This is a genomic window from Buttiauxella massiliensis (assembly GCF_902500225.1).
Lineage (GTDB): Bacteria > Pseudomonadota > Gammaproteobacteria > Enterobacterales > Enterobacteriaceae > Buttiauxella > Buttiauxella massiliensis.
Genome location: NZ_LR722652.1, coordinates 115344 through 173014 on the forward strand (window position 1 = coordinate 115344; position 57671 = coordinate 173014).

At 48.6% G+C, this 57671-nt stretch carries 51 protein-coding genes and 8 pseudogenes (2 of these 59 cut by a window edge); 34 read left to right on the plus strand and 25 right to left on the minus strand.

All coding sequences use genetic code 11. The annotated features are described in order from the left end of the window. The 3 genes from ytfT to ytfQ form a co-directional block, all read right to left on the minus strand. On the minus strand, positions 1 to 513 hold the beginning of the coding sequence (ytfT, locus tag GC128_RS09155; RefSeq protein ID WP_193216239.1) for a galactofuranose ABC transporter, ATP-binding protein YtfT. 519 nt of this gene lie to the left of the window's left edge; the window shows 513 of its 1032 coding nt (coding positions 1–513); the start codon lies at positions 511 to 513; its stop codon lies beyond the left edge, outside the window. Positions 514 to 523: 10 nt separating this feature from the next. After that, positions 524 to 2026: a galactofuranose ABC transporter, ATP-binding protein YtfR gene (gene ytfR, locus GC128_RS09160; protein ID WP_151994039.1), complete on the minus strand. Its 1503-nt coding sequence runs from the start codon at positions 2024 to 2026 to the stop codon at positions 524 to 526. A gap of 141 nt (positions 2027 to 2167) precedes the next feature. Next, positions 2168 to 3124 carry a galactofuranose ABC transporter, galactofuranose-binding protein YtfQ gene (ytfQ, locus tag GC128_RS09165; protein ID WP_064515782.1) on the minus strand — a complete coding sequence of 319 codons (957 nt, stop codon included), beginning with the start codon at positions 3122 to 3124 and terminating at the stop codon, positions 2168 to 2170. A gap of 293 nt (positions 3125 to 3417) precedes the next feature. On the opposite strand from ytfQ, the gene ppa reads away from it, so the two are divergent. Further along, positions 3418 to 3945: an inorganic diphosphatase gene (gene ppa / locus GC128_RS09170; protein ID WP_064515779.1), complete on the plus strand. Its 528-nt coding sequence runs from the start codon at positions 3418 to 3420 to the stop codon at positions 3943 to 3945. Between the two features lie 108 nt (positions 3946 to 4053). Here the strand turns inward: ppa and GC128_RS09175 are convergent, their stop codons facing one another. Genes GC128_RS09175 through tamA form a run of 3 tightly spaced genes read right to left on the minus strand, consistent with a single transcriptional unit; the run spans position 4054 to position 9907 of the window. After that, the gene (locus GC128_RS09175; protein WP_151994040.1) at positions 4054 to 4398 is read right to left on the minus strand and encodes a gamma-glutamylcyclotransferase family protein; all 345 of its coding nucleotides are present in this window, start codon (positions 4396 to 4398) and stop codon (positions 4054 to 4056) included. Between the two features lie 2 nt (positions 4399 to 4400). Next, positions 4401 to 8177: an autotransporter assembly complex protein TamB gene (gene tamB, locus GC128_RS09180; RefSeq protein WP_151994041.1), complete on the minus strand. Its 3777-nt coding sequence runs from the start codon at positions 8175 to 8177 to the stop codon at positions 4401 to 4403. Then, positions 8174 to 9907 (minus strand): autotransporter assembly complex protein TamA, encoded by a 1734-nt coding sequence (gene tamA / locus GC128_RS09185; RefSeq protein ID WP_064515769.1) that lies wholly within the window; start codon positions 9905 to 9907, stop codon positions 8174 to 8176. The genes tamB and tamA overlap by 4 nt, the downstream gene beginning before the upstream one ends. Before the next feature lie 213 nt (positions 9908 to 10120). Here tamA and msrA point away from each other — a divergent pair, with 213 nt between their 5' ends. Continuing rightward, positions 10121 to 10759 carry a peptide-methionine (S)-S-oxide reductase MsrA gene (gene msrA, locus GC128_RS09190; protein ID WP_151994042.1) on the plus strand — a complete coding sequence of 213 codons (639 nt, stop codon included), beginning with the start codon at positions 10121 to 10123 and terminating at the stop codon, positions 10757 to 10759. Here msrA and GC128_RS09195 read toward each other — a convergent pair. Next, positions 10756 to 11808 carry a LacI family DNA-binding transcriptional regulator gene (locus GC128_RS09195; RefSeq protein WP_151994043.1) on the minus strand — a complete coding sequence of 351 codons (1053 nt, stop codon included), beginning with the start codon at positions 11806 to 11808 and terminating at the stop codon, positions 10756 to 10758. The genes msrA and GC128_RS09195 overlap by 4 nt on opposite strands. 187 nt (positions 11809 to 11995) lie before the next feature. Between GC128_RS09195 and GC128_RS09200 the strand changes: the two genes are divergently transcribed. From GC128_RS09200 to GC128_RS09255, 12 genes are all read left to right on the plus strand, one after another. Further along, a complete protein-coding gene (locus GC128_RS09200; RefSeq protein WP_151994044.1) occupies positions 11996 to 12970 on the plus strand; it encodes a TRAP transporter substrate-binding protein in 975 nt (324 codons plus the stop codon). Between the two features lie 67 nt (positions 12971 to 13037). Further along, complete coding sequence (locus tag GC128_RS09205) at positions 13038 to 13523, plus strand: TRAP transporter small permease (protein WP_151994045.1); 486 nt, start codon at positions 13038 to 13040, stop codon at positions 13521 to 13523. Beyond that, positions 13519 to 14823 carry a TRAP transporter large permease gene (locus GC128_RS09210; RefSeq protein WP_407643476.1) on the plus strand — a complete coding sequence of 435 codons (1305 nt, stop codon included), beginning with the start codon at positions 13519 to 13521 and terminating at the stop codon, positions 14821 to 14823. Before GC128_RS09205 ends, GC128_RS09210 begins: the two co-directional genes overlap by 5 nt. Before the next feature lie 12 nt (positions 14824 to 14835). Then, complete coding sequence (locus tag GC128_RS09215; protein ID WP_151994047.1) at positions 14836 to 15693, plus strand: sugar phosphate isomerase/epimerase family protein; 858 nt, start codon at positions 14836 to 14838, stop codon at positions 15691 to 15693. A 1-nt stretch (position 15694) separates the two neighbouring features. After that, entirely contained in the window at positions 15695 to 16849 is a 1155-nt protein-coding gene (locus GC128_RS09220) for a Gfo/Idh/MocA family protein (protein ID WP_151994048.1), read from the plus strand. Between the two features lie 171 nt (positions 16850 to 17020). Next, positions 17021 to 18970 (plus strand): protease modulator HflK, encoded by a 1950-nt coding sequence (gene hflK, locus GC128_RS09225; protein ID WP_151994049.1) that lies wholly within the window; start codon positions 17021 to 17023, stop codon positions 18968 to 18970. Continuing rightward, positions 18967 to 19950 (plus strand): protease modulator HflC, encoded by a 984-nt coding sequence (gene hflC, locus GC128_RS09230; RefSeq protein WP_151994050.1) that lies wholly within the window; start codon positions 18967 to 18969, stop codon positions 19948 to 19950. Before hflK ends, hflC begins: the two co-directional genes overlap by 4 nt. Further along, positions 19943 to 20995, plus strand: a complete 1053-nt coding sequence (locus tag GC128_RS09235) for an SPFH domain-containing protein (RefSeq protein ID WP_151994051.1) — start codon at positions 19943 to 19945, stop codon at positions 20993 to 20995. The genes hflC and GC128_RS09235 overlap by 8 nt, the downstream gene beginning before the upstream one ends. Next, a complete protein-coding gene (locus GC128_RS09240) occupies positions 20992 to 22890 on the plus strand; it encodes a heavy metal translocating P-type ATPase (protein ID WP_151994052.1) in 1899 nt (632 codons plus the stop codon). Before GC128_RS09235 ends, GC128_RS09240 begins: the two co-directional genes overlap by 4 nt. A gap of 64 nt (positions 22891 to 22954) precedes the next feature. Further along, positions 22955 to 23221 (plus strand): type II toxin-antitoxin system ParD family antitoxin, encoded by a 267-nt coding sequence (locus tag GC128_RS09245; RefSeq protein ID WP_151994053.1) that lies wholly within the window; start codon positions 22955 to 22957, stop codon positions 23219 to 23221. Then, a complete protein-coding gene (locus GC128_RS09250) occupies positions 23208 to 23504 on the plus strand; it encodes a type II toxin-antitoxin system RelE/ParE family toxin (RefSeq protein WP_151994054.1) in 297 nt (98 codons plus the stop codon). The genes GC128_RS09245 and GC128_RS09250 overlap by 14 nt, the downstream gene beginning before the upstream one ends. 164 nt (positions 23505 to 23668) lie before the next feature. Further along, positions 23669 to 25006 carry a hemolysin family protein gene (locus GC128_RS09255; protein WP_151994055.1) on the plus strand — a complete coding sequence of 446 codons (1338 nt, stop codon included), beginning with the start codon at positions 23669 to 23671 and terminating at the stop codon, positions 25004 to 25006. 62 nt (positions 25007 to 25068) lie between these two features. On the opposite strand, the gene GC128_RS09260 is transcribed toward GC128_RS09255, so the two are convergent. Further along, positions 25069 to 25275, minus strand: coding sequence for a DUF1107 domain-containing protein (locus tag GC128_RS09260; RefSeq protein WP_151994056.1), 207 nt, complete (start codon positions 25273 to 25275; stop codon positions 25069 to 25071). Positions 25276 to 25615: 340 nt separating this feature from the next. Here GC128_RS09260 and GC128_RS09265 point away from each other — a divergent pair, with 340 nt between their 5' ends. Beyond that, entirely contained in the window at positions 25616 to 26173 is a 558-nt protein-coding gene (locus GC128_RS09265; protein WP_151994057.1) for a YtfJ family protein, read from the plus strand. Positions 26174 to 26177: 4 nt separating this feature from the next. Here the strand turns inward: GC128_RS09265 and cysQ are convergent, their stop codons facing one another. Then, the gene (gene cysQ, locus GC128_RS09270; protein WP_151994058.1) at positions 26178 to 26918 is read right to left on the minus strand and encodes a 3'(2'),5'-bisphosphate nucleotidase CysQ; all 741 of its coding nucleotides are present in this window, start codon (positions 26916 to 26918) and stop codon (positions 26178 to 26180) included. A 188-nt stretch (positions 26919 to 27106) separates the two neighbouring features. On the opposite strand from cysQ, the gene GC128_RS09275 reads away from it, so the two are divergent. Further along, positions 27107 to 29038, plus strand: coding sequence for a bifunctional 2',3'-cyclic-nucleotide 2'-phosphodiesterase/3'-nucleotidase (locus tag GC128_RS09275; protein ID WP_151994059.1), 1932 nt, complete (start codon positions 27107 to 27109; stop codon positions 29036 to 29038). A gap of 53 nt (positions 29039 to 29091) precedes the next feature. Here GC128_RS09275 and GC128_RS09280 read toward each other — a convergent pair whose 3' ends face one another. Beyond that, the gene (locus GC128_RS09280) at positions 29092 to 29481 is read right to left on the minus strand and encodes a winged helix-turn-helix transcriptional regulator (RefSeq protein WP_151994060.1); all 390 of its coding nucleotides are present in this window, start codon (positions 29479 to 29481) and stop codon (positions 29092 to 29094) included. Between the two features lie 223 nt (positions 29482 to 29704). On the opposite strand from GC128_RS09280, the gene GC128_RS09285 reads away from it, so the two are divergent. The 6 genes and pseudogenes from GC128_RS09285 to GC128_RS09310 all read left to right on the plus strand — a co-directional run. Continuing rightward, positions 29705 to 30535, plus strand: a complete 831-nt coding sequence (locus tag GC128_RS09285; protein WP_151994061.1) for a TnsA endonuclease N-terminal domain-containing protein — start codon at positions 29705 to 29707, stop codon at positions 30533 to 30535. Then, complete coding sequence (locus GC128_RS09290) at positions 30529 to 32661, plus strand: transposase (RefSeq protein ID WP_151994062.1); 2133 nt, start codon at positions 30529 to 30531, stop codon at positions 32659 to 32661. The genes GC128_RS09285 and GC128_RS09290 overlap by 7 nt, the downstream gene beginning before the upstream one ends. After that, positions 32658 to 34097: an ATP-binding protein gene (locus GC128_RS09295; protein ID WP_151994063.1), complete on the plus strand. Its 1440-nt coding sequence runs from the start codon at positions 32658 to 32660 to the stop codon at positions 34095 to 34097. The genes GC128_RS09290 and GC128_RS09295 overlap by 4 nt, the downstream gene beginning before the upstream one ends. A 43-nt stretch (positions 34098 to 34140) precedes the next feature. Continuing rightward, positions 34141 to 34989, plus strand: a complete 849-nt coding sequence (locus tag GC128_RS09300) for a TniQ family protein (RefSeq protein WP_151994064.1) — start codon at positions 34141 to 34143, stop codon at positions 34987 to 34989. A gap of 215 nt (positions 34990 to 35204) precedes the next feature. Then, positions 35205 to 36200, plus strand: a complete 996-nt coding sequence (locus tag GC128_RS09305) for a TniQ family protein (RefSeq protein ID WP_151994065.1) — start codon at positions 35205 to 35207, stop codon at positions 36198 to 36200. Positions 36201 to 36349: 149 nt separating this feature from the next. Beyond that, a pseudogene (locus GC128_RS09310) lies at positions 36350 to 36715 on the plus strand (IS21 family transposase); the annotation flags it as partial. Here the strand turns inward: GC128_RS09310 and tnpA are convergent. The 9 genes and pseudogenes from tnpA to GC128_RS09360 all read right to left on the minus strand — a co-directional run bounded on the left by tnpA (position 36715) and on the right by GC128_RS09360 (position 45536). Then, positions 36715 to 37107: an IS66-like element accessory protein TnpA gene (gene tnpA / locus GC128_RS23285; RefSeq protein ID WP_151994066.1), complete on the minus strand. Its 393-nt coding sequence runs from the start codon at positions 37105 to 37107 to the stop codon at positions 36715 to 36717. The pseudogene GC128_RS09310 and the gene tnpA sit on opposite strands and share 1 nt — an antisense overlap. Before the next feature lie 34 nt (positions 37108 to 37141). Continuing rightward, positions 37142 to 37681, minus strand: a pseudogene (locus GC128_RS09320) (transposase); the annotation flags it as partial. 566 nt (positions 37682 to 38247) lie between these two features. Continuing rightward, positions 38248 to 38472, minus strand: a pseudogene (locus tag GC128_RS09330) (IS3 family transposase); the annotation flags it as partial. 62 nt (positions 38473 to 38534) lie between these two features. Then, entirely contained in the window at positions 38535 to 40037 is a 1503-nt protein-coding gene (locus tag GC128_RS09335; RefSeq protein ID WP_193216240.1) for a sensor domain-containing diguanylate cyclase, read from the minus strand. Positions 40038 to 40464: 427 nt separating this feature from the next. After that, positions 40465 to 40668 (minus strand): hemolysin expression modulator Hha, encoded by a 204-nt coding sequence (gene hha, locus GC128_RS09340; RefSeq protein WP_151994069.1) that lies wholly within the window; start codon positions 40666 to 40668, stop codon positions 40465 to 40467. Positions 40669 to 40764: 96 nt separating this feature from the next. Beyond that, positions 40765 to 40927: pseudogene (locus tag GC128_RS09345) on the minus strand (phage integrase family protein); the annotation flags it as partial. A 255-nt stretch (positions 40928 to 41182) separates the two neighbouring features. Further along, positions 41183 to 42328 carry a methionine adenosyltransferase gene (gene metK, locus GC128_RS09350; RefSeq protein ID WP_151994070.1) on the minus strand — a complete coding sequence of 382 codons (1146 nt, stop codon included), beginning with the start codon at positions 42326 to 42328 and terminating at the stop codon, positions 41183 to 41185. A gap of 52 nt (positions 42329 to 42380) precedes the next feature. Continuing rightward, on the minus strand, positions 42381 to 43529 hold the full coding sequence (gene cfa / locus GC128_RS09355; protein WP_151994071.1) for a cyclopropane fatty acyl phospholipid synthase: 1149 nt from the start codon (positions 43527 to 43529) through the stop codon (positions 42381 to 42383). Between the two features lie 33 nt (positions 43530 to 43562). Further along, a complete protein-coding gene (locus GC128_RS09360; RefSeq protein ID WP_151994072.1) occupies positions 43563 to 45536 on the minus strand; it encodes an FUSC family protein in 1974 nt (657 codons plus the stop codon). 309 nt (positions 45537 to 45845) lie between these two features. Between GC128_RS09360 and GC128_RS09365 the strand changes: the two genes are divergently transcribed. The 6 genes and pseudogenes from GC128_RS09365 to GC128_RS23095 all read left to right on the plus strand — a co-directional run. Beyond that, entirely contained in the window at positions 45846 to 46682 is an 837-nt protein-coding gene (locus GC128_RS09365; RefSeq protein WP_151994073.1) for an AraC family transcriptional regulator, read from the plus strand. A 271-nt stretch (positions 46683 to 46953) separates the two neighbouring features. Continuing rightward, positions 46954 to 47100, plus strand: a complete 147-nt coding sequence (locus GC128_RS23090; protein WP_226812043.1) for a transposase — start codon at positions 46954 to 46956, stop codon at positions 47098 to 47100. A 47-nt stretch (positions 47101 to 47147) separates the two neighbouring features. Beyond that, positions 47148 to 47459 carry a helix-turn-helix domain-containing protein gene (locus GC128_RS09370; RefSeq protein ID WP_233782215.1) on the plus strand — a complete coding sequence of 104 codons (312 nt, stop codon included), beginning with the start codon at positions 47148 to 47150 and terminating at the stop codon, positions 47457 to 47459. 254 nt (positions 47460 to 47713) lie between these two features. Then, positions 47714 to 48020: pseudogene (locus GC128_RS23290) on the plus strand (DDE-type integrase/transposase/recombinase); the annotation flags it as partial. A gap of 280 nt (positions 48021 to 48300) precedes the next feature. After that, positions 48301 to 48447: pseudogene (locus tag GC128_RS09380) on the plus strand (IS110 family transposase); the annotation flags it as partial. 229 nt (positions 48448 to 48676) lie between these two features. Beyond that, a pseudogene (locus GC128_RS23095) lies at positions 48677 to 48846 on the plus strand (IS5/IS1182 family transposase); the annotation flags it as partial. A 101-nt stretch (positions 48847 to 48947) separates the two neighbouring features. Here the strand turns inward: GC128_RS23095 and GC128_RS09390 are convergent. The 3 genes and pseudogenes from GC128_RS09390 to GC128_RS09400 form a co-directional block, all read right to left on the minus strand. Continuing rightward, on the minus strand, positions 48948 to 49358 hold the full coding sequence (locus GC128_RS09390) for a type II toxin-antitoxin system HicB family antitoxin (RefSeq protein ID WP_151994074.1): 411 nt from the start codon (positions 49356 to 49358) through the stop codon (positions 48948 to 48950). Then, entirely contained in the window at positions 49336 to 49566 is a 231-nt protein-coding gene (locus GC128_RS09395) for a type II toxin-antitoxin system HicA family toxin (protein WP_151994254.1), read from the minus strand. Before GC128_RS09395 ends, GC128_RS09390 begins: the two co-directional genes overlap by 23 nt. Positions 49567 to 49688: 122 nt before the next feature. After that, positions 49689 to 50115, minus strand: a pseudogene (locus GC128_RS09400) (transposase); the annotation flags it as partial. A gap of 226 nt (positions 50116 to 50341) precedes the next feature. Here GC128_RS09400 and kdgT point away from each other — a divergent pair. Further along, on the plus strand, positions 50342 to 51292 hold the full coding sequence (gene kdgT, locus GC128_RS09405; RefSeq protein ID WP_151994075.1) for a 2-keto-3-deoxygluconate transporter: 951 nt from the start codon (positions 50342 to 50344) through the stop codon (positions 51290 to 51292). 484 nt (positions 51293 to 51776) lie between these two features. Here kdgT and GC128_RS09410 read toward each other — a convergent pair whose 3' ends face one another. Then, the gene (locus GC128_RS09410; RefSeq protein ID WP_151994076.1) at positions 51777 to 52514 is read right to left on the minus strand and encodes a hypothetical protein; all 738 of its coding nucleotides are present in this window, start codon (positions 52512 to 52514) and stop codon (positions 51777 to 51779) included. Beyond that, positions 52511 to 53050, minus strand: coding sequence for a cysteine hydrolase family protein (locus GC128_RS09415; RefSeq protein ID WP_226812046.1), 540 nt, complete (start codon positions 53048 to 53050; stop codon positions 52511 to 52513). The genes GC128_RS09410 and GC128_RS09415 overlap by 4 nt, the downstream gene beginning before the upstream one ends. A gap of 467 nt (positions 53051 to 53517) precedes the next feature. On the opposite strand from GC128_RS09415, the gene GC128_RS09420 reads away from it, so the two are divergent. The 5 genes from GC128_RS09420 (at position 53518) to ytfE (ending at position 57473) form a co-directional block, all read left to right on the plus strand. Beyond that, complete coding sequence (locus tag GC128_RS09420) at positions 53518 to 53748, plus strand: type II toxin-antitoxin system Phd/YefM family antitoxin (protein WP_151994078.1); 231 nt, start codon at positions 53518 to 53520, stop codon at positions 53746 to 53748. 189 nt (positions 53749 to 53937) lie between these two features. Next, on the plus strand, positions 53938 to 54786 hold the full coding sequence (locus tag GC128_RS09425; RefSeq protein WP_151994079.1) for an SDR family oxidoreductase: 849 nt from the start codon (positions 53938 to 53940) through the stop codon (positions 54784 to 54786). 63 nt (positions 54787 to 54849) lie between these two features. Then, on the plus strand, positions 54850 to 55674 hold the full coding sequence (locus GC128_RS09430) for an AraC family transcriptional regulator (protein ID WP_151994080.1): 825 nt from the start codon (positions 54850 to 54852) through the stop codon (positions 55672 to 55674). A gap of 77 nt (positions 55675 to 55751) precedes the next feature. Then, positions 55752 to 56726, plus strand: coding sequence for a DMT family transporter (locus GC128_RS09435; RefSeq protein WP_151994081.1), 975 nt, complete (start codon positions 55752 to 55754; stop codon positions 56724 to 56726). A gap of 84 nt (positions 56727 to 56810) precedes the next feature. Beyond that, positions 56811 to 57473, plus strand: a complete 663-nt coding sequence (gene ytfE / locus GC128_RS09440) for an iron-sulfur cluster repair protein YtfE (protein ID WP_151994082.1) — start codon at positions 56811 to 56813, stop codon at positions 57471 to 57473. A 38-nt stretch (positions 57474 to 57511) separates the two neighbouring features. Here the strand turns inward: ytfE and cycA are convergent, their stop codons facing one another. After that, positions 57512 to 57671 carry the end of a D-serine/D-alanine/glycine transporter gene (gene cycA, locus GC128_RS09445; RefSeq protein WP_151994083.1) on the minus strand. Its footprint extends 1253 nt past the window's final position, so 160 of the gene's 1413 nt are visible here — the last part of the coding sequence; the start codon falls outside the window, past its right edge — the gene reads right to left on this strand; it ends in the stop codon at positions 57512 to 57514.

A 57671-nucleotide genomic window follows, 5' to 3' on the forward strand; every position in this document is an offset into this window, starting at 1 on the left:
AAACGAGAGGTTTGGTGAATCAAAAGTAACGATTTGTCCGGCGGTGATAAGTTGAGCCACACCGCGCCCGGCCACCATTAAAATCAGCGTGGCAACAAACGGTTGGATTTTCAGGATGGCCACCAGAATGCCGTTCCACAACCCCGCCAGAACACCGACGCCGAGGGATGCCAGAATAACCACCGTCAGGCTGTGCCCGTCGACAGTTAACGTCGCAGCCGTCGCACCAGCAATCGCCATCACCGCCCCGACGGAAAGATCGATACCGCCGGTGGCGATCACCAGCGTCATACCAATGGCAAGTAATGCGACCGGTGCCGCACGGTTAAGAATGTCTATCGGGCTGCCGAACAGCCGCCCGTTTTGCACCACGATATCAAAGAAATGGTTAGCGACCAGGCTATCAACCAGTAGCACCAGCACCAGAGCAACTAACTGCGGAATACCCGGCGGCCAGCGAAAACTTCGCTTTGGCTTTTCGGCATCCGTTTGCGGCAATGAACGAGACATCACGTTTTACTCCTTATGCCGCAATGGCATTCATAATTGCCGATACGGAAAGTTCGTCGAGCGGGATCTGGGCCACTTGCTGCCTGTCACGCATGATGATCACGCGATCCGCATAGCCCACCAGTTCTTCGAGTTCAGAGGAGATAACCAATAGCGCCAGGCCATCGGCACACAGAGTTTCGATCAAACGGATAATTTCGGCGTGTGCGCCAACGTCGATCCCGCGCGTCGGTTCGTCAAGGATCAGGAACTGCGGTTTGGTCAACAGCCAGCGCGAGAGCAACACTTTTTGCTGGTTACCACCGGAGAGAAATTCGATCGGTTGATCCGGGCCAGGCGTACGAATGCCCAACTGGCGAATAAACCGTTCAGCTATTTGATACTGTTCACGCTTAGGGATGGGGCGCAACCAGCCGCGTTGGGCCTGTAACGCCAGAATGATATTTTCACGCACCGAAGCGGCGGCAATAATGCCGTCAGTTTTGCGATCTTCCGGGCAAAAACCAATCCCGAGAGACGAAGCTTTATGCGGCGATCGCAGCGATTGCGGCTTACCTTTGATCCACGCGTTGCCCTGGTCTGCGGGTTTGATCCCAAAAATGACTTCGGCGGTTTCGGTGCGCCCGGATCCTAATAAACCCGCCAGACCGACGATCTCACCCGGACGGACCTCCAGATTGAACGGGTTGATCACCCCTTTCTTGCCGAAATCTTTAAATGCGGCGATCGGTTTGTCGCTCAGTAACGTGCGACCTGCGCGGTTCAGGGCATTGGTTTCCAGCTCGCGCCCCAGCATCATTTTCACCAGATCTATCTGCGGCAGATCTTTTGTATTTCGCGTACCCACAAACGATCCATTGCGCAGAACGGTAATACGATCGGTGACTTCGTAAACCTGATCGAGGAAGTGAGTGACGAAGATCAAGCTGACGCCCTGGTCACGCAGCTGGCGCATCAGGGTGAACAGCATTTCAACTTCTTTGGTGTCGAGGCTGGCGGTCGGTTCATCGAGGATCAGCACTTTGGCCGACAGATCGATGGCCCGGCAAATGGCAACGATTTGCTGCATCGCGACGGAGTAGCGGTTAAGCGGCTCGGCGACATCCAGCGAGAATCCATAGGACTCCATCAGGAGGGTGGCGCGTTTTTCCATCTCTTTGCGTTGTATAAACCCAAAGCGACGCGGCTCGCGGCCGATAAACAAGTTATCCGCCACCGACATATTGGGCAGCAGATTGACTTCCTGATACACCGTACCGATGCCGAGCTGTTGGGCATGGGCGGTATTCTTCGGGGAAATCTGCTCCCCTTCGAGATAAATATTGCCGCTATCGCGCTGATAAACACCGGTTAAGGCTTTAATTAGCGTTGATTTTCCTGCTCCGTTTTCACCCAGTAACGCCATGATTTCGCCGCGATTGAGGCTGAAATCCACTTTGTCGAGCGCCTTAACCCCTGGGAAATGTTTCGATAAGCCTTCCGTGCGCAGAATTTCCTGATTGTTGTTTGTGTTCATGAACGCACTCCTGCCAACGCACAACTGTAGGGTGAGATAAGCGCAGCGCCCTCGATCTGGCCCGTGCCTTAATGGCGGATGACGCTACGCTTATCCGCCCTACATAAAACAGCCCCTCCGTTTCAGGAGGGGCATAACTCATCAGTAGCCCATCGATTTCTTCTTCTCAAGCTCTTCTTTCGCGGTATCCGGGAGGTACAGCGTTGATTTGGTGATGGTCACTTTTTCTGGCATGGTGCCATCTTTCTTGAACTTCTCGAGTGCATCGAACGCCGGGCCTGCCATGTTTGGCGTCAGCTCAACGCTTGCATTCGCTTCGCCGTCGATCATCGCTTTGTAGATATCCGGCACGCCATCAATTGAACCGGTCAGAATGTCTTTGCCCGGTTTCAGACCCGCTTCTTTGATTGCCTGAATCGCACCGATCACCATGTCATCGTTATGCGCGTAAACCATGCAGATATTTTTGCCGTTGTTCTCGGCTTTGATGAAGCTCTCCATAACCTCTTTACCTTTACTGCGGGTAAAGTCGCCAGATTGAGAACGAATGATTTTCACGTTAGACGCTTTAGAAATGGCGTCCGCAAAACCTTTCTTACGATCGATTGCCACACTCGCGCCTACGGTGCCTTGTAGCTCAACCACGTTACATTGCTTACCATTCAACTCTTTAAGCAGCCATTCACCAATCAACTGGCCTTCCAGCACGTTGTTGGCGGTGACAACGGTCATATACAGCGATTTATCTTTCACATCGATATTACGGTCGAGCAGGAATACTGGGATTTTGGCCTCTTTTGCTTCTTGTAATACTGGCTCCCAACCCGTGGCGACGATTGGCGCAATGAAGATTGCGTCAACGCCCTGGGCGATGAATGAACGTACGGCTTTAATCTGGTTTTCTTGTTTTTGTTGGCCGTCTGCGATTTTCAGCGTGATGCCGCGTTTCTCAGCTTCACTCTTCGCAACCGATGTTTCTGCTGCTCGCCAGCCGGATTCAGAACCTACCTGCGAAAATCCGACCGTTAACGGAGCAGCTATTGCCATAGACGACATGGCTGCGGAGACTGCAGAGACCAAAAGTAAGCGCTTCCACATAGGGACATCCTCGTAGGGTTATTGTTGGTTAAAATCTGGGCGTCGAAAAAACTATAGACGACGTGTGGTGTAACAGAATGAGTTACATCACAATTCCAACAAGTCGCGCATATCCTTGTAACCGCTTACAAAAATTTATAAAGAATACGGCTATGTTTATGGATTTTCCCGTTGTCGGAAGGTTCTGGAAACGGCAGCAGGTGAGAAATGAAGGCAAAAAGAGGCGAAGACATTTAAATCGAGTTAGCTATAATACGCGGCACTTGAATGACACCAGTTTAAAGGAAAAAGACATGAGCTTACTCAACGTCCCTGCGGGTATTGATCTGCCAGAAGACATCTACGTTGTTATCGAAATCCCAGCAAACGCTGATCCTATCAAATATGAAGTTGATAAAGACACCGGCGCGCTGTTCGTTGACCGTTTCATGTCTACCGCAATGTTCTACCCGTGCAACTACGGTTACATCAACCACACCCTGTCTTTAGACGGTGACCCGGTTGACGTTCTGGTCCCAACTCCATACCCACTGCAACCAGGTTCTGTTATTCGTTGCCGTCCAGTTGGCGTGTTGAAAATGACTGACGAAGCTGGCGAAGATGCCAAGCTGGTTGCGGTTCCGCACACCAAACTGAGCAAAGAATACGATCACATTAAAGATGTGAACGACCTGCCAGAACTGCTGAAAGCGCAGATCTCCCACTTCTTCGAGCAGTACAAAGCTCTCGAGAAAGGCAAATGGGTTAAAGTTGAAGGCTGGGACAATGCAGCAGCAGCTAAAGCTGAAATCGTTGCTTCCTTCGAGCGCGCTAAGAAGTAATTCTTACCCTCGCTTAATGCTTGTGAAAACACCGCCAGATGGCGGTGTTTTTTTATGCGTCTGCAAAAGTGAAACGGCCACTCAGATGAGTGGCCGTTTGGGAATGAACTACTCGCTATCTTTATCCAGCCAATCTCCGCTTTCGATGCGGGTTAACCCCTCCACCGAACGCTGGTACACATACATCCATGCGCTGCCGTAAGGAGTCTGAATTAGCTGACGTTTATACTCGCCACCTTTAGTGCGCAAAGCGTCAAGCTCAGAGAGTGTAGAAGCATCAATGCGATACACTTCACCCACCACAGACCCCTCACCCGGCACTACCCCCGGATAATGGCCAAGGCTGTATAAAGCGTAATTTTCAACATGATGATCCCCAAGCCACTGGGCGTTGGTCATCCAGTGGCTGTTACCTTGCTTGCGTCGTAAACTGCCGTAAACAAAAATTCGCATAGCTAAAACTCAAACTGATAAAGCAGATCAAGTGCCTGATCGATACCAGACACCGCTTCCAGATACAGCTTAGGCATCAGGCGATAACGCAGTGTTAGTGTCGCCAATGAGTCAAAAATACCCACTCCATATTTTACCTGGAGACCTGGCAGTACATAGCCACTGACCACCACTTGTGAGGAATCCCCCACCCCTGCGGTATCAAGCGCCAGATTGCTTACGCCAAACGTCTCGCCGATTTTACCCACAACCTGACCACTTTGTGCAACCCCCAAGCCAACAAGCATTGACGTCATGGCGTTACCATCGTCGCCAGAATTGTCTAAACCCTGCCCGCGAAGCAGGTAGGACAAGGCTTCTTGCTGTGACATGGCCGGATCAGAAAATATCTCAGCTTTCGGCTCATCTGCTGTTCCCGTGACACGAACACCGGCTATTACGTCGTTTTCCGTCGCTTCTGGGTTACGAATCGCTTCGATATTTAATAATGGCTGGTCTGGCGGGCCTGAGAATAACAGCTCGCCTTTACGCACGATCAAATCCTGTCCGTACGCATGGAAACGCCCTTCAGGAATATTGATCTGCCCGTTCAGGCCGAGACCCTGACGGTCTTGCACCATTTTTAAATCGCCATTCAGACGCGCTTTCAAACCAAACGCATCCAGGCGCACATTGTTACCAACATGAATCACCAGATTACTGTTGATAGGAATGCTTGCCGTTTGCGGTTTAATCGGCTTCAGGTCTTTATCGAGCATCACTTCATCACTGGACACACCCACTGAGCTTTCCGGGACTTCATGCACCACAATTCGTGCCCACGGGATGTCTACACTCCCATCAAGCGTGAACAAGCTAGGAGTCGCGACAAACTCAACATCCGGTGAAACGTCAAGGCGCACCATCGGCGGCACCGTAATACGCACCTTGTTGCCTTTCGCTGCCACCCGCGCGCGCCAGTTGTCTATTTGCGTCCAGTCCGCATCGCCACTCAGAGCAATATCACCCTGCTTCGTACGCACCGTTCCGGCAAGTGTCGAGTTCATGCCGTTAAAGTTCATCGCCAACTGACTTGGCTGCATATCAAACGGCATAAAGTTGCCGTCGATATCCACGCCGTTAACTTGCAACTGGCCGAAAACTTGCGGGCGCTCTAAATTCCCCGCCAGACGTAAGTTAGCGTTAATCTTTCCGGCGGCTTTTTCTCCACGTGAGAATATGGAGTTAGCGATCGCCAAATCAAAGTTGCGCATATTCACATTCCCCGCCAGGTTGCGGCGGTTTTGTGGATCGCTAATTCGAACCTGGCCATCGAACTGGCCGTTTTGAGCAACGCGAATCAACCAGCCTAGTTTGGCCTGGTTGTTTTTAAGCTCGGCATTGAGATTAAGCGTGTCGAACGCCACCAGCAACGGGCTGTCGTTCACCATTTGCGTGACTTTCACGCCGTTACCCGTGAGCGTAACTGAACCTTGTGGCAAGCCTTCAGATTCCGCATCCCAGCTAACATCCGCACGGCCACTAAATGCTCCCACCGCTTGTGTATCAGCCGGCATAAACGGTTTGAGCATCGCTAAATCAAAGCGGTTCAGATTGACCAACGCACGGCCTTTTGCACCGGCATCAATCGGCTGCGGCACGCAAAGTTCAGCATTCGGGTTCGTCCAGCAATGCGCGCCAATATTAATTTTCTGCTCTTTGTTGCGGTAATCGAGTGCCAGAGCGCGGTTCAGCGACCAAGGACCAACCGGCGTTTCAAAGCGCGTATTGCTGAGATTGCCACGCCAGCGTTCTTCCGCACGGTCAAAGCTGCCGCTTAAATCAAGCTGCCCGGAAACCGGCTCGCCCTGAATGCGCAGTTTTAACTGGTGCTGTTTTTCGGAGCCTTTTGCGTCAAGTGTTACCAGGCTGAGATCGACCCCTGGCTGGGAAATACGCTCAACGCGCAGATCCAGATTCCCGGCGATTTGATCGGTGGATTTCACATCCCCTTTCAGCAAGACTCTTGCAATCGACAGCTCCTGCCAGCGGAGGTTATTCGCGGTAAGGTCTGCCAGCAGCTGCGGTGCTTTCACATCGCCACGCACTTTAATTGTGCCTTTCGCTGTGCCGCCAAGTCCCGGTAAAGCATTGTCGAGATTCGGTGCATCGATGGTGGCATCAAGCTCCAGATCTTTCGGCCCTAACTCCCCTTTAACATCAGCACTGTTGCGCCCCAGCTCGATATGCAGCCCAGGAGTTTTCCACTGCATGTAACTGTTGCCGTTGAGCTTTCCGGTAACGTTTAGTTTGTTATTTTTGACATTCCCGGCAAGTTTTAGCTCGGAGACATCCACCTGCCAACTGCCGCCATACAAACTGCCGCTGGTTTTCACCAGGCCGTCGAGTTTCGCAGGCCAGTCCGGGAATTGCTTCGCCGTATTGATATCGTCGAGTTTCAGCTCGCCGCGCCAGCTAATGGCTTTGCTCCAGTCGAGCACCGCTTTCAAGTCAGTGTTGCCCTGCAACGCAGCAACTCGCAGCTTGTCGAGATTAAGCTGTTGCTCGTTGCCTGCCGCATCCAGAGTGATGGTGGCTGGCGGAATTTGCTCGCCTTTCACATCGCTACGGAACGACAACTTATAGTCGGTCATTTTGCCGCTGAATTTCAGTTTCAGGTTGTCGGCCTGGTACTCTTTCTTCCCGGTAAATGGCCAGTAAAGTTGCTTACTGACCACTTCAAGGTTGAGCGGCAAGCCTGCTTCAGCAAGCTGAGTTTGCGCAGTGAGTTCAAGATCAACCGGGCCTGAGAGATTCATGCCCACTTTCAGCACATCCCGCAGCTCCCCGCCAATCTTCATCTTCACCTTTTCGCCTTTGATTGGGTCGATATTCAGCGTGGTGTTTAAGGTTAAGTCGACCGGCCATTTATCGCGTAATTCCGCGCTACCAGTGGCGTTGACAAGCCCTTGCGAGGAATCAACATCCAGCGCATCAAGCTTAAGAGAGCCGTCGATGCTGCTGACTTTTAGCAACAGGCTGCTGACCAGTAAATCGGTGTCGCCAGTCAGGCGTAAGTTCGCCCCACGGAACTCCTGAATATTCAGGTTCAGCGGCAAATGCACATCGGTCATTTCTGGCAAAACTGGCTTTTCAAACAACTGTTTGAGCGTTTCGCCCAGCGGCAACTCTTCTGGCTGCGGGTTCTGGATCTTCGGCTCAACCACCTGTTCCTGAGCGACTTTGGCAACCTTCGGCAACGCAATCAGCAAGCCTTCGAGGTTTGTGGGCGTGACGGTCACGTTACGTTCTTGCCAGTTAAGACCAGAGGTAAACTCCATCACCGAAACCGTGGTGTTATCAATCTTGATATTGATGTTATTAAGCGCCACGCGACTTAGGGTAATCGGATACGGCGTGGTGAGATTAAGCGGGCCGGTGTCCTCTTCCTGAACCGGTGCTGCCGGCGGCATTTTTTTGCTGTCAATAACGACATCAATGTCTTTAAGCGAGAGATTATTCACGCACAGGCTGCTATCACGCAGGCAACCCAGTTTCACCGCGAGATTAATTTCACCAGCATTCACATCAACGCCAGGTTGTTGGTAGCGCAAACCTTTGATGGTCAGATTGCGCCAGCCGCCCGTGACGCTTGCGATATCCAGCCCCGGCACCCAGCGGTTAGCGGCGTTAAATAAGACGTGCAAACCGGTAGTGGTTCCCACCAGGAAACCCACCGCGCCAATCAGCAGCGCTACAAAAACCAACACCGCGAGGCTTATTTTCTTCCAACGACTCATAGTTCAGGCCCCAAACCGATGTAAAACTGTAAACCATGCTCATCTTTATCAGCCACCGGGACCGCTAAATCGAGTTTGATTGGCCCAACCGGCGACTGCCAGCGCACGCCAAAGCCTGCACCCGTTTTATAGTTACTCTGTTTGATATCGTTGACCGCTTCGCCAGAATCGACGAACACCGCCCCCCACCATTTCCCGGTAACGTTGTATTGATACTCAAGCGATCCGGTAATCATTTTTGACGCACCGGTCAGTTCACCTTTGTCGTTTTCAGGCGAGATGGATTTGTAGGAATAGCCGCGAATACTGCGGTCACCACCGGCAAAGAAGCGCAAGTCTGGCGGCACTTTGTCGAAGTTATTGGTTTCAATCCAACCCACATTGCCGCGCACCACAAAACGGTGCTTTTCCTGCAACGTTCGAATCCAGACTTGCTGCGCCTGGAATACCCCGAAATCGACGTCCGAGCCCCATGAGGTATCGGAAATATCAATCGAATAGCGTTGGGAATCGCCCCAGGTTGGCATCAAACCGCCACGCGAACGGGTACGGTTAAGGCTCAAACCAGGATAAAGCAGCATCGTGGTGTTGGTGACGTCTGCCTGGGTAAAGTGATCGAGGCTCCAGCGCAGGTTAATGGCGTGCTGCCAACCGCTGGATAAATCCCAGTATCGTGAGACCGCGAGGGTGCTGGAGTCGGACTTAGTATCGTTCAAGTCGGTCGCTTTAAAGCCGCCCTGCACCAGATAATATTGTTCCAGCGGGTTTTTAAGCAGCGGCATTTTGTAGCTGAAATCAACGATCTGTTCTGGAGCGGAAAGGCTGATGCTGCTGGTCAGGCTGTGGCCGTAAGAGTTCATCCACGGTTTTTTCCACGTCGCTTTTACGCGCGGCCCAACATCGGTGGAATAACCCACACCGGTTTCGATGGTGTTCTCAGTACGTGGTGAAACAACACCATGCAACGGTAATACTTTGGTTTCGCGAGACTTGTCGAATTCCGGCGCAACCACAACCGAATTAAACCAACCTGTCGCGGATAAACGGCGGTTTAGCTCCGCCAGGTCTTTCGATTGGTAGTAATCGCCCTGTTTAAAAGGCACAAGGTTTTGCAGGTACTCTTCGCGTATTTGTGAGCCTTCAAAAGTCACGGCACCAAAACGATAACGCTCGCCGCTGTTGTAATCGATGTCCCAGAACGCCTGGCGGCGCTCAAGCGAAACACCTAGCTGGCTTTTAAGGAATTCACTGTCGAAATAACCCTTTCGCACCGCAATGTTGGAAAGATCTTTTTTGAAGCTGTCGTAATCGTGATGATTGAGGATAGTGCCAATCTTTGGGCGCTCACCGAGCAGCGCGATGTAGTCTTTATCGTCACGCGCTCCGCCGCGCAGAATCACATCGGTGCCGCCAATCAGCACTGGCGGGCCGGGATCAACTTTGGCAATCAAAACCTGGCGTCCTTTGGCTGGTGGTGGCCGCAGGTCGAAATCAATGGTTGGCTCATAATAGCCGAGCGCTTTCAATCCATTACGGATAGCGTCATCCACACGCGCACGGAAACGCCTGTCTGGCGTAACTTCATCACTCTGGATAGTTGAAAGCTGAGCGCGAACGTTTTTTTGCAGTTCACCGCTTAGCCCTTCTACCTGTAAACGCACGTTGGCAGCGCTGGCCCACGTGCTTACCAGGCATAGGCAAGCCGAGCAAATAGTACGGAATCGTGGCACGTTTTCTCCTGAATATCCTTGTTCCCACCCCTGGAAGGAAACGTCTTCGTTACAAAACCCCAACAATCGGGGTTGAAAACTGCACAATAACCCAAATAATTCTTATATGTACTGTAGTCTCATACAGAGGAGTTATTGTCTGCAATAACACGCCTCGTTACAACCGCATGGCGGTTGTTGTTAAATTTAGCCAACATCGGGAGAGCATGACTGATGAAATTATTTGAGAAAACCCATCCTGTGACACAGTCAGAAGCGTTGCCTGGTCGCAATACCCCGATGCCAATCGCCACTTTACATGCGGTAAACGAGCATTCCATGACAAATGTACCAGATGGGATGGAGATCGCTTATTTCGCAATGGGTTGTTTCTGGGGTGTTGAGAGAATGTTCTGGAGAATTCCAGGGGTTTACAGCACCGCCGCAGGTTATGCTGGGGGCTTTACGCCTAACCCAACCTATCGCGAAGTGTGTAGCGGAATGACCGGACACACAGAAGCGGTGCGCGTGGTTTACGACCCGCAAGAGGTAAGTTACGAACAATTATTGCAAGTGTTCTGGGAAAACCACGATCCAGCCCAGGGAATGCGCCAGGGTGGTGACGTTGGCACACAATATCGCTCCGCAATTTACCCATTAACGCCAGAACAGGATGCCGCCGCCCGCGCAAGTTTTGCACGCTTCCAGCAAGCGATGAATCTTTCCGGCGACGATCGCAAAATCACCACCGAAATTGCCAACGCCGGGCCGTTCTATTACGCCGAAGACGACCACCAACAATACCTGCATAAAAACCCGTATGGCTATTGCGGCATCGGCGGCATTGGTGTGTGTTTGCCGCCAGAGAGTTAATCGTAATCCTGCCGCATGGTGCGGGTTGTACGAACCACCGAATCACGAACCAGTAAACGCCCCTGCAGCATCAGGTTGAACACCGGTGCATGGGGGCGAGTGATGCGGCTTTGCAATAAATGTACGGCTTCGATGCCCAGTTCGCGGCAAGGCACCTGAATAGCCGATAACGCCGGGCTAAATGGCCCGGAGAGTGTCCAGCTAAAATCAGTGACCATCAGCGAGACATCTTGCGCAACGCTAAGGTTCCGCCGCTTAAGGACCTGCTGCGCCCCTTTTGCCATAAACACGCCAGCGCATAGAATCGCACTCGGCCACTGTTCCTGCGGATGTTGTAAAAACCAGCTTTCAACCGCCGCTTCTGACTCCACCGCGCCAAACCCCTCCGTCACCACCAGATTGAGCGACTCATCAAACGGAGCATGGAAATAACGTGCCGCTTCTTTGATCCCTTCCAGCCGACTTACCATCGTATCCCGCCGCAGGCTAGTCAGGCACAACAGCCGCCGATGCCCTTGTTGATAAAGATGGCGAGCCGCACTAAAACCAATGGCCCGATGGTCTGGCGAGACGTTATCCAGCATCATTTCCCGGTCAGAGGTGTTGATAAGAATGCAGGGTTTGTTTAGCGTGGCGGCGAGTTTATGAATGGTTGGGTCATCAACACCGATAATAATAATGGCGTTAATATTGCTGTCGCTGGTTTTTTTAAGAAACAACTCCAAATCTGCCTGCTGCTCCTCAAGCCCACAATAACGGATATAAATATCATGAGGAGAAATGGCTTCGACGATGCCTTTTATCACCTCATTATAAAAAATATCATCGCGACTATTAAAAGCACGCTCAGGCGCAAATACAATCACGCCGTTAATTAATAAGCGTCCAGTTATTAGCTCACCCAATACCCCAAAGTCCTGAGCGCTACGAAGTATTTTTTGCCGCGCCAGCGGACTGGTATTCAATTTCCCGGCTAAAACTCTTGAAACCGTACTGACGGAATAGCCTGTCATTACGGATATTTGCTGCATTTTTAATTTCCCTGCCATTTTGTGACCCCTGACACAATGCATCCGTGCAAATATTATCACGCATATTTCATTGTTTTTAAAACATTAAAAACAGAAAGCCGACGGACAATTACTTATGTTGCAACTATTATCACAAAATCAGTTTGCCGAGATTAAAGCAGTTTTTTAAGGTGGCAGAGATTATCCTCCAGGTGAGAAATACATAATGAAAAAAAATCTCTTTAAAGGTTCCGTTATTAGCTGTGCTCTCGCGCTTATTACCAGTTATTCTGCCCAGGCGATTACTCTAAAAGTTGCCGACAACCATTTAGCGATTGATTCCACGGTTCTTGCGTTAAAAGCGATGAATGAGGAATTAAAAAAGACCACGAATGGTGAAGTGAAATTACGTATTTTTGCCAACGGGGCGCTGGGAGATGAAACCCAGGTCTTACAAGATGTGCAAAAAGGCACCGTCGATATGGCGCGTGTATCTTCTTCTAATCTGCAATCTTTTAACGATAAGTTTTCTGTTCTCTCCATGCCTTATCTTTTCGCCAGCAACGATGCGTATCTGAAATTTAGCCTTAGCCCGTTGGCTGAGACTTACTACAGCTACCCGGAAACCAGCGGAATTAAAGGTCTGACTTTCTACACCAGTCCATTCCGTTCGTTCTATACCCGCGATAAAGGCATTGAAAAACCCGCTGACTTAAAAGGCGTCAAAATCCGCGTCATGGCCGACCCTACGGTGCTCAATATGATGAAACGTTTAGGTGCCACCGCCACACCACTTCCGTACAGCGAAGTGTTCGGAGCGATGCAACAAGGCGTGGTAGATGGCGCGGAGAATGCGGTATCTACGCTGACTGACGCCCGCCACGGCGAAATGATGAAAGCCTATTCGTTTGATGAACATACGCTGGTGCCGGATATCGTGGTTATCAGCATGAAAACCTGGGCAAAACTGACACCTGATCAGCAAGCAAAAGTGAAACAAGCGGCGCTCAATTCCGCCGTTTTCCAGACTCAGGAGCAGGCACGTTTGCAGGCGAAAGCCAAGACCGATGCCGAAACGATGGGGGTGAAGTTCTACTACCCGGAGAAAAAGGCTTTCCAGGATTTAGTTGAACCGATGTACGCCGAGCTTCCCGCCGAAAAAATGCAGCAAGTGACTGAAATCCGTAATTCTATGCAATAACAGCCACGCTATTGGGTTGCCCACAGTAGCGACCCAATAGGTCTGTGCTGCTTTCCCGGAGTACTTCATGAAACTGATTACCTTTAAGTCATACCTTGATAAAGGTATTGGGCTACTGGTGGCGTGCCTGCTCACCGCACTTTGCCTGATTGCGATGTGGCAGGTTTTTAGCCGCTACATCCTGAACGACCCCAGCACTTACACCGAAGAATTACTGCGTTACATTATGATTTGGATGGGCTTTTTAGGTGCGGTTTGCTGCTTTTCTTCCCAGCGCCATTTAGCCCTGACCTTGCTGGAAAGCAAACTGAATATTCGCCTGCGCGTGCGGCTGAACACCGTGCATCACGTCATCATTATGGTTTCCATTTTCTTCGTCATGATCCTTGGCGGCTGGCAATTCATGCTTGAAGGAATGGGTCAGCGTTCCAGTACTTTGGGGATCCCAATGGGCTGGGTTCACGCCATTATTCCCCTGAGCGGCGTGCTGATTATCCTGCTGGAAGTCATCAATATTCTTAGCAATTTCCAGGGAGGGAAATCTCATGATTGATTCCGAAATTCTCGTCGCCTGTAGCATGTTGCTCGGCACCTTTATCTTCTTTTTAGTGCTGGGTTTACCGGTGGCGATTGCCATTATGCTGTCTTCTATTTTCACGCTGGTTTTCAGCATGTCGGTAGGCGATATTCTCTATTCCGGTAGCCAGAAAATGTTTACCGGCATCAACAACTTTGGCCTGCTGGCGGCCCCGTTCTTTATTCTTTCAGGTAACTTAATGAATAAAGGCGGAATCGCCCGGCGGCTGGTGAATCTCGCCATGTTGCTGGGCGGACGTATTCCGGGTTCACTGGCTCATGCCAACGTAATCAGTAATATGCTGTTCGGCAGTGTCTGCGGTTCATCCGTGGCTGCGGCTTCTGCGGTGGGCGGCTTTATGGGGCCGCTGCAAAAAGAGAAAAACTACGATCCTTATTTCTCCGCCGCCGTGAATATCGCTTCTGCCCCAACAGGTTTGCTGATCCCACCTACTGGGTTGTTTATTGTTTTCTCATTAATGACCGGAACTTCAGTTGCCACCCTGTTTGTTGCTGGTTACGTACCCGGTATTTTAATGGGCCTCGGCGTTATGTTTTATGCCTGGGTTTATGCAAAAAAACATAACTACCCGGTAGAAGATAAAGTGCCAATGAAGCAGGCACTGCGCATTGTTTTTGATGCTATCCCCAGCTTATTAATGATTGTCGTGGTGATTGGCGGGATTATTGTTGGCATATTCACCGCCACCGAAGGTGGCGTAATATCGGTGTTTTACGGGTTAATTCTTTCACTGTGTTATGGAACGATTAAGCCGAAAGATTTACCGGGAATTATGATCGAATCGGCGATTATTTCCGGCATGATCTTATTCTTAATTGCCGCATCGTCATTTATGTCGTGGGCAATGACCTGGCTTTCTATTCCAGATACCGTTAGCGAACTCCTGCTGTCTGTTTCTGAAAACCCTATCGTTATTTTGCTGATCATGAACTTGCTGTTAGTGATTGTCGGCACCTTTATGGATATCAGCCCGGCATTGCTGATCTTTACGCCGATCTTTTTCCCGATTACGCAAAGCATCGGCATGGATCCGATTCACTTCGGCATTATGCTGGTCTTTAACCTGTGCATCGGGAACATCACTCCACCGGTAGGCAGCGCCCTGTTTGTCGGTTGCAGTATCGCCAATGTACCGATGGAAAAGGTGATTAAACCGTTATTACCTATTTTCGCCATTGAATTCGCTTTATTGCTGGTAGTGACGTATATCCCTGAAATTTCATTATTCCTTCCCCATTTATTTGGTATGAGCTAAGAGGTTTATCAGATGCACAAATTTACTTTATCTGCCTTTGCAGATGAAATTTCGCCGTGGCTGGAAACGCAAATGGATGTTCTGGATAAATTCAATATCCGCTATATCGAAATGCGCGGTGTGAACGATCGTCCGCTGGTGGAACATTCACTGGACGAAGTGCGTTTAATTAAACAACGCTTAGATGAACGCGGCTTTGCTATTTCCTCGGTGGGCTCACCGATTGGGAAAATTGGCATGGATGAGGATTTTGATACCCATCTTGCATTGTTCCGCCACACGTTAGAAATTGCGCAAATATTAGAAGTGCCGTACATCCGCATGTTTAGTTTCTGGATGCCAAAAGATGCAGACCCGCAACACCACTGGCCGGAAGTGCTTCGCCGCTGGCAACAGTTGGTTGCTGCGGCTGATGGCTATCACGTCACGCTGCTGCATGAAAACGAAAAGGACATTTTCGGTGACACCGCCGGACGCTGCCTGCAACTGCTTGAAGCGCTCGATACGCCAAAAGTCAAAGCGGTATTCGACCCGGCAAACTTTGTGCAATGCGGCGTGACTCCCTTCCCAAATGCCTTTGAGGCGCTGCAAAAACACATCGCCTACATCCACATTAAAGACGCTCTTTTCACCACGGGCGACGTGATGCCAGCGGGCCAGGGCGACGGGCGAATCGGCGACATGCTGGAAGAACTGGCCGCCAGTGGCTATCACGGATTCTTGTCCCTTGAGCCGCATCTGGCCGATTTCAGCGGCTTCAAGGCGCTGGAAAATGCACAAATAACCAGTGGCAAAATGGACCACGGCGAAGCGGCATTTACCTGCGCGGTGAATGCTCTGGATAACCTGATTCAGGCGCGAGGGCTATAACATGGAAAAAGTACGCTTTGGTATTATTGGTGTCGGCAATATGGGCACCGTTCACGCTCGCTATTTACTGGCGGGTACCGTGAAAGAAGCGGTGCTGGCTGCCGTGTGCGACAACAATCCCCAAAAACATGACGCGATTCGCCAGGTGATTGGCGAAAATATCCCGCTATTTAGCGACGCTCAAGAGATGCTGCAAAGCGGCCTGATTGACGCGGTGCTTATCGTCACGCCTCATTACGATCACCCTGCGCTTGCCATGCTGGCGATGCGCAACGGCATTCATACTTTGTGCGAGAAGCCCGCCGGAGTGTATACCGCGCAAGTGCGGGAAATGAACGAGTGCGCGCAGCAGTGTGATGTGGTTTTTGGCCTGATGTATAACCAGCGCCCTAACCCGCTGTATCTGAAAGTGAAAGATTTGATAGACAGTGGCGAGCTGGGTGAAATTCGCCGCTCAAACTGGATCATTACTAACTGGTACCGTTCGCAAAGCTATTACGATTCCGGAAGCTGGCGTGCCACCTGGAAAGGCGAAGGCGGCGGCGTGTTACTCAACCAGGATCCGCATCAACTGGATTTGTGGCAGTGGCTGGTAGGAATGCCGGTGCGCCTGCGGGCGTTTTGCCAGTTTGGTAAACATCGCCAGATTGAAGTGGAAGACGAAGTCACCGCTTATGCCGAATATGCCAACGGCGCAACCGGTGTGTTTATCACCACCGTGGCGGAAACGCCGGGTACCAACCGCCTGGAAATCATCGGCGACAAAGGCAAAGTGGTGGTTGAAGAAGGCAAGCTACGTTACTGGCGTTTGCGGGAATCTGAAACCGAATTTAATGCCCGCTGGAAAGGGGGTTTTGGCGAACCAGAATGCTGGGAAGTGTTGATATCCACGGCATCGGAATGTAGCGAGCATCATGTTATCACCCGCAATTTCTGCGCCGCAGTTCTGCGCGGCGAACCGTTAATTGCTCCAGGGGAAGAAGGCATCCGTGGCCTGACTATTTCTAACGCCATGCATCTTTCGAGCTGGACGGATAACTGGGTTACGTTGCCGCTCGACGAAAAACTGTTCAAGAAATTGCTTGATGAACGGATTACGCAGTCCATTGAAAAGCAAACCGAAAGTAAAACCCTCGACGCCAGCGGAACCTGGTAACCGCCCCAAAAAGCGGATGGCCGTGCTGGCTGTCCGCTCTCAAACACTCTCAAATCGCCTCACCGTAAACGCAAAACTGTACAAACGGTTACCCGCGCTGCGTTTACGGATTATTCACCTCCGTGATATGTTATATGATAACAATTCAACCTCAGCGACACCGCCTTTCAAATGACTGAACCCACGCAATGTTCGCCGTTTAGCTCTCAGGCTCGATATTCTTTAGCGTCCTCGCAGGCCATGCTCGCCGCAAGAGTGGTTTTCGGGTTAGGTACAGCGATTTTTTTGATGCTGGTTATGGCGCTGCTCGCGCATATTTTCGAGTCATCTTCCCGCTGGCCTGCGCTATTAAGTAACAACGCCGCCGTGCTGATTTTATTGGCTGTCGCGTGGTATAACGCCCAGCGAATTTGCCAGTGGCGTGCGATTATCTTCGCGCCAACGCTCAAACCTGAAGACGCCGCAGAAACCGAACCTTTGCCGATGATTTATCAGCGGCTTGGCGCACTTATTCCCATAAGCTTCAAACGTTTTGGAGCGTTGCTCACAAGCGATGGAATTGGGCTGGCGGCGATGGCCGCCTTCGTATTGTTTGTCGCGCTTTCGGGCTGGAATACCCATTACGTCGCCCTTGATGAAGGCACTGTGCGTTGGGTGGCGGTCGGGATTATTGCGACGGCGATGTTTGCCACTCTGGTTGCTGAACGTCATTTGGCTGCAACGGCGAGCGAAGCCTGGCCGGAAGCCAAATTCATTGCGCCGATATTACGTGTAACTCTCGCGGTGCAATTGCTCTCTTTGCCCGCACTGATATTCCCGACAACAAACCTCTCATTGTTGGTCAATCTGCCTGCGATCCTTGTGGTGTTGGTAGCAATTGAGTTTCTGCTGCGCGGCCTGTTCTCACTATTCACACCACCGGGTGAAGAAGGCTGCGAACCCAAGTTCCTTGCTCAAAGCCAACTGGCAGCACAACTCGTCTGGCCGCCACGCCCACTACTTTTTTTACAACGCGAGCTGCACCACCACTTTGGCATCGATTTACGCCAGCTTTGGGCATTCACGGTATTGCGTCGGGCATTTTTACCTGTGCTGGCAGTCATGCTGTTTTGTGGCTGGCTGTTGACCGGGATGCAGCAAGTTTCCCCAACCCAACGCGGTATTTATGAACGCTTTGGCAAACCGGTTGCCGTGTTGCCATCGGGCCTGCATTACGGGCTGCCCTGGCCTTTTGGCCAGGTGATACTGGCGGAAAATGGCCAGGTGCATGAGTTAGCGGCCGGAGAAGAAGCCGATACACCTGCGGAGCCGCTGGCGAATGCCGAAGGGAATGCACCGCAAAGCGCCGATCGCCTGTGGGATGCGATTCATAGCTTTGATAAAGCGCAGATTATTGCCAGCCAAAGCGGTAACCAGCAAGGTCTGCAAATCATTAATAGCGATGTCCGTTTTATGTGGCGCGTTGGCTTAACCGATAACGCAGCACTGGCGGCAACCTATAACAGCGTGAATTTGCCAGAGTTGATTCGCAGCGCCGCAAACCAGGTTCTGGTGCATCAGTTTTCCTCGCTGACTCTTGAGCAGGTTTTAGGGGAACAGCGCATCGAATTAGCAAGCCAGATTAATCAGGCAGTGCAGCAAAAACTCGATGGCCTGCATAGTGGTGTGGAACTGCTCTCGACCGTCGTCGAAGCTATCCACCCTCCAGCAGGGGCTGCTGATGCCTTCCATGGTGTACAGGCCGCGCAAATTGCAGCTCAAGCGCTCGTGTCCCGGGAGCGTGGGCATGCAGCAGAGCTGGCCGCCAGCGCACAAACTACAGCTACCACGCGCCAGAACCAGGCACAGATGAACGCCACCGATGTGACCAGTAAAGCGCAGTCAACGGCTGTGCGTTTTGCCGCACAGAAACAAGCAGTGGCGAAATCCGGCCAGGTGTTTGTCGATGAATTATGGTTTAGCCAGTTGCACCAGACTTTAGGCAAAAGCCCGTTGTTAATTATCGATCACCGTATTGGCGCGACCTCACAGCCCACTATCGACCTGCGCGAGTTTCCCTCGTTAAGCCAGGCAGCACGCAAAGATGCACCTTCCAAACCGACACAGGAGTCTTCCCGTTGAGCCATTCACATCATCACGGTTGCAGTAGCGGTTGCCACCACAGCCACCATTCTGACGCTCCTGTAACAAAAGCCTGGAAGCGCATTGCTGGCGCAAGTGCGCTGGTGCTCATTCTTGCCGCCGCCGCAAGCCTTGTGCAGGTTCGCTCTGGCGAATCGCTGATTATTACTCGGTTCGGTAATCCGGTACGCGTACTGCTCAAGCCAGGTCTTGCGTGGCGCCTGCCCGCACCTTTTGAAATGTCCACCGCCGTCGATCTGCGTCTGCGAACGACTTCGAGCGGCTTGCAGGATGTGGGCACGCGGGACGGGCTGCGCATCATTGTGCAGTCATATGCGGTCTGGCAGGTTGATAATACCCCTGAGCATGTGCAGCGCTTTATGCGCGCGGTACAAAATCAGCCCGATGAAGCGGCACGGCAAATTCGTGCTTATCTCGGCTCGGCACTCGAAACCACCGCGAGTGGCTTTACGCTCTCTCAACTGGTCAATACGGACAGCAAACAAGTGCAGTTAAACCAGTTTGAATCGCATCTGCAGGCGCAAATCAGCCAGCCATTATTGGAAAGCTATGGTATTCGGTTGGTGCAGGTTGGAACCGAACGCCTGACCCTGCCCGCGGTGACGCTTAGCGCCACAGTCGATAGGATGCGCGCCGAGCGCGAAACCATTGCGACTGAACGCACCGCTGAAGGCAAACGCGCCGCGGCTGAAATTCGCTCGGCGGCAGAGCGTGATGCTCGCATTGTGGAGGCGACAGCACAGGTTCAGGCAGCAGATATCGAAGCACAGTCTCAGGCGCAAGCCGCCGAAATTTATGGCAAAGCTTATGCCAGTTCACCTCAGCTATACAGCCTGTTACGCCAGCTTGATGCGCTCAGCGGCGTGGTTAATTCCAGCACCCGTCTGGTGTTACGCACTGATGCCGCACCGTTCCGTCTGCTGGTAGAAGGGCCAAAGCTGGATACAACTCATGAGTGAGCATCACAAAAATAAACCTGCGGGCCCGTGGACACAGTCAATACGCCTCGCCTTTTACGCACTGTATGCACTGACACTGCTGGCAGCAGCGTCGTGGTTGTTTTCGAATATTCGCCAGATACCCGCAGACAGCCGCGCCGTGGTACTGCACTTCGGTGCACAGCAGCGAATTGCCGAATCGGGTTTATTGCTCACCTGGCCGAAGCCGATTAACGATGTGGTGATGGTTCCGGCACCTGACCGCGTGATTGAACACCACGTTACGGCGCTATTACGCTCGAATGATGCGCTGCATGCAGATGCTCGTGGCGATAACAGCAGCGATGCACTGGCGGGTTCCGGCTATCTGCTTACTGGTGACTCAGGCGTGGTGCAGTTAGATATCAGCGTGTTTTACCGTGTCGTCACGCCAATGGCGTATGTATTGCAGGGCGAACATGTGATTCCGGCTCTCGATCGACTGGTTGAGCGTGCTGCCGTTGCGGTATGTGCCTCGCGCGATCTGGATACTATTCTTGTCGCCCGCCCGGAAATGGTCAGCGGCGATTTAAATGTTGCCCAGCAACGCGAACGCCTGCGGGCTGATGTTCAGCACAACGTCGAGCAAAATTTGCAGCGCCTGGCACAATCAGGCAGTGACCTGGGGATTACTCTTAAGCGGGTTACTGTGCAATCCACTTTGCCGGAAACCACAGTCACCGCATTCAATGCGGTATTAACTGCCAGTCAGCAAGCGTCACAGGCAATAGCCACGGCCAATACCGACGCCTCTTTAATTCGCCAGAAATCCACCCAGCTTGCCGACCAGACACGCCAGACGGCTCAGGCACAGGCCCGCGAACGAGTGGCGAAAGCTCAGTCCGACACGGCAATGGTGAATCGTCTGGCCAAAAGCCCGCACGACCCCGACTTGTTAGCGCGAGTTTACCGCGAACGCATTGCGGCGATTCTGGCGCAAGCTGAATCCGTCATTACCGTCTCTCCAAAAGATGATGCGAATTTGATTCTGCAAGCTGCTGGGCAAAAGGAACCTTCGAAACCATGAGTACCCACACTGTTAACCCCGGTGGCGCACTGAGCCATCAGGAACAACGGCAGATTACCCGCCAGTTGATACTGGCATTGATCGCCAGCGGCACATTAATTCTTGGTTTGCTATGGCGTGGTCTGGCACCCGATCAAGTTGCGGTAGCCGATATCTTACTGGGTGCTGCATCGCTGATGGTCGGCATTCCGGTATTGCGCCACGCCTTTTACAGCCTGCGTTACCCGAGCTTGCATGGCATTACCGATCAACTGGTTGCGCTAGCGCTAATTGGCTCGTGGGCGACCGGGGATTTGCTTACTGCCGCATTGCTACCGCTGATTATGATCGTCGGCCATATCCTCGAAGAGCGCAGTATGATTGGTTCGCAAGAAGCGATTGAAGCTCTCAGCAAATTGACCCACAGCCGGGCGCGACGCTTTGATGCAGACGGCAATCTGCATGAAATTGACAACCATGAACTGGTGGCTGGTGACATCGTCGAAGTGCGAGCTGGCGACCGGTTACCTGCTGACGGGCGCGTGCTGGAAGGAACGGCAAGCCTGGATACCGCACCGATCACGGGTGAATCCGTACCACTGGAAGTAAAACCGGGCATGAACGTTTACGGTGGTGCAATCAATCTTGATGGGCGGTTGCGAATTGAAGTGACGCACATTGGCGAAACCTCAACACTCGGGCGCGTGGTGGCATTGATGCAAAGTGCCGAGCAAGCCAGCCCGCCGATTACCCGCCTGCTTGAACGTCATGCGGCGCGTTATCTGCTGCTGGTTTTATTGATTGCCGCCAGCACATGGTTTTTGACGCAAAACGACCAGGCCATGTTGGCGGTACTGGTCGCCGCCTGTCCTTGTGCGCTGGTGCTTTCCGCGCCTGCAACGTCTATTGCCGGGCTGACCGTTGCCGCACGTCACGGTATTTTGATTCGCGGCGCGGCCTTCCTCGAAGAGTTAGCCGAACTGAATGCGGTGATTATCGATAAAACCGGCACGCTCACACACGGCAAGCTGCAACTTCATGAACTGATTCCTGAAGCGGGAGAATCGCCGGAAGTTCTGTCTGCACTGGCGGCGAGCCTTGGTGCCACCAGTAACCACCCGGTCAGCCGTGCGCTGGTCAATATTGCCCCGCAAAACACATGGCCGCAGCTTGAAAATGTGCATGAACACCAGGGTTTGGGTATTTCTGCCACTACAGCAGCGGGCGAGGCTTATCTCGGCCGACATGAGCTGTTAAAAACTCAGGTCGCTGATTTACCGGAAGAACCACCACATGACGGGCCGATAGTTGGGCTGGTACTAGGGGGGCGTTTCCGTGGCTGGATTTTACTGGCCGATAGCCTACGCGACGAAGCGGCCAGTGCAATGGCGGAGCTGCGTGATCTTGGGCTTAACCATCAACTATTACTGACCGGCGACCGCGAAGCCGTGGCACAACGCATCGCAAAGAACGTAGGGATTAACGACGTTATAGCCGGGGCATTACCTGCAGACAAACTCCACCAGGTCAGTGCGCAAATCGACAATGGCTTCAGGCCAATGGTAGTCGGCGATGGCATCAACGATTCCCTGGCAATTAAAGCGGGTGTGGTTGGCGTTGCGATGGGTGCAGGTGGCTCGGATATCGCCATGGCATCAGCGGATATTGTATTAATTGGTGGCGACTTACGCCGTCTTGGAACCTGCGTGCGCTTAAGCCGCCTGTGCCGTCGCACCTTACAGATGAACGTGCTGATTGGGCTGGGTTGGACGCTGGTGATTGTCGTCGCCGCCGCATTTGGCTGGCTGGGAGCCTCGGGGGCCGTAATTGCCGCCCTATTGCACAATCTGAGCACACTGCTGGTGCTGGGCAACGCCGGGCGATTGTTAAGGTTTGAAGAAAAACTGGGTGGGTGATGGAAATCTACTCAGTCAAAACCTATACTCAATGTAAGATTATGTCTTACATTGAGGGGCTATGATGGCACGAACAGTTACAGTCGATCTCGGCGATGAACTACGCGAATTTATTGATTCACTAGTAGAATCAGGTGATTACAGAACGCAAAGTGAAGTCTTACGTGATGCTTTACGCCTCTTGCGTGAGAAACAAGCAGCATCCAGATTACAGCAGTTACGCGACTTACTTGCTGAAGGCATCAGCAGCGGAGCTCCGCAAATCTGGGAACAGGATACTTTTCTACAAAGGATGAAAGAAAAGGTGAAATCAAGGGATGAGAACAATTGAACTAACACCGAAGGCGTCTGAGGATCTTGAATCTATCTGGTTGTATAGCTTTGAGCGCTACGGAGAGGCAAAAGCGGATAGTTACATCACGCGCTTTTCAGATATTTTCAATGCTCTTGCGTTACATGATATCGGCACGCCAAGACCTGAATTAGGTGACGGTATTTGTTCGCTGCCGATAGAGCAACATGTCATTTTCTTTCTCTCTGCTCAGACGAGTATTACGGTAATTCGTGTACTCAGCCATGCGCAGGATGCGACCCGGCATCTTTCCTGGTATTAGCGATTAGCAGCCCAAATTTTGCCCTCTGGCAGCCCCATGCACCCTTACGCTATACTACCCGTTGAAATTGCTGGCCCAACCTCCACGGACTGGCAGTCAAAATGTACTAACCCTTAGATTTTCAACTTTCCTTCCGAGGCTCTGGCTCTAAAGCCGGATAAACTATGTTAAACAGTATTTTATTAATACTTCTTCTTATTTCCGTCAGTGCATTCTTCTCAATTTCGGAGATCTCACTGGCTGCTTCCCGCAAGATAAAACTCAAGCTGCTGGCTGATGATGGCAACCTTAACGCGCAACGCGTACTGAAAATGCAGGAAAGTCCTGGCATGTTCTTTACCGTAGTGCAGATTGGCCTGAACGCAGTGGCGATTCTCGGCGGTATCGTCGGCGATGCGGCATTTTCCCCGGCCTTTAAAGTGCTTCTGGAGCGCTTCTTCTCGCCAGAAATGGCTGACCAACTGAGCTTTATCATCTCCTTTACCCTGGTCACCAGTTTGTTCATTCTGTTTGCAGACCTCACCCCGAAACGCATCGGTATGATTTCGCCTGAATCTGTTGCTTTGCGAATCATCAACCCGATGCGCTTCTGTCTGTTTATCTTCCGCCCGCTGGTATGGTTCTTTAACGGCCTGGCAAACGTTATTTTCCGCATTTTCAAATTGCCGATGGTGCGTAATGACGATATCACCTCTGACGATGTTTACGCCGTGTTTGAAGCCGGTGCGCTGGCTGGCGTGTTGCGTAAGCAAGAACATGAGCTGATTGAAAACGTGTTTGAGCTCGAATCACGTACTGTGCCCTCGTCAATGACCTCACGTGAAAACGTCATCTGGTTTGATTTGCATGAAGATGAGCAAAGCCTGAAGAATAAAATTGCCGAGCACCCGCACTCCAAGTTCCTGGTGTGTAATGGTGATATCGACCATATCGTGGGTTATGTGGATTCAAAAGAGCTGCTGAACCGCGTACTGGGCAACCAGAGCATGGCGCTTAACAGCGGCGTACATCTGCGTAATACGTTGATTGTGCCGGATACGTTAACGCTCTCAGAAGCACTGGAAAGCTTTAAAACCGCCGGTGAAGATTTCGCGGTTATCATGAACGAATATGCGTTGGTGGTAGGCATCATCACGCTGAACGACGTCATGACCACGCTGATGGGTGACCTGGTCGGCCAGGGTATGGAAGAGCAAATCGTAGCGCGTGACGAGAACTCATGGCTGGTTGAAGGCGGTACGCCAATTGACGACGTAATGCGTGTGCTGGATATCGACGAGTTCCCGCAGAATGGAAATTACGAAACCATCGGCGGCTTTATGATGTTTATGCTGCGAAAAATCCCGAAACGCACCGATTCGGTGAAGTTCTCAGGGTATAAGTTCGAAGTAGTAGATATCGATAACTACCGCATCGACCAGTTGCTGGTGACGCGTATCGACAATAAACCGACACCGTTGACGCCAAAACTGCCTGATGCTGAAGATCAGAACGCAGCGTAATTTCCAAAACTCAGAAACACTAACGGCACCCTCGGGTGCCGTTTTTGGTACTTCTTTTGGCCTTACGCCAATTCCGCCTGCATATGTTTTACCTGGCGGTTTACTTCGGACATAACAGATAGATGCTGCTTATCTTTCACTTTTGGGATAAGAATCTTGCCCTTATCAAATTCAAAAGCGCCAACGTCCTTGATGTACAACCGTCCACGGAACAGGATTTTCACGTACTTCGCCACCTGAAGCGGGTTGTACCGTTGGAAAATTTTCATTCTTTTTCTCTCCTGCAGTGTTAACACCCCTGCGGTTCCACATTTGGTCCGACAAAACGAGGCGAAAAATTTGGTGCCTGGAAACTATAGTCCATATACAAACCGACACCTAGTTTGCACAATCTTATTTACCGTATGATTACAATTTCTCAGAATATTCTTTGTAATTGTAAACAAAACTCAGTCTAAGCCTTCAAAAAATAGGGATATGTGCGGTCACCCGCAAACTGGCATTGTTGTTGCGGGACAGATGGCTATTCAGCACATATGCTTAAAACGTCACGACGAAGTGGTCGGATCACCTGCAAACTTTTCACAAATAATAAGATTAGGAGTTCTCATGTCCCTACGTAAAACCCTTGCGCTTGCCCTGCTGCTACTGCCACTTGCGGCATCGGCACATAACTTTGAGAAAAATCAGCGAGTCTCGCCTATTGGTATTACGGATAAAGGCGAGTTGATGCTCGACAATGATAAGTTTAGCTATAAAAACTGGAATAGCGCGCAGCTAGTGGGAAAAGTGCGAGTGCTGCAGCATATTGCTGGCCGCACGAGCGCAAAAGAGAAGAACGCCGGGCTGATTGAAGCGATTAAGGCAGCCAAACTCCCGCATGACCGCTACCAGACAACGACTATCGTGAACACGGATGACGCGATTATGGGTACCGGAATGTTTGTGCGCAGCAGCCTTGAGAGCAATAAAAAGCAGTATCCGTGGTCGCAATTTATTGTCGATAGCAACGGCGTGGCGAAGAGTGCCTGGCAGTTGGAAGAAGCCAGTTCAGCGATTGTGGTGCTGGATAAACAAGGCCGCGTGCAGTTTGCTAAAGATGGCCCACTGACACAGGAAGAAGTGCAGCAGGTCATGAGCCTGCTGCGCGAACTGTTGAGTAAATAGTTGTTTAGTAAATAGAAACGCGGAAACCTGGGTTTAAGAATGACTCGCGTGGGGTATAGTCGAGAGACTTGCCCTGCCAGTCATGAACGTGAGCACCTGCCGCGGCCGCCACAGCATGACCTGCTGCCGTGTCCCAAATGTTAGTTGGCCCGAAGCGTGGATAGAGCTGTGCCTGCCCCTCAGCCACCAGGCAAAACTTCAGCGATGAGCCGATAGACGTGGTCTGGTGTTCACCCAACTGGTGAAGATACTCTTTGAGTTCATCATCGCCATGTGAACGGCTTATCACCACCAGAGGTGGGCGAGCATCACGCACGTGGATTTGGTTACGCACACCGTTTTCTTCTTTCCAGGCTTTGCCTTCTGCCGCGCTGTACATCACGTTCAGCACTGGCGCATACACTACCCCCAGCACCGCTTTGCCTTTTTCGATAAGCGCGATGTTGACCGTGAATTCCCCGTTACGCTTCAGAAACTCTTTGGTGCCGTCCAGCGGGTCCACAAGCCAGTAACGCCCCCAATTCTGACGGTTTTCCCAACTCTGCGGATCTTCTTCTGAAAGCACCGGAATGTCCGGCGTCAGTGTTTGCAGCCCTTGCAGGATAATGGTGTGAGCTGCGATATCCGCCGCAGTTACGGGTGAATCATCGGATTTTTGGGTCGCCTCTAGCGGCTTTTGCCCGTCATACACCTGCATGATGGCAGCTCCAGCCTCCCGAGCCAGTTGGCAAATTTTATCTAGCATTCTCCACCTCATGTTGTGTCGTGCGATTAACCTGTTGTTTTACTTATATCTCATCACGCCTGGTTGCGCTATCTGTGAACCCATTCCGGTTTACTTCGCCCTTTTTCTGGCACACTTCACAAATCTGTAAGCAACAACGTTTATATACATAGCCTTTTGCGGCCTATCTCTAAAAAGGACCTTTTATCATGATCAAGTTTAGCGCAACGATGCTGGCCATGCTGGTTGCTACCGGCGCTCATGCGGCAACCGTTGACCTCCGTATCCTGGAAACCAGCGATCTCCATAGCAATATGATGGACTTCGATTACTACAAAGATACCTCCACGGAAAAATTTGGACTGGTGCGTACGGCAAGTTTAATCAACGCCGCGCGCGGTGAAACGGTAAACAGCGTACTGGTCGATAACGGAGACCTGATTCAGGGCAGCCCGCTGGGCGATTACATGGCGGCAAAAGGCCTCAAAAAAGGCGATATCCACCCGGTTTATAAGGCGCTCAATACGTTGGATTACGCCGTGGGCAACCTGGGCAACCACGAATTTAACTACGGCCTCGATTACCTGCATATGGCTCTATCGGGGGCCAAATTCCCGTATGTGAATGCCAACATTATTGATGCCAAAACCAATAAGCCACTGTTCACACCTTACGTGATTAAAGAAACCGTGGTGAAAGACAAAGACGGCAAAGAGCAGACGCTGCGCATCGGTTATATCGGTTTTGTACCACCACAAATCATGACGTGGGATAAAACTAATCTGGAAGGCAAAGTGACGGTGCAGGATATTACCGAAACGGCCCGCCATTATGTGCCTGAAATGCGCAAACAAGGGGCGGATTTAGTGGTGGTTATCGCCCACTCCGGCCTGTCGAGCGACCCATATCATGCGATGGCTGAGAACTCGGTTTATTACCTCAGCGAAGTGCCAGGCGTGGATGCCATTCTGTTTGGCCACGCGCACGCCGTATTCCCAGGCAAAGACTTTGCCAATATCAAAGGTGTTGACCTCGAAAAAGGGACGCTTAACGGTATTCCGGCGGTGATGCCTGGCATGTGGGGCGACCATCTTGGCGTGGTTGATTTAGTGCTGAACAACGATAGCGGCGCATGGAAAGTTACCAGCAGCAAAGCGCAAGCGCGCCCAATTTATGACAGCGTGGCGAAGAAAGCCCTGGTGCCGGAAGATGCCAAACTGGTGGAAGTGATGAAGCACGATCACGATGCCACTCGCGAGTTCGTCAGCAAGCCAATCGGTAAATCTTCCGACAATATGTATAGCTACCTGGCGCTGGTGCAGGACGACCCGACAGTGCAGGTGGTGAATAACGCCCAACTGGCCTACGTTGAAAAATACATTCAGGGCGACCCGGACCTCGCGAACCTGCCGGTACTTTCCGCTGCCGCACCGTTTAAAGTTGGCGGGCGTAAGAATGACCCGGCCAGTTTTGTCGAAGTGGAAAAAGGCCAGCTTACCTTCCGTAACGCCGCAGATTTGTATCTCTACCCGAACACACTGGTGGTGGTGAAAGCTAGCGGGAAAGAGGTCAAAGAGTGGCTGGAATGTTCTGCCGGGCAGTTTAACCAGATTGATGTAAACAGCACGAAACCCCAGTCGCTGATCAACTGGGACGGTTTCCGCACCTATAACTTTGATGTTATCGACGGCGTGGATTACCAGATTGATGTGTCACAACCGGCACGTTATGACGGCGAATGCCAGATGGTGAACCCGAAAGCCGAGCGTATCAAAGGGCTGACGTTCAAGGGCAAGCCAATCGACCCGAACGCGACGTTCCTGGTCGCAACCAATAACTACCGCGCCTACGGCGGTAAGTTTGCCGGAACTGGCGACAGCCATATTGCGTTTGCATCGCCAGACGAAAACCGCTCGGTGCTGGCGAACTGGATTACCGCAAGCAAAGAGATCCACCCGGCCGCTGATAACAACTGGCGCCTGGCGCCAATCCACAGCAATCAGAAATTAGATATTCGCTTTGAAACCTCACCGGGTGAAAAAGCGGCGGCATTTATCAAAGAGAAAGGCCAGTATCCGATGAAGAATGTGGGGACGGATGAAATCGGCTTTGCGATTTACCAGTTGGATTTAGGTAAGTAATTTTCGTTCTTTTGTCGGATGGATTAGCCTTAGCGACATCCACCCGCCTAGTGTTAGCGTTCCGCACGGGACGCTAACACTCTCGGCAAATTCCCCTCGATCCAGTCGGCAAGCCCCGCTACTTTCTCAGCAACTTCACAACCCAGCGGCGTCAAACTGTATTCCACATGCGGCGGCACAACCGGGTAGGATTTTCGATTTACAAAACCGTCGGCCTCAAGCCATTGCAGCGTTTGCGCGAGCATCTTTTCACTCACCCCGCCCATCTTACGGCGCAGGTCGCTGAACCGGTGAGTCCCACCCTGCAAGGCCACCAGAATCAACACGCCCCAGCGGCTGGTGACGTGCTTTAACACATCTCGTGACGGGCACTGCTCAGCAAATAAATTGCCATCACGCATTTGCTCAGTTAACGACAGCGGACGGATTTCAATCTCATTCATTTCATACTTACCTTTTTGTGCGTACTTACTTTAAGTTAGTGCCGGTGATAGTGTGGCACAACTTAACCAGAAACCCACAGGTGTGATGTGACAATAAAGTTGTATATTAGACGCTAAAGTTGTAACTCTAAGCTCGAAAAATGACATCAAAGTTGTATACTTAAATTTAGGTTAAGTTAACTGAAAGCAGCATACGGCGGGTTCATTTAGTGGCACATTTATCATGAGCAGAGGAAGAAAATTTAACTCCTACCAGAACTACGAACAAGCTCTAGGTCAGGGAGTTGGGTTAGGGCATTTCCAAGAATACCAACCCTGGCTAAGGGTCCAGGATGTACCATCTTACGGTAATCGCTCTGTGATTTTTGGCCTGAAAACCATGCGCAAACACCACTTCATGTCTTCTATAGAAAGTGATTTCTTCTATCAGGCTGAGTTTAATGAATCGGTGGCTGATATTCGTGAGCAATTCCCCCTCTTACCCCTTACCCTCACAGAACGGATTGCCAATCACATTGGGGTAAAACATCCTACAATCAAAGGCATAAAAGGCCCTGCCGCGCTGCATGTCATGACAACCGATTTTCTTCTGACGATTAAAAATGCTAATGGGGATATAAAATACAAGGCATTTGCAGTAAAACCCGATGGCATTCCTTCACTCCGGGTCGCTGAAAAGTTAGAAATCGAGCATCTGTTTTGGGCATTACACGACATCGAATTTAAAATCTATACAGGCTCAGAATTAAATAAAAATGTGAGTAAAAATATCGCATGGGCAACATCCGCAATCCGGATGGATGCTTCACCCTTTGAACATTTACCCTGCCACGAGGTTGTATCGATATTGCAACCCGTCGACTATTCTGTCGACGAACTTTGTTCATACCTTGCTCAAACGTTCCATCTCGAATGCTGTGAGATTATGACCATAATACAGGTAGCCATCGCCAAAAAATTCATTCAGGTTGATTTAACTAATCCGATACTCGAGGTCGGTGTCCTGCGTGTTCTGAGTAACACCCACTACCAGAAGGTGGCAGAACAATGGTGATAATAAAAAATAGTGTCTGGGAAATCAGTGATACTGATGACCTAAAAAATGGCTTGTACAGAGTCCTCGATCTCAATGCCGATCTGGATGTCGTTATTCTTTTTGAACTCCAGGATAAGCGAATAAGCAAACCATTCGGTTTCTCACTTCGGCGCTTCGATCTTATGGTCAGGACACGTACTGCTGTTCATTACAGCTATGCTCTTCCGGTATATATGCTGGTTGATGAGGAACATATAAATAAGAAAAGCAAAAATAAGCGTAATGAAAATTACCAGCTCATTCGGCCTCTAATTAATGACAGGGACTTTCTCTTTGACTACGCATTGTCACTGCGTTCTCCAGCATTATCTCGGTATGCGTCACGTGTGGGTGTTAATTCACAGCATATCAGGCTCCTGTTGACGCACTACTGGCGGTATGGTCAAAATATTTATGGGTTACTGCCTGCTTATCCCCACAGCGGCGCACCTGGAAAGGAACGAAAAACCAATGCAGTACCGCTTGGTAAAAATAAGAAAAATCGAGTCCTCCCGATGCAACGGGCCAGTACCTTCATATTGAAAGATAGTGATAAAAAGAACATCATTAAATCACTCAAAAAACACAATCTGAAAGTCGGGGGGTTATCGCTCGCCCGAACGTACAGAGTGTTCCTGATGGATTTTTTCCGCGATGAGATCGAGCTTGCCGAACAGGAAAAAAGGGCTGCCTGTGTCCCTTCACTTAGACAATTTAGATACTGGGGCGAAAAACTCGTTCCCGGAAGGGAAACGATTCGCGCAAAAACCACGGAATCAAATTTTTTACTCAACCAACGTGCCCACCAGGGTTCTGCTGCGGATACCCGCACGCTCGCAGGCGATGCTTTCGAAATTGACGCCACCGTTGCCGATGTCCATCTCGTTTCAAGTCTGAATAAAAAAAATGTCATTGGCCGGCCGACCGTATATACCGTTGTTGACCGGGCAACCAGAATGATTACTGGCGTACATGTATCGCTCTACCACGCGTCATGGAGAGCGGCCCGGCAGGCTCTGGCAAACTGTTTTATGCCCAAGAAACATTTCTGCAAACTATTCGGGCTTTCAATCACTGAGAGGGAATGGCCCTGTTCACATGTTCCGATGAAACTGGTATGCGACAACGGAGAAATGATAGGTCTGAAGCCTCAGAATGTTGTTACTCCGATGACAACTCTTGAATTTGCGCCCAGCTACAGAGCAGACAGGAAAAGTATTGTCGAGAGGCGATTTGGTATTTTAAATGAAGAGACCATACATTCTCTCCTGGGCTCTACCCGGGGAGGATATATTGTTAAAGGCGAGCCGTCACCAACGTCGAGAGCCTGTTTGACGCTGCAGGAAGTAACGAAGTCCATTATTCTCGCCATCCTCGAACATAACCAGTCGATTTTCAAAGAGCTGGCCTATATAAATCCACTCCTGATTGAACATGATCTTAAAATGTCGCCACTCAATAGCTGGCAAATTAGTCTGGAAAAAAGCAGATTCAGCGCCCGGACAATCAGAGAAGATGAAGTCATTTCCAGGCTTCTGCCTCCTGAGCGAGTCAGTATTACTTCCGGTGGGTTAAAATATAACAACCTCTATTATGAGTGTGAGGACGACCTGGCCTCCGCCGCACGCGTTTTTGGACAATCAAGTTGCGAAGCCCGCATAGATGATAACTGTGTTGACTATATCTATGTTCGCCTAGATAAAAACAAACCCTTCACGAGGCATCGCCTCCTGGAGAAACGTAACATATTTAAAGGGTTGCCTCACCTTGAGGCTGATGTTCTGGCTGACTGGGTTGACCTGTATACTGAAAAGTCCCCCGTAGCCATAGCCTCGTTTGCTGCGAAGGGCTTCTCCGAAACATTACACGAAACAGGCCTGCTAAGGCTCAGTACTCTGAAAAAACACAATAGAACCCGGACCAGGAATATAATTGATAACAGGAAAGAGGAACTACTGAACTCTACCGGTATCTCCGAACAAAAACCCCGGTTACTTCCCCATTTCTCAGCAGAAAATGTCCCCCTCCTCCCTGGGCCAGAAGAAAAGGAAAAATGGTTGGCAACAAAAAATACGCGAGAAGACCAACAGGGAGATAAAAAATGAAGAAAGTTATTGCACGTTACACTGAAGCAATACTCCCGGAACATCGGGGAAACCCGCTCATTGAGGCATTACCGCCCCTCCTGGAGGAATCAGAGATCCTGTTAGCTCTCAGCCATTTCCCTCCACTCGATGAGCATATCAGGAAGAGTAATTCTGCAGCAGTGAGAGGACAATACGTGGATCGCATCAAAAATTTTCGGTGCCCACAGACATGTTACGTTGAATGCTATAAGTATCTGGTCCGAATAATCAGGGATAGTTACGCCTCAAGAAATCCTCTCAAAAGTAGTACGCAACAATATCTTCACTACTATGGTGATGAAAGACCAGCAATTGAACCTCAGGATGGCTATTTCCATCCAAGCGCCGATACAATGACAATTGTTGGTATAAGTGGTTCCGGGAAAACCACCATGCTAGAACAGGTTCTTGGCTATTTCCCGCAAGTCATTGAACATAAAAAATACAAAAACTCTTTTCCAAGAGTTTCTAATCAGGTCATTTGGCTAAAAGTTAACTGCCCCTATAATGCCAGCGTCCGTGATCTCTGCGAATCTATCCTCGCTATGCTTGATGATGCTTTGGGCATAGATGCGACAATACCGGCAAGCAGAAATGGTTCACTGGCACGCCAGATCGCTCAAAAAATAAAATCTTCGTTTCTTGGCGTACTGGTCATTGATGAAATGCAAAGACTTAAATTCTCACGAACAGGGGGCGAAGCTACCCTGATTGATTTCCTGCATGAAATTGTCGACTCATTGGGGGTTTCACTGGTGTTCTGTGGCAATCATCCATTCGAAGAAACTCTCTCTAAAAAACTCAGAATTGCAAGAAGGGCTGAATCTGGGGGGTACATGAAAATATCCGCGCCAGGGTACAACACCTCGGATTGGCAATCATTTATTAATTATCTATGGCCACTTCAATGGACTAACATAGAAACAGCATTGACTCAGGAGCTGAACGAGGAAATTTTCTTACTTTCTAAAGGCAACATCGCAATTGCACAATCAATTTATAGAAGAGCACAAATGATGGTGATTGGAAGTGGGAATGAGGTCATCAACAAAGCGGTATTGCGAGCAGCATTGCCACCTCTATCGGGCTATTCTGAGGAATTTATTAGTACTCAACGCCCTTACACTAGATCTTCAAGTGCAACGATCACAGCTGAAACGGATAACTCAGAAAATATACCCAGTAAAATTATAAATAATTATAAAAAAACATATCCCACACTGATTGCAGGTGATTTGAGTCGTCCTCAGCATGCTGAGTTCTTTGATAAGACAATGAACGTGCTCAAAACATTTGAGGATAAAATATCCCTAATCGAATATAGTCAGGCATTTCAAACTCTTGCCATTGAACAGGAAAGCTTTTCGCGCTTATCAGCTTACGGATTACTATGTACCGACCCCTTATTGGAGTAAATGCTATAATCATTCTATACTCAACTTGCAACTGTGGTATCCTATGTTGCTTCTGCCCCCCTTTCCTGATGAAACACTATACAGCCGCTGCGTGAGAACTCGAGAAGTTTATGGCATGTCAGCGGAGCAGTTTTTTTGCGTTTTTTTTAAAAATACAGCACATTCTGTTCATCCTTACTTAAATACATCACTGAATATTTTATCTGAGAGTACATCAGAATCGGCCTATGAATTATTGTCATGGCAAACGCTTATTCCACTTTATGCATGGGCGTTACAAGAATTTAACCCTGAACTTCAAGACCTGGATATTTCGGCCTTTAAATTACAAACTATCTGTAGCTTATTAAACTTTGCTGAACATCATCCTGCAATATTAAAGCACTGCCCTGTTTGCACATATCATGACGTTAAGAAATTTGGCGTTGCATACTGGCACCGGCAGCATCAAATATTTGGTATCACATCCTGCAATCATCATCAGGTCAGACTAAATCATTTAACACGCCCCAGACTATCAGATATCAGACATCATTTATCTCAATACAAAAAAGGACAGGTATCATTAAGTACCGAAAACGACTTTAAGTTTGCACGCTTTACTTCGCATTTATTTGATGACATATGTAAATCACTACCTGATTTTAAAAACCGTCGAAGCTCATCTCTTGTTAAAACCTTAGAGCAGCACACTCATATAATAAATGACCAATCTATACTCATAGAGCTATATAAAATTACAAAAAAACTGGACCACAAAGAAATAAACTTATTCCCGACTCAGGAAAACCACAATGATTACTGGAAGACCTTGTTTTACAGGACATCTACACAATCTCCTTCCAAATATCTTATTTTATTATATTGTCTCAATCAGCTCAGCATCAAATAGGATTAGAAGTTCGCACTCGATAAAGCCAATCACAGAACCACTTCGGCCAGAATAAATCAACCAACACTTACGTCAGATTTTTTTAGACAGTAAAATTTCATTAAAAATATTTAAACTGCAATTTCTTTGTAGTAAGGACTTACCTTCAACTTCTGTTCTTATTCGTTTCTCTTTTTGTTATAATATATACTATATCTTCCATAAAAGGTCTTAGTATGTTAACCAGATTACGTTACCTACCAGACGAAACCTTGCACAGTTTCATCTTTAGAGTTTGCTTAGTTAACGGTGATGAAAATTTCGCAGACGTTACTGACCTGCATGTGCAGTGGAAAGAAAAACTGCGATTAAATGTAAAGATAATGAAATACTTTACTCAATATAGTGATAATAACTTCCTTACTTTAATGAGAAACTCCTGGCAAGCCAGAAAAAAAGTTGCAATATTCGACAATCCGATAGAGTACATGTCAGAAATAAAATACCTCCTTAGAAGACAAGATTCTCGCAGAGGTCATGGACATAACCACCAACTAAAGTACTGCATCGACTGCATCAGAGAATCTATTAATACAAATGGATTCGGTTATTTTAAATCATCATGGCACTATAGGTTTGCTGAATATTGTTTTATTCATGACATCCCTTTAACTCACTACAAAAAACATGGTTCTCTACAAAACCATGAAATATTAAAAACAATCATTAGTGGGGAGCATCCTGTGGGTTGCTATAGTATACTGCTCAACTATAGACCTTTAAAAGAGCGACAGCCATCATTAACGGATACAGGCACACTTGTAGAGAGGACATTGCCATATGATCATAGTGAGTTCATTTTTGTTTCAGCCTGTTTAAGAGCAGAAATTGAAAATTTCATACGCACACATCCTAATGACCTTCCCAAAATGGCATTGATAAGTGATACCTTTAACAAAACAACAATTAGGAAGCCTTACAATGAATCGTATTTATTTAAAAATTACATCTTATCAAAAATACTGAGATGTTTTTTCGAGGAAAACTTCCAACCGTTTATGACTTTTTGGAAAGAGAATACTTCAAAAACAGTTTTATATTGTGGCGTTGTTAAACCCACAGATGTAATTGAATATATATACATCTATCAAAACACTGAAAAATGTAATATGTGTAAACATTTATCCTGCCCGATGAAGACCCACTTAATTAATTACACGTCGACATACTGAATGAAATTAAATAAAAATCCAACGCATTTACCTAAAGATGCAAATAGTGTCAGCGCCAGTGATATAAAACCATAAAACGCCATTTAGATTGTCCGCTCCACCCGACATGTAGTTTCCTGATGGTTACCACACCAGAAAAGGAAACCAGCATGCTGAGCAGAGAGGACTTTTTCATGATAAAGCAAATGCGCCTTCAGGGCGTTTACATTGTCGATATTGCTGAGCAAATTGGCTGCTCCGAAAGAACCGTCAGGCGGTACCTCAAATATCCTGAGCCTCCGGTCAGAAAAACACGCTTTAAGATGGCTAAACTACGCCCGTTCATGGACTACATCGATATGCGGCTGGCTGAGAATGTCTGGAATGCCGAAGTCATCCTCCATGAAATCAAAGCAATGGGTTATACCGGTGGACGTTCCATGCTGCGGTATTACATCCAGCCCAAACGTAAAATGCGTCCGGGTAAGAAAACCGTCCGCTTCGAAACACAGCCCGGCTACCAGCTCCAGCGGGATCACTGTTTAAGCTCCCGTATCAACATTGTCAGCAGGCTTTCGCTGACAGCTCCGTTTAGCCGGAGCGTCCCGTGCCGGAAGGTTATTTCACAGGTGACGCTGAGGGTTTCAGGTTCATGCGCTTCCGATGGAGGCTGAACAACGGGAACAGTATCAGCATTGAGTGTTACAGGGATCAGCACTGGCATGTTGGTATCAGATTGTTGAGGCGCGCGAAGCTTTCCCTCACGCCAGTATTGACGCCATTTGAACAACAGATTGTCGTTAATTCCCTGCTCACGAGCGAGTTGTGCGACTGATACACCGGGTTTGTATGAGAGTTCGACCATTTTTATTTTGAACTCAACGGGATAGTTGGGGTGTTTTTTACGAACAGAAGTTAATGAATTCATGGATAGCGTCCACCATATATGGTGTCCACTATGTTGTCAGAAATGTCAGGTTCTGCCAGACGGTGCTGGAACGACGCTTACCCTGATTATCGGGATAACAGCGTTTCAACCAACCGGCGATTTGTTCTGGTGCCCAGCCCTGATGCATTTTTTCCGCAATGATTTTACACAATGCGGGGCATTCAATTAGCTTACAAGGTTTAGGCCTGAGGGTACTGTTCCACGCTTCCTTATCAGCTTTTGCTGCACGATATTGATTTGCACCTCCGTGCCTCTGTATCTCGCGGCTAATAGTCGAAGGGGCTCTTGATAATTTATCAGCTATTTCCCTGATACTGCGTTTTGCTACCAGCCCTCTGGATATCTCCTCTCTTTCATCAAGCGAAAGAGATAACCGGTGCCGTTTTCGAGTTGGAGGACGGTACCCACCCGTTTGGTAAATCGTGGGCATAATAGAAGAGTGATATCTGTCGAACATTCTGGCGATTTCATGCAAAGAATCACCTTGCTTATACCTGTCCCAGATAATCGCTTTCTGTTCTGGCGTGTAGTAAATACGGGATCTTTGTTTCATGGTAACGCCCTCCTTGTTTAAGGATAGCGTTGCATCGACCAATTGAACTCACAATCCGTCGCTGACCTTCCCCGGTTTACCTGCCTGGACTCAGGCATACTGAGGAGGCTGCCCGTCGCACTCTTTATCCTTGCTTGCCGCAAGTTGGCAGAAGTCAGCAACGCGAGCGTGATAGACGCTGCTGCCCCGGAGTTTCGCATACATGTCAAAACACCTTCGACCGGCAGTGCTTTCGTATCACTGCCAGTTCCTCCTGCACGACCTGTCAGATCACGTAGGCCGTGGTGACGTTTTCAACCCACAGAGGCGGATTAACGGGTTCATGTTCTTCAGCCTTTCAGTACTTAACCTTGAGGATCATCTCGGCTTAGTGATCTTGCCTCAATCCCCGTTGTCAGCGGGTTACATCACCCTGCGGGCATGCCGCAGGTCACTGCCGCTCAGGTTCTCCACCGTCACACCCGGTGGGATTGTTGGGTTTCTCATCGTGAGTTACCGGTTCAATATTCCAGACAGACTCGTGGTTCATTTGAGCGTCCATGCTCGCCCTGGACTCCGGGCACACCATAGATAAAATCCGCCACCCAAAGCAGATCGGGGCGCTCATCCACGAACTGACGGTTCACCCGATCCTGCGGTGTTTCGGCTTTGCTGCTGCAGGTGGTTCTGACTCTTTTACCGCGTGTTACCCCACGTATCTGCAGGGCTTTCATCAGACGTTCAATGGTGCATCGGGCAGCATCAACACCTTCACGTTTTAGCTGTCGCCAGACCTTACGCACACCGTAAACCGGTGCGGTTCATTCAATACATGCCTGTTGTGCATACAGGCATGTATTCAGTTTTGCTACTTTTATTCCGGACCCACAATGCAATTCTTACCCGAGTTTTTAGCTTGGTACAGTCGAGAGTCTGCTTTTTCTAATATCTCATCTGGGTTGGAGCCTTCATTCCATGAGGAAACACCACAGCTAAATGTTACATTCAATCCATTTTCTCGCCATTGCTTTTCTTCTACGCTTTTTCTCCAAAGATCAAGTAATGTATAGAACGCATCATAATTACTCCCCTCAAATATTGCGACGAGCTCTTCTCCGCCAAATCTATATACCTGACTAAGGATCTCACTCCCTATATTGCTAATGTATTTTAATACAATATCACCTGTATGATGGCCAAACGAGTCATTAACACTTTTAAAATTATCAACATCAATAATTGCTAAATAAAAAGGATGTTTGGATAGTAGAATATTGTGCATGTCAGAGTTAAGTTTTTTTCTTGAAAATAAATTAGTAAGGCCATCTGTCTCGGCTTCATGTATGGCAAGCTCGAGTTTTTTGCTGTTGTCCGCTAAGGTCTCAGTAACTTTTTTAATACTATCATTGTCAAGGGATATACCATTAAGGTTCAAATAAAGCGCAGTGATAATCTGTCTAAAATACAGTTTGGATATAAACATAATGATCAGATACAGTATTACACATGCTGCTGAAACTAATATAAACGAATATTTTTCCGAAGCAGAGTGTGCTTCATAGTCAGACTCACTGACTATACTAAATGCAATCCATTCAGGATTATCATAAACTCTATAAAAAACAAATGCTCGTGTTACTGAGTCAAAAAAATGACCTTCAGACTCTTTTGCCATATCTATCCATTCTTGGGGAATTGGTCTTTTAAATAACTCTTTAGTATTAGAATACATAATTAAGCTTCCATCATAGGAAACAACCTTAAATCGGCTATTGTAAGGGGGGTGACTACCTTTTAATAATTGACTCAAACTGTTGAGGTCTAGGTCAAATGCAATATTACCTACAAATTCTGACTTTTCGTTAAAAATATTCATGCTGGCCGTGATTGCCATGCCATTATAATGATTATTGTCTGATAGTGATTTATATGGACTTGAGAAACGCACCTCATCTTTTCTTGATGAGGATGGATACCAAGGTCTTTGTTTTACGCTAAATTTCCTGGCTTTGGTTTCAGGGTAAACTAAATAGTTTCCATTTTTATCAGATAATATAACTGTTTCAAAAAAGGTTGTTGAGTTTACGATAGATGGAATGATTGAGTTTAGTTCTGAATGCAATGGCGATATATAGTTACTTATATCTTGTCTACTCAACTGACCTAAAATAGATTGGAATAATAACCTCATTTCTTGGATAGGTCTTTCTATAGCACTTTTCGAACTGTTCTCATTAAATCGAGTCATGGTTTGAATCAAATCTTCTTTATTTCTTGATTCCATTGATGTAAAGGTGTAAAAAAACATTATAAAAAATGGAATGAATGTGCTTACAGTAAATAATAGAATGTGTTTGTGTGATATGGTGTTTTTCACTTGACTACAATGCTCCATGAAAACTATTACTAATAAAGATATGTCTTGACTTCTATTGTAAGCACTGTGCTAAAGGCGACTAAAAGTGTAGGAAGCTTAAATTTTCTGTAAATTTTTTTGTGGATCTAAATGAGATTGTGCTTTTTTTATTGTCAACTTAATGCGTTATAAGCTTGGAAAAAAACAAGTCCTCTTCATGAAATCAAACAGTCAGTTTATTTATAATTTCACTTTTTGTCACTAAATTCATCTTTATACAGGTGAGCGCAAGGTCTGACATAGTTTGCCCAGAAGTATTGCGCTACCTGAAATGTGTTTTTTGTTGAATCAACTAGATGGATTTACGCAGTAATTCCAGAAATAAAAGCAGCTGAAACGGTCTTTTGCTTTAACAGTTGTATATTCATTTGCATGCCTATGGTGATATTTATTTTACATGCTGCCAAACCGATGCAGGTATTTTATCATAGAGTTTATTCATTGTTATTTCAGCCAACCGATGATCAGCAGCAGAGTTAAAAATTTCCAGCTCCGTATCAGAAAGCTCATACCTGTTTTTTTCTATTATTTTTTCTAAGGTCTCTAAACATGTGCATCGCCGTAATTTCATTAACCAGTCAATTTTTTTCATTCTGATATCTCTTCTGTTTTTGCAATATTGCGCAGGAATTTTAGCCCATTCTGATTTAGCTGTTCGCTCTGTACAACACTCCCCTGCCCACTAAAGCTACATAATCTTCTGGCTGCTGCTGTTTTTCAGCATCGCCACCGCATCGGCTGCTGGCATCTGAAACTGCACCCTGTGTCGTGTCGCCACATCAAGCGCAAACAACTTCCGTTGAGCTGGTACTCCGGTGTCCCGTCAGGCTCTGTAGGATCTTGAGCGGAATAACGGAGTGAGTGTCACCCTGCCCGGGGTCTCAAAAATTGTATGGAACTAAAAGGGGTCTATTTACACATTATTATTAATTAAAAGTATTAAAAATCCACGTAGCGTTTACTATGTGGGTTTTGCAATTAATAAGAACACACAAACAAAAAAATATTAAAATATCATTTAATTGAAATAAATATTTCACCTGTGAAATGAGTTTCTATTGTCTGTTTTTAATATGCTTCACTAGTCCTACTTGGTAGGATTAATTTTAAAGAAAACAACGTAGAAGATCAGCTTTATCTGTCTGTTCCCAGCTAAATATATCGCGTCCAAAATGACCATAGGCCGCAGTTTGCTGATAAATGGGTTGCAACAAATTAAGTGAGATAATTAATCCATGTGGACGAAGGTCAAAAAATTGGCGAATAAGTGAGATTAAAGTTTCATTCTCAAGTTTTCCAGTACCGAAGGTTTCCACCATTATTGAGGTGGGTTCCGCAACACCAATGGCGTAAGAAATCTGAATCTCACAGCGCTCTGCTAACCCGGCGGCGACAATATTCTTAGCGACATAGCGGGCAACATATGCGGCTGAACGATCGACTTTAGACGGATCTTTACCGGAAAATGCACCGCCCCCGTGGCGCGCCATACCGCCGTAAGTATCTACAATAATTTTGCGGCCCGTCAGCCCGCAGTCACCCATTGGCCCACCAATGACAAATCGACCGGTTGGATTGATAAAATATTTAGTATTACGCGTCAACCACTCTGGCGGTAAAACAGGCTTAATGATCTCTTCCATCACGCCTTCACGTAGAATTTGCTGAGTGACGGCTTCACTGTGTTGCGTGGAAATCACCACGGTATCAATACCAATTATTTTACCGTTCTCATAAGCAAAGGTGACCTGGCTTTTCGCGTCAGGGCGTAACCATGGCAATAAACCGTTTTTGCGCACTTGTGCCTGACGCGCCATTAAACGGTGAGCAAAGGTGATAGGTGCAGGCATTAACGCATCGGTTTCGTTGGAAGCATATCCAAACATAAGCCCTTGATCGCCAGCACCCTGATTCGCTTCATTTTCACGATCCACGCCACGATTAATATCAGGAGACTGTTTGCCAATCGCACTTAAAACCGCACACGTGTTGGCATCAAAACCCATTTCTGAGCTGTTATAGCCGATGTCGTGAATCGTGCGGCGCACAATTTCTTCTATATCCACCCACGTGTCGGTGGTAATTTCCCCACCAACCAAAACCATGCCTGTTTTTACCAGTGTTTCACAGGCCACGCGTGCTTTGGGGTCTTGTTCAATAATAGCATCGAGAATGGCATCAGAAATTTGGTCGGCTATTTTGTCGGGATGTCCTTCAGAAACAGATTCTGAAGTGAATAATTGTTGTGACATACGAAAATCCTTAAATTAATAACGTAGTGATTCAGTCGGGATAATGAAAATCTTAGCGATAAACGTACATACCGCCTTCGACACCACGGCTAAATAAGACTTGCCAGAGCTGAATATCACGCGCACGGAAAGCCCCCGCGCAAGACGTGAGGTAATAATTGAACATACGTTTAAATGACTCAGAATAATTATCCTGGATCTCTGGCCAGAAACTATTAAAACGCTGGTGCCATGCCATTAATGTCAGGTCGTAATCTGCGCCGATATTGTGCCAGTCTTCGACGACAAAATATGGCTCAGATGCGCTGGCGATTTGTTTTACCGAAGGCAGACATCCGTTAGGGAAAATATATTTGTTAATCCAGGGATCGACGTTGGTATCTGATTTATTTGCCCCGATAGTATGCAGCAGGAACATTCCGCCCGGTTTAAGGCAACGGTTCACCACTTCAAAATAGGTGTCGTAATTTTTTGGCCCAACATGCTCGAACATGCCGACGGAAACGATGCGGTCAAAATGGCTTTCGAGGTCGCGATAATCCATCAGCTTGATGGAGACATCCAGCCAGGTACAACGGTCCTGCGCCATTTTCTGTTGTTCTGCCGAGATGGTTACGCCGGTAACATGGACGTTATAATGTTCGGCAGCGTACTCCGCCAGACCACCCCAACCGCAGCCAATATCCAGCAGTTTCATGCCGGGTTGAAGCTGCAATTTTTCGCATAACATTTTCAATTTGGCTTCTTGAGCCTGGCGTAAGTTAGTGGCTGTTTTCCAGTAGCCGCAGGAATACTGCATATACGGATCGAGCATTTTGGCGAAGAGATCATTGCCGATATCGTAATGCTCTTTGCCGACAATCCAGGCGCGTTTACGCGTCTGTAAATTAAACAAACGCATCCCGGCGATGCGAGCTAAATCCTTGAAGTTTTTTGGTGCTTTCTCATCGAGTTTTGCACGAAGGATTTTCTCGAATAAAACATCCAGTGCAGCGCAGTCCCACCAACCTTCCATGTAGGATTCACCCAGGCCAATAGAACCTTCCTGCAAAACGCGTTTATAAAAGTCAGGATTGTGGACCTGAATATCCCAGCTCCGGCTGCCGTTAAAACGGACATCAGCCTGGTTCACAAGTTCTTCCGCAATCCGATACCAGTTGTCTTTGCGTACGACAGGTGCACTTTCAACTTCAACACTCATATCTCATCCTCAGTAAAAGCCTAAGTCAGTTTTCTACTCGACTATCAGAACTTGTTTATATTTCGTTAAAAGGGTGGCCAGGCGTTCCACGTTTTCCACAATTTCAGTGGCGACGCCATGGACATAAAGTTTGTCGCGATAAATACAAATATCCTTTTTCAGGCGCTCGATATGCAGGCGCCGCGCCGGTTCATCTTCCGCCTTCAATATGAGCTGCGCGGTTTCACGCAGGCGCTCATGAATCAGAGATAAATCTTCGTCCTGGGGTAATTCACACTCCCGTAACCTCTCATGCGTGACAATCAAATCCAGCGCCAGGCGATAACGGTCGATATCATTCGGAAAAAGGTTCAGCAGCGTGAAAAGCTGTTGATACAAAGCCGGAAGATGATTCTCTTCACGGCGCGCTGCGCGGCTGGTTAACGTGCCGATGACTGCGCTTATTAACTGGGTCAGGATCACGCGTCCGGTGTGCTGTCGGGTGACGTCTTTGATAAGCACAATCATCGCGGTGGCAATCAAGCAACCGACAATTTGAGACAAGGCGCCATGAACGAACATCGAATAATGAAACGGTGCGTCGCTATCGAGAATCAGCACATTGGCGGTTAACGGCAGCGCGGTCATCATGCCAAGCCGCTGTTTTTGTACCTCGATGGCAAAGAAAAAACCGACAACACACAGCACGCCAATCAGCACCAGCGGGTTCTGCTGGGGCATCGGCAGCACGATGGCGAAATACACGGCTCCGACCGCCAACGCAATAAGCGAAGCCACGATAAAATCTTTGGCGACCGCCAAAGGATCAGGTGCGCGCATCGCAAAAGAAGTCACCACACCGACCATCACCAGCCCGCCATTGCCGCCTGGGCAGCCGGCCCATACCCACAACAGGGCGAAGGCCACACAGGAAATAGAAGTGCGCCAGAAGTTAATTTTCGCGCGATGAAATTCCGGTGATACCGGTTTCACTTCGGTTTCTGCGTGCAGAATTTCTTCTTCAATCGCCGAAATGTGCTTATTGGCGACAACACCCTGCATCAATAGATGGAAACGACTTGCGGCACCGACCCAACTGCGTAGCGTGACGGGCGTTGATTTAGCGCCTAACGCCCCGACGTTATGACGCAACCGCTTAAGTTGTATTTTCACCTCGTCGGCATTGTTCAAGTGCTGAGCGAACATCTCGTTAAGCAGGGGAGAAAAATAACCACTGCGGGTCCCCTGAATCAGCGAGGTTTCACATGCCTGAGTAATGAGTGTTAACGACAGCGTGTGTAACGCTTTTAAACGGCGATTCGTTTTCCCGGCTGTCGCTGACTCCAGCACCAGCGTGCGGCGCATCCCGTCCAGTGTTTTGGTTCGCTGAATCAGCGAATGCCAGAGTTTTTCCATTTCTTTTCGGTCAGTGCCGGTCACGCATATCTGCATCAGTCGGTAATGATCGACCAGCAATTCATGCAGTTCATTTTCGATATTTTTACGCACTGAGCGCGGGGCAAAAACCATATCGGCAATAACTGCCGCGATCAAACCCATAAAGACTTCTGAGACGCGGAACCATGCCAGAATTACCCCCATTTCCGGGTGCAGATAAATGGCGCTGACAATGGTTAGTGCGGTGATGCCAGCAAGTCCCAGCGCGTAAGAATTTTCGATGCGAATTACGGTAGCGGCATAACAGCAAACTCCGGTCCATACCGCGCCTATAATTAACATCGTGAGCGGCGACCAGATAAACACCCAGACAATAATCAGCGCGGATGAGCAGCCAATTATTGTTCCTGCAAAACGTAATAACCCACGGTGACGCATCGCTCCGGTGAAGGGTTCGCCGCCTGCAATAAACGCCGGAGCAGTGGTGATAATTATTGCAGTCACTACCGCCCAGCGCGGCATATCCAAATGAAATCCAAAACCAATAGCCAAAGAAAGCGCAATTGCAAAAGTCAGTTTGAAAGCGAAACGCAAATGATGTAGCGATATGCGATATAAAGGACGGCTCATTAACGGGGTCCGGGTTTGTTATTAATCCACAATTCATTGTTAAAAAACATAGATAACTCAAGTCGTTCTTTTATTTTAAAAATAGTTATCCCGTTCGTTTTCAATATTGACGAGTGTTGATGGGGTTAATCATTATTTAAATGGGGCTATTATTTTTTCATTAAATTAATGCAAGCACATGTTGCGATTTTATTCATGCTTGGTTATTCATTTGCCGAGTTTATGAATTTATTATCGCAGCAAACACGGTTTGTGTATCATGAAGGGATGCCAAGTTGTATAGACCAAGCGTCAATTTAGGTGGGATAGATGGTTAAAGCAAAAAAGATACTGCACTCGTTCCGCTACGAAGGTGATGCTGAAGGGGCTAAACTCGCTCGTCCCGTCTTCTTCCGGTCGTTTATGTTGGCGGAGAATGTGCAATCAGAACTACATTCTCATCCTTTCATTCAGTTTCACTACGCCCGTGAAGGCTCCTTATACATTTCCGTGGAGAATAATTCGTACATCATTCCGGCCTGTTACGGGTTGTGGATACCGGCTTTTATGCCTCATCGGGTGCAAACCGCCAGTGAAGTGATGCTTGAAAACCTCGATATCGACCCTGACTATTACGCAGCCACGGGATTTAAAGCCGAACTGAAGTTAGTGACAGTCTCTGATTTTGCGCGCAATTTTATCCACCACGCTACGCAGACTATCCCTGAATTTTATGATGCCGATGGCAAAGAAGGGCGGCTGGTTTCCACATTGATCGATGTGCTAAACGATCTCCCGGCCGCAGGCTTTGCCATGACCTGGCCTACGGCACCGGCACTGCTGGAAATTTGCCAGGCAATCAGTGAATCACCCGATTTACCCCATTTAATGGAAGAATGGGCTGAGAAAGTGGGTATGTCGCGACGTACCTTTTCACGACGTTTTATTAAAGAAACCGGCATAACGTTCAGCAACTGGAAACAACGTCATCGCTTGCTGCATTCCATTATTTTATTACGCCAGTCGCGAAGCGTGACTGAGATTGCATTAATGCTGGGTTACGGTAGTACATCCGCTTATACCTACGCATTCCGTCAGTTATTTGGTGTTTCACCATCACGTTATGAAGTCGCACCGCCACCGCCGGATGCGGTATTACATGATTAGCATTCCTCGCGCCAATTTTGAGTTGCTTTGCATTGTTCTCTGTATTTTCCAAAACTCATTTAGTTAATAAACTGTCTTAACGATGCCCTATTTAAATCACTAAGTCTGGCGTTGAATCGCTGCCGACTTATGAGGGGTCAGTTTGGATATCGAATCGTAAGCGGCTCATCTAGACCGTCTGTTCAGGAGCCTCCGGTTCGGGAAAAATAGTGTCCATCATTTTTTGTAGTGAGCCCCAAAAGTTAGACACCAGAGCGAAAACTGAGGGCACATGGCAAAATTTTCATTGAAGTTCAAACAGGAAGTTGCAGAAAAATACCTGGAAGACGAGTTGAGTCTGAAATCTGTAGCCAGGATGTATGACATCAGCCCCTGCCCGGTAAGAAAATGGGCTTATGCCTACCGGGTGCATGAATAGACATACTTACAAATAAAAAGTGGCGCTACTCTGCTGATTTCACACTTATGGTCGTGAAAGAAGTCCTGGATGATTGTTTTTCTGTTCGTGAAACTGCGGTAAAACATGGGATACCAGCCTTTGGAACTGTATGCACCTGGCTTGAAAAATATAGAAAATATGGTGAGGATGCTTTCATCCGAAAAAATAAAAAGAACATATCTGTGCCAGATAAAAGCGTCATTCCGGCCCCACCACTGCCAGCATTAACCGAAAATGAGCGAGAGGAACTTGAACAACTCAGAGTCGAGAATGCCTATTTAAAAAAGCTGAAGGCCTTGGTTCAGCAGAAAACATGCTCAACACACAAGAAAAAGTAAGCATTGTTAATGAACTAAGGCAAGAGTGGTCATTGTCCCGGTTGTAAATTGTTGCAGGGCTGCCGCGGAGCACATTCTATTATCATGTCAAACGTCTTGCGGCCCCGGACCGATATCAGTCTGCCAGGACGCTTGTACTGAAAATATATCACCAACACAAAGGTCGCTATGGTTATAGACGCATCAGGCTGGCATGTCGTAACGAGGGGGTTTTACTTAATGGCAAAACCGTCAGAAAACTAATAAAGGAACTGGGTATTAGCAGCCTGATCCGCGTCAAAAAATACCGTTCATATAAAGGAGAACAAGGACGAATTTGCGATAATCTCCTGAAACGCCAGTTTTATGCAGAACGCCCCAACGAGAAGTGGGTCACAGATGTAACTGAATTTAAAGTTAATGGGAAGAAGCTTTACTTGTCCCCCATCATGGATCTTTATAATGGTGAAATCATTGCTTACAACCTCGCTACACGGCCCTTACCATCAATGGTGAAAGCCATGCATCACTGATGCTTTAAAAGTGCTGACTGAAGGGAAACATCCAATATTGCACAGCGATAGTAATAATGCCGGTGTCAGTTTTGTCATCACTCAGTTTGCCGTTTAAACCGATTGGTGTGATTACTGATGCAGTGAAGACCTTCCCGCATCCTGACTCACACAGCGATCGACCTTTTGTGTCTTGCCCTGGACTCGTCGGTTGCCGGAAGCACCTTCATGCGAGGCATCTCCTCATCGGTGCGCGTGACTCAAGAAGGGCCTGACGGCTTGTCTCATTACTGTCCTGTCCGGGTTATCTGTCTGGAGATTCAACTCTGTTTCCTCACAGGAGTTTTGTCATGGCTGATAACGTTACCGAAGCCACCGTTGTGGGTGGCGTGGATACACATAAAGATTTGCACGTTGCCGCTGTCGTAGATCAGAACAATAAAGTTCTGGGGACCCAGTATTTTTCCGCAACACGACAAGGTTACCGGCAGATGCTGGTAGCTGACTTTAGTTCCGCGTCCGCTTCGTGCTGTGAGTTCAATTGGTCGATGACACGCTGGCTGGCGGAGCTTCCGTAGTAGTCCGCGATGGGGAAAGCCCATTACATGGCGAAGGGAAGCAGTTTGAATGTGTTTGCGACGTGAATTAACTGACCTAACGAGGTGAAGACCTTTGATAATCAGCGAAACAGGCGGTGGCGAGACAACGGCTTACCGGGAGACGGCTTATAACCAGCGTTCAGTGGCCGAAACGGCGATGGACCGTGTATAACAGCTGTTTAGTGGACATCTTACGCTGCGGGATTAAGATGCGCAGGTTGGGAAGCTATGGCGATGATCCGTGCCTTAAACAAAATGACGCGTGCCGGTATGCCAAAAAGTGTACGGATTGCCTGAAGAAGCCAGTGACGAGAGGCGCTTTTGTCTAAATCCGATTTATTCAACAAAGCCGCAAAAAGGTTGAAAAGCCCACGATGAGTGGGCTATTTGTCTGACAGTTAAGCTGTTCGTGCAATCCTTTCTAACGCGACTTGGGCAAGAAAGCCCGAGCGGGTTTTAAACTCTGGATGTGTTGCGACACAGCGGTCAATCCGGTCAATTAGAGATTTAGGCAGTGTGACGTTAATTTTTTCTGAGCCGCCAAGTAAGCGCGTTACGTCAATATCAACGACAGCCCAGGTGTAACCGGCAAATTCGGGATTTTTGGCCAGCGCACCAACTGATGAAACGGCTGGAATATCCCCTCCCATTTCAACCAGCAATTCAATATGACCAGTGATCGCTTCTTTGGCATTAGCAATCGCTTCTTCCATCGTATCCCCAGCTGAGAAACAACCAGGTAAATCAGGCACTGTCACACCATATGCATGTTGTTCATCGCCTGCTTCAATCGCAATTGGATATAACATAATTTAAGCCCTTATGATGAAGCTGGGATTTAATCCCAGCTTGTTTCCTGATGCTCTTAACCGTTTTAATGGGTAAGTCCTTTTTCGGGTGCGATGTGGTTACCAGTCCCGCTTTTGTCGGGTGAGTAAAGTGCTGATGACTTCCATTTACTCTTACCAGTATCCAACCATCTTCCTTGATTTCTGCAATTAACCTTCTGCTATCCATCGCCATTCTCTGTTGTGTCCTGATACAATTTTTATAACCCCAACAACCCCATAATGCAAACTTTTTGGGGTTGTTGGTTTTTTTTTGTTGCGAGCGGTTTGAACCTTTCTGCAACGCTACATGGTAATGCGCCCTGATAAATGCGCATCCGCATCCGGACGCTGAGCCTCATAGCGGCAGGTCGACAGGGGCAAACCTGCCAGCCTGAAGCCACGGCGTTGCGACAGACCGGTCGCATCACACATCAACACTACAGCGTCCCACTTCTTGTCTGTCGTCAGTACGTTCGCTTAAGAGTCACCTGAAGCTCATCCTTATCCAGCATGGCTTCGTTGAGCAGCTTCTTCAGACGGGCGTTCTCTTCTTCAAGTGACTTCAAGCGACTTCAGGCGCTTAACTTCGGTCACTTCCATACCGCCTACTTCTTACGCCAGATGTAAAACGTGCATCGAAGATGGCGTGCTTATGGTAAAGCTTTCAGGCAGAAATACCGGCCTTGCTTTCCTGGAGAATACTGATGATCTGTTCGTCGGAAAAATGCTTCATCATGAGGATGTCCTCACGTTTCTGATGAAAACATTCATAACATCCGGGCGATAATCACCCGGGAGCAGGTCAGCGTTAAACCTTGAAGCATTTCATACCAATCGTAGTTCCTTTTATATGTAGTTTTATTTGTATGATGAATGGTGTGTTTGTGACTAGTATCACAGACATACTCACCCTATAAACACTATTTTTAAAATATAAATTTATAAATTAAAACGGTGTTTTCATGAAAATAAAACAGTGTATTGAACGTGTTCCAGGGGGAATGATGCTGGTTCCTCTAATTCTTGGCGCTATGGTTCACACCTATTTTCCGGGTTTTGCCGATTATTTTGGTTCGTTTACAAAAGGAATCATGACCGGAGTTGTCCCGATACTCTCTGTGTGGTTTTTTTGCATGGGAGCGTCAATAACTCTAAAAGGAACAGGGACCGTTTTCCGCAAATCCGGAACATTAGTTGTTGTAAAAACGCTCACCGCGTTTGTTGTCGCAAAAATTGCGATGCACGTACTTCCTGGCGCAGGTATTACCACTGGTTTTTTTGCTGGCATTTCCGCTCTGACACTGGTCGCGGCAATGGATATGACAAATGGGGGGCTGTATGCGGGGATCATGCAACGCTATGGTACCAAAGAAGAAGCCGGCGCATTCGTGCTGATGTCTATCGAGTCAGGTCCGCTGATGACGATGATTATCCTGGGAACTGCCGGGATAGCATCATTCCAGCCGCACATCTTTGTTGGCGCTGTTCTGCCATTTATCATTGGCTACGCAGTAGGAAATATTGACCCGGAATTCCGGAGTCTATTTTCACCAATGGCAAAAAGCCTCATCCCGTTTTTTGGTTTTGCTCTCGGAAATACGATCAGTCTGAATGTGGTTGCACAGACTGGATTGTTGGGGATCCTGATGGGAATAGCCGTTGTGATCATTACGGGTATTCCATTGATGTTGGCTGACCGTTACTTCGGTGGTGGTGACGGGACTGCGGGCTTAGCTGCCTCAAGCTCAGCCGGGGCTGCTGCCGCTACCCCGATGCTTATTGCACAAATGTCGCCTGGATTTATGCCTATTGCTGCTCAGGCTACAGCGCTGGTTGCGACCTCAATCATCGTGACTTCTGTTTTAACCCCGCTTGCCACAGCTGCCTGGGCAAAATATAAGGGACGCATATAGTCTTCTTTTGTGAAGCCCGCTGAACAATACCGATCGAATCCCGATCGGTATTTTTTCGTTTATTTTTTTGCACCCGAAACCAATTCATCATACAAATGATGCATTTTATACAGAAATAAAGGCATTTCATTCCGCTTTAACGGCACTTCATTCCTTTTCTGATCCCTTGCAATAAATAGGGAATAGAGTGGGCATAATTTAGTTACCGCTACTTAAGGTTCATTCGATGAAAAATAAATCGGGCTCTCAGAAGGTCTATCCGGCACATACTCGCCGGCTAACCTTTGTTGGAACACTGCTCGCTCAGTTCGCACTCGTGTCAAGGCTAAGTAGAAATGTCCGCACTCCCCAGGGCAAAGTACAGATGTCCTATTATTGCTGTGAGTTTAATTGGTCAATGCAACGCTAGCCTTTATCAAGAACCTGAAATGAAAGGGGCTGAGCCCGGTTGAGTTCCGGACTCATAATCATTATCCCTGACGGTTTAATCATGTGGTTTCCATGTGGCAGGCAAAGAAAGGTCACCGGAAGCAATGTCCCATACGCTACTGACACAGAGTAATGGATTATGGAGATTGGCATTAACCTGCAAGGCCGTCGTCACACCATCGTAATTAAAACTTGCCGGAAATCCGACAGCAGCCAGTGGTACGCGGATCTGTGCTGCATCATTCTTCAGGCTGAAATGATAACCGGGTGAGCCAATATAAATGGGAACTCCAGGCCAGGTTGGGGGCAATTTAGGCTTTGCCCCTTCGGGAATATCTCGCACTTTCAGCCCACCAGGGCCGCAACTGGTGTCTTTACTCAGTACTACCCAGTGAGAATGCCACAGGCCACCATCATTTACTTTATCGCCATCACCATTTTCATCCAGTTGAGGGGTGTCATCAAAGTCAGGATTTGAGGTGAGAGCCAGCGCCAAAATACCCGAGCCGGGTTCGAAACCGACTGCACTACTATCCAGACTGGTGGGCCATACATAACTGTATACTTCAGACCCGGCGAATTTTCCCCTGGCCGAAGGTTTACGGCTACCCGCCTTACCATCAACAAGTTGTTCAAACACCAGGTCATTGCCATCCTTAAACACTCGCGTATGGACGAGATCGAACGCTTTATCCACCTTAGCGTTTTTTTCACTGGTTATACCTCCTGTGTCATGTGCAATAACGGGGCTAGCCAGTAAACAACCTAAGACAACAATGGAGAGATCTTTCATAAGTCCCCCTCCACCTTATTCAGATATTCACTTGTCGAAATCACGGGTGCATAGCCGAAACGTAGCGCAGCCATAAATGCCGCATGAACATGTTCTGCGGGCACGTTTACGCCATTGAACTCAAGATCAAGAGTGGCACAGGCATCATGCAAAACAGTGGTGGAATAGCCAAAATCAACAGCAGCCCGCGTTATTCCATCCACGCACATATGGCTCATATTGCCGACAACTACGATATCTTCAACGCCAGCCTGTTCAAGGAGAGTCTTTAATTCAGTATCACGGAATGAGTTGATGTAATGCTTAAGCACCACTGATTCGTCACCTTTATTAATGACGCTGGGATGTAGCTGCGCACCTTCGCTGCCAGGGCGAAAGAATGGTGCATCATTACTGGTAAACTCATGTCGAATATGTACCACGAGATCGCCACGCTTGCGGAAAAAAGCAATCACTTGAGCAGCATTTTTCGCCGCAGCCTCAACATGTTTTAGAGCCCAGAGCCCTCCGGGGAAATAGTCATTCTGGATATCCACTACAGGGATACTTACAAATGCACTGCATTAATGGCGAAGACTATCTCAAAAATCGCAATTATTGAGATAGTTGAAGGGAGCTATTGGGTGTCGCTTTGTTTCTATTCAGGCACTTCCTCAGGCAATCCGAACACTTTCTGGTATTCTTGCTCGCTCTTCTTTCCGTTGTTGAACCATTTGTCCATTGTGGATTTGCCGACATTCATTGCAGTGGCAGCGGGGGGAAATGGTGTAGTGCTGATTGATTATCTGTTGAGCAGTTTCGAGGCGAAACTCGGGGCTAAAATTGCGTCTGTTACGTCCGGTCATAATGCCACCTGCATAGAGGTGATGATACCACCTCTATGCAGGTGGCCAGATTTAGTATTCCACTTCGACTAATCAACGGGGAGCAGGTCACGTCGTGAGGACAGAATTTTTCTACTGCCGTGGGTAAACCCACCTCATCATCTACTGGGAGGCCTGAAATGAAAGTTAAAACAGTTGGTTATTTGAAAAAAAATGCAGCGAAACTCGATTTAGCTGAACCTATTTTGGTTATGAGGAATGGGATACCTGTATGTGCGATTGAATCCTATGATGCCTGGCAAGAACGCGATAATTCGATAGTTCTTCTGAAATTGCTTACTCTTTCTGAGCAAGATAAAACTGAAGGTAAAGTGTTCTCAAAAAAACAATTGCTGGCAGGTTTACTGTGAACATAACAACCATTCATTACATTCTCATCGCAAAGTCCTCTGCCTCGTTTTACGGATACTATCCCCCTTCAGTGCGAAGCCCCATTCTAAGGTTTAATGATCAATAGCATACGAAAATAAGGATGCAACTTTAGTGTCATTTTCTACATTAAGGATACAACTTTAATGTCACTCTACAGGAGATTTATCATGATCGCGATTACCGGAGCTTCCGGCCAACTGGGCCAACTCGTTGTTGAAGAATTACTGAATACCGTTGCGGCTAACCAATTAGTTGCCATCGTGCGTAACCCGGCAAAAATTCAATCATTTGCTGACCGTGGCGTTCAGGTACGAGCTGCCAGCTATGAAGATAAAGCGGCTTTGGTGCAAGCGCTGAATGGCGTGGAAAAACTGCTGCTTATCTCTTCAAGTGAAGTGGGCCAGCGTGCAGTTCAGCATCGCAATGTGATTGATGCAGCCAAAGAAGCAGGCGTGAAACTGATTGCCTACACAAGCCTGTTGCATGCAGACTCCTCGCCGCTGAGCCTTGCCGATGAACATATCGCCACCGAAGAAATGCTTAAACAATCCGGCATTCCATTCGTACTGCTGCGCAACGGCTGGTATACCGAAAACTATCTCGCCAGCGTACCGCCTGCTCTGCAACACGGCGTGTTTATTGGCAGCACCGGCGAAGGAAAAATCGCTACTGCGGCACGTGCTGATTACGCAGCAGCAGCCGCTAAAGTCATGACTCTGGACAACCTGGCGGGCAAGGTTTACGAACTAGCGGGCGACCACGGCTGGACGCTGTCTAAGCTGACTGCTGAGTTGACCAAACAGAGCGGAAAAACAGTGGTGTATCAGAACTTGTCGGAAGCTGATTTTAAAGTAGCATTGCTCGGTGCTGGCCTGCCAGAAGGGCTAGCAGCAATGTTGGCAAACTCTGACGTTGGCGCATCCAAAGGTGGCCTGTTTGATGATAGCCACCAGCTAAGCACCCTGATTGGTCGCCCAACCACTCCGCTTGCAGAAAGCCTGCGCGCAGCGCTGTAAATGTTAACTTTCCGTTAAAGAAGGACATCCCTATACTTACGGGGTGTCCATACGGAGATTAGCGTGCAAGGCGTTCCTGAGTTATTCACTGATGAAAAAGACAACGCCCAATTCCGGCATTTACCACAATTGCCCGGCGTTGAGCTTTATCACGCCCATATCTCGCGTTACGCCTTTGAACCGCACACTCACGAAGCTTTCGGTATTGGCACGGTGACTCGAGGCGCAGAACGCTTTCGCTATCGGGGTGTTCAACATGTTGCCGCGCAGGATTCGCTGGTGCTGATGAACCCGGATGAATTGCACACCGGCGAAGCCGCCACGGAAGACGGCTGGCAGTACCGCATGATTTATCTCGAGCCGGAACTGCTTGAAAGCGTGACCGGATCGCGCAACTGGTCGTTTAGCGATGTGGTTAAACACGATCCGCTGCGTGCAGGTTGTATTTCACAATTAATTAATGGCTTGTGGAGCGAAAGCGATTCGCTGGCCCAGCAAGGTTTGTTGCTGAATCTTATCGAAACTTTCCAGCCTTACGCTCAACATCAGGCTGGCGGAACGACAGAGTCCGCACACCGCTTTGAACAAATTCGGGACTATCTGCACGATAACTATATGCAACCGGTAACGCTTGATGAGCTCGCTGCCGTGGTTTCGCTTAGCCCTTATCATTTTCAACGCATGTTCAAAGCACACTTCCACGTCACCCCCCATCAGATGCTAATGGCGATCCGTCTTTGGCACGCTAAGCGATTACTAACCAGCGGAATGCCTGCCGCGCAAGTGGCAGCAGCCAGCGGATTAACCGATCAGGCACATCTGACTCGCGCCTTTTCCCAGCGTTATGGCATCACGCCCGTTCGCTATCAAAAACAGGTCGCCCGTTAGCTAAACCGCAAGCTGGTACAATATTTTTGATCCCGCCACACCTACACTCATTCCAAAGACATTATTGGATATAGAAGATGTTAACTGGAGTGCTGTATGCCCTGCTCGCAGGGTTGATGTGGGGGCTGATTTTTGTCGGGCCGTTGATTGTTCCTGATTACCCGGCTGCCATGCAGTCGACCGGGCGTTATCTGGCGCTGGGCTTTATTGCGCTACCGCTGGCCTGGTTTGGCCGCCAGCGCTTGCGCCAACTGACACGTTCGGATTGGTTTACCGCGCTGAAGCTCTCTACCGTCGGCAATCTCATTTATTACGTGTGTCTCGCGAGCGCCATTCAGCGTACCGGCGCGCCGATTTCTACCATGATTATCGGCACGCTTCCGGTGGTGATCCCGGTCTTTGCCAACCTGCTTTACAGCAAACGTGACGGCAAACTGCCGTGGCGTCGACTTGCGCCTGCACTGGTGATTATCGCCCTGGGTCTTGTGATGGTAAATACTGCAGAGTTACGCACCGGGCAGCTTGATTTCAGCTGGTGGCGATATATCAGCGGCATCAGCCTGGCGTTTATCTCGGTGGCCTGCTGGGCGTGGTATGCACTGCGTAACGCCTGTTGGCTGCGCGAAAACCCGGATAAAAATCCGCTGATGTGGGCGACGGCGCAGGGACTGGCGATTCTGCCCTTTTCACTGATCGGGTACATCGCCGTCTGCCTGTGGATGTCGCGCACCAACACTGATTTCACCCTACCCTTTGGCCCACGCCCGGAAGTGTTTTTAACACTGATGTTAGCCATCGCACTGTTTTGTTCCTGGCTCGGCGCGCTATGCTGGAACATCGCCAGCCAGCGTTTGCCTACCGTTATCGTCGGCCCGCTGATTGTCTTTGAAACGCTCGCAGGCCTGGCTTACACCTTTATGCTGCGCCATAGCTGGCCACCTCTGCTGACATTGCTGGGGATTGTTTGCCTGGTAATTGGCGTGGTGATGGCTGTGTTGACCAAACCGCAGAAAAACACGCTCGCTGAAGTGGTTGTCGTGACGGACAAATAGCGCCTTACCTCTAAATAGTCATAGCGCCGCTTTAAAGATGCATTTAATATACATCTTATATTATCGACAACGAGGTATCTGCTTATGGCCTTCCGCGATCAAGCTTTAGGTGAACTGGCTTTAACTATTCCGCGCGCTTCGGCGCTGTTCCGTAAATTGGATCTCGATTTCTGCTGTGGTGGTAAACAGACGCTTGAGCGTGCCGCAACGCGCAAAGAGTTGGATCTCGAGGCGATCGAAGCCGAGCTTACTGCTCTTGCTGAAGAACCCACTGAGAAAGAGTGGCGCACGGCACCGCTGGCGGAAATCATCGACCACATTCTGGTGCGCTACCATGACCGCCACCGCGAACAACTGCCAGAGCTGATTCTTCAGGCCACCAAAGTTGAGCGCGTGCATGCCGATAAGCCTAACGTACCGAAGGGGCTGGCGAAGTATCTCACCATGCTGCATCAGGAACTCAGCAGCCATATGATGAAAGAAGAACAGATCCTGTTCCCGATGATTAAAAATGGCATGGGAACGCAGGCCAACGGCCCGATTAGCGTGATGGAAAGCGAGCATGATGACGCTGGCGAATTGCTGGAAGTGATCAAGCACACCACCAATAACGTGACGCCGCCACCAGAAGCCTGCACGACCTGGAAAGCGATGTATAACGGAATTAATGAGCTGATTGACGATCTGATGAATCACATCAGTCTTGAGAATAACGTGCTGTTCCCACGGGCTTTGGCTGGGGAATAAGGGTTAATCCCCCTCACCTGTGGCGAGGGGGATTATGATTACTTACGCATTGCAGCGATGCGCTTCTTGCCGATAAACATCCAACATACACCTAACAACACAAACCACAATGGCGTCACGATCAGCGCCTGGCGCGTATCAGTTTCCAGCGTCAACAGCACAATCACAAACACGAAGAACGCCATACACATCCAGCAC

Bases quoted from the DNA above. Each gene is read 5' to 3' on its own strand.
- GC128_RS09365 (WP_151994073.1), top strand. From the start codon at position 45,846: ATGGTTAAAGCAAAAAAGATACTGCACTCGTTCCGCTACGAAGGTGAT.
- GC128_RS09305 (WP_151994065.1), top strand. From the start codon at position 35,205: ATGTTAACCAGATTACGTTACCTACCAGACGAAACCTTGCACAGTTTC.
- GC128_RS09215 (WP_151994047.1), top strand. From the start codon at position 14,836: ATGCACAAATTTACTTTATCTGCCTTTGCAGATGAAATTTCGCCGTGG.
- cfa (WP_151994071.1), bottom strand. From the start codon at position 43,529: ATGAGTGTTGAAGTTGAAAGTGCACCTGTCGTACGCAAAGACAACTGG.
- metK (WP_151994070.1), bottom strand. From the start codon at position 42,328: ATGTCACAACAATTATTCACTTCAGAATCTGTTTCTGAAGGACATCCC.
- GC128_RS09280 (WP_151994060.1), bottom strand. From the start codon at position 29,481: ATGAATGAGATTGAAATCCGTCCGCTGTCGTTAACTGAGCAAATGCGT.
- ytfR (WP_151994039.1), bottom strand. From the start codon at position 2,026: ATGAACACAAACAACAATCAGGAAATTCTGCGCACGGAAGGCTTATCG.
- ppa (WP_064515779.1), top strand. From the start codon at position 3,418: ATGAGCTTACTCAACGTCCCTGCGGGTATTGATCTGCCAGAAGACATC.
- kdgT (WP_151994075.1), top strand. From the start codon at position 50,342: ATGAAAATAAAACAGTGTATTGAACGTGTTCCAGGGGGAATGATGCTG.
- GC128_RS09300 (WP_151994064.1), top strand. From the start codon at position 34,141: ATGTTGCTTCTGCCCCCCTTTCCTGATGAAACACTATACAGCCGCTGC.
- GC128_RS09290 (WP_151994062.1), top strand. From the start codon at position 30,529: ATGGTGATAATAAAAAATAGTGTCTGGGAAATCAGTGATACTGATGAC.
- GC128_RS09245 (WP_151994053.1), top strand. From the start codon at position 22,955: ATGGCACGAACAGTTACAGTCGATCTCGGCGATGAACTACGCGAATTT.
- GC128_RS09370 (WP_233782215.1), top strand. From the start codon at position 47,148: ATGGTCGTGAAAGAAGTCCTGGATGATTGTTTTTCTGTTCGTGAAACT.
- GC128_RS09205 (WP_151994045.1), top strand. From the start codon at position 13,038: ATGAAACTGATTACCTTTAAGTCATACCTTGATAAAGGTATTGGGCTA.
- GC128_RS09420 (WP_151994078.1), top strand. From the start codon at position 53,518: ATGAAAGTTAAAACAGTTGGTTATTTGAAAAAAAATGCAGCGAAACTC.
- GC128_RS09260 (WP_151994056.1), bottom strand. From the start codon at position 25,275: ATGAAAATTTTCCAACGGTACAACCCGCTTCAGGTGGCGAAGTACGTG.
- GC128_RS09410 (WP_151994076.1), bottom strand. From the start codon at position 52,514: ATGAAAGATCTCTCCATTGTTGTCTTAGGTTGTTTACTGGCTAGCCCC.
- GC128_RS09265 (WP_151994057.1), top strand. From the start codon at position 25,616: ATGTCCCTACGTAAAACCCTTGCGCTTGCCCTGCTGCTACTGCCACTT.
- hha (WP_151994069.1), bottom strand. From the start codon at position 40,668: ATGAAAAAAATTGACTGGTTAATGAAATTACGGCGATGCACATGTTTA.
- GC128_RS09195 (WP_151994043.1), bottom strand. From the start codon at position 11,808: ATGGCAGGGAAATTAAAAATGCAGCAAATATCCGTAATGACAGGCTAT.
- tamB (WP_151994041.1), bottom strand. From the start codon at position 8,177: ATGAGTCGTTGGAAGAAAATAAGCCTCGCGGTGTTGGTTTTTGTAGCG.
- GC128_RS09295 (WP_151994063.1), top strand. From the start codon at position 32,658: ATGAAGAAAGTTATTGCACGTTACACTGAAGCAATACTCCCGGAACAT.
- hflK (WP_151994049.1), top strand. From the start codon at position 17,021: ATGACTGAACCCACGCAATGTTCGCCGTTTAGCTCTCAGGCTCGATAT.
- GC128_RS09240 (WP_151994052.1), top strand. From the start codon at position 20,992: ATGAGTACCCACACTGTTAACCCCGGTGGCGCACTGAGCCATCAGGAA.
- GC128_RS09200 (WP_151994044.1), top strand. From the start codon at position 11,996: ATGAAAAAAAATCTCTTTAAAGGTTCCGTTATTAGCTGTGCTCTCGCG.
- GC128_RS09395 (WP_151994254.1), bottom strand. From the start codon at position 49,566: ATGGATAGCAGAAGGTTAATTGCAGAAATCAAGGAAGATGGTTGGATA.
- GC128_RS09360 (WP_151994072.1), bottom strand. From the start codon at position 45,536: ATGAGCCGTCCTTTATATCGCATATCGCTACATCATTTGCGTTTCGCT.
- cysQ (WP_151994058.1), bottom strand. From the start codon at position 26,918: ATGCTAGATAAAATTTGCCAACTGGCTCGGGAGGCTGGAGCTGCCATC.
- GC128_RS09175 (WP_151994040.1), bottom strand. From the start codon at position 4,398: ATGCGAATTTTTGTTTACGGCAGTTTACGACGCAAGCAAGGTAACAGC.
- ytfQ (WP_064515782.1), bottom strand. From the start codon at position 3,124: ATGTGGAAGCGCTTACTTTTGGTCTCTGCAGTCTCCGCAGCCATGTCG.
- GC128_RS09285 (WP_151994061.1), top strand. From the start codon at position 29,705: ATGAGCAGAGGAAGAAAATTTAACTCCTACCAGAACTACGAACAAGCT.
- GC128_RS23090 (WP_226812043.1), top strand. From the start codon at position 46,954: ATGGCAAAATTTTCATTGAAGTTCAAACAGGAAGTTGCAGAAAAATAC.
- GC128_RS09425 (WP_151994079.1), top strand. From the start codon at position 53,938: ATGATCGCGATTACCGGAGCTTCCGGCCAACTGGGCCAACTCGTTGTT.
- GC128_RS09275 (WP_151994059.1), top strand. From the start codon at position 27,107: ATGATCAAGTTTAGCGCAACGATGCTGGCCATGCTGGTTGCTACCGGC.
- GC128_RS09220 (WP_151994048.1), top strand. From the start codon at position 15,695: ATGGAAAAAGTACGCTTTGGTATTATTGGTGTCGGCAATATGGGCACC.
- GC128_RS09390 (WP_151994074.1), bottom strand. From the start codon at position 49,358: ATGTTATATCCAATTGCGATTGAAGCAGGCGATGAACAACATGCATAT.
- tnpA (WP_151994066.1), bottom strand. From the start codon at position 37,107: ATGAATTCATTAACTTCTGTTCGTAAAAAACACCCCAACTATCCCGTT.
- msrA (WP_151994042.1), top strand. From the start codon at position 10,121: ATGAAATTATTTGAGAAAACCCATCCTGTGACACAGTCAGAAGCGTTG.
- GC128_RS09255 (WP_151994055.1), top strand. From the start codon at position 23,669: ATGTTAAACAGTATTTTATTAATACTTCTTCTTATTTCCGTCAGTGCA.
- GC128_RS09250 (WP_151994054.1), top strand. From the start codon at position 23,208: ATGAGAACAATTGAACTAACACCGAAGGCGTCTGAGGATCTTGAATCT.
- GC128_RS09435 (WP_151994081.1), top strand. From the start codon at position 55,752: ATGTTAACTGGAGTGCTGTATGCCCTGCTCGCAGGGTTGATGTGGGGG.
- GC128_RS09235 (WP_151994051.1), top strand. From the start codon at position 19,943: ATGAGTGAGCATCACAAAAATAAACCTGCGGGCCCGTGGACACAGTCA.
- ytfE (WP_151994082.1), top strand. From the start codon at position 56,811: ATGGCCTTCCGCGATCAAGCTTTAGGTGAACTGGCTTTAACTATTCCG.